Source organism: Phocaeicola intestinalis (genome assembly GCF_014837065.1).
Lineage (GTDB): Bacteria > Bacteroidota > Bacteroidia > Bacteroidales > Bacteroidaceae > Phocaeicola > Phocaeicola intestinalis.
The window spans coordinates 1-57,671 of sequence record NZ_JACSPP010000019.1 but is presented as its reverse complement, the minus strand read 5'-3'; the positions used below and the strand labels follow the sequence as shown (position 1 = coordinate 57,671).

Below are 57,671 nucleotides of genomic sequence, written 5' to 3'. Positions count from 1 at the left end.
AGGTCCGTTCTGTGGCACAGAACAGGCAGCAGCCGATATTGTATGTACAAGCCATCTAATCCCCGAAATTTTATCGTGCTGAACAAACCGCTTATATACATCCGGCACAGACAGTCACATAAATACAAACAGAGCGGGACCCATAAAGCCGGTTCCGCTTTTTTATGATAAAATTTACATTTTCTATCCCCTCTCTTTTGCTTTTTCCCTGATAATTAATATCTTTGTGATAATTTGTAATAACCTAAAAATTATCACTATGAGTCTAGAAAAAACATTGGTCATTTTAAAACCCAGCGCCGTACAGCGTGGGTTAATCGGAGAAATTACTACACGTTTCGAACGCAAAGGCCTACGGCTTGCAGGTATGAAAATGATGCAGCTCACCGATGATTTACTGAACGAACACTACGCCCATTTGGCAGACAAACCTTTCTTCGGACGCATCAAGCAATCGATGATGGCATCGCCGGTCATAGCTTGCTGCTACGAAGGAGTGGATGCAGTGCAGGTGGTACGCTCTATGACAGGTGCTACCAACGGCCGTAAAGCTACCCCCGGTACGATTCGAGGCGATTACAGCGTAAGTGCACAAGAAAACATCGTGCATACTTCTGATTCTCCGGAGAATGCTATCGTAGAGCTGAACCGCTTCTTCAGACCTGAAGAAATCTTCGACTATAGCCTTCCTATACAGTCTTATCTAAATTACGAAGGAGAAGAATAACAAGCTGAAAATCAAACTTGTATATACAGAGGTGCAGGAAACCATTAAAAAGCCCTGCACCTCTGTGTATATAGTCAGAGAGATTCTACGCGTTTTATATTTTAAAGCTCATCCAAATCGCTGCCCGTACGCTCCATAATACTCGCGGCTAAACTATCTGCTGCCTGCACAATGGCTACCAACGGGTAAAGCATACGTGCTGTATCATAATTACGCAATTCTTCATAACTGTTCAAGTTCAACCCGAAAGCCCCCATATGCCAACGGATTGCCAGCATTTCATCATCGCTCATTTCCAGTCCGTTACAAAGCAGAAGAATCACTGATTTTTCGCCGTGTCCCATCGGAAAACCTTTATAAGTCACCTTGTAACCTTCAGTATCTTCCCACACGCCCAACGCATTCTTGCGTTTCTTCACACTGCGCACATAAATGTCACTCTTGCACACATCGTGCAGCAAGCTGGCAATAATCACATTGTCTCTTCCCACTTCATTTTCCAAACTCGGTTCAAGAACCTTCATCCCTTCCCATATTGCCAAAGCAGCCTTACACGTATTGATGGAATGAAGTACCAAACCACCTTCAGTGTTGAGATGATGCCCTGCAGAGGCAGGAGCTGTAAAAAACCCCAACTCTTCAAGCCCTGTTATTACGTCCTCTACTCCATCACGTCCCGTAGAACGCAACAACTCAACAAATTCTTCCTTATTTTTCTTACTATCCATTTTTCTGCTTTTTCCATTCACAGGTCTCATGCACTGCTCATGCACCAAACCTTTTTATACTTCAATTTAAAATAACCAGCGGTTCACAATTTGCTCCGTCCGGTTCCACAATTCTTGCATCTGCGGATGTCTGACATATTTATCTGATAACGGCTTGGCATGCCCACTCACATTCAATGTACCTGTCCGCTTGCCTGCTTCTTCATCCAACAACAAATGAATGGCAGTAGACGCACCTTGCAGTGGAGTGCGGATAAAGGGACGGAAAAAAATGTCAGTTAACGGATCGAACCATGCATGCATCGTAATAATATCAGTAGAGACAATACCCGGGTCGGCTGCATTGACCACGATTCCTTTGTCACGCACACGCTCTGCCAGGTCTATAGTGAAAAGCATCAATGCCAGCTTGGTATTACTATACACCGGGATACGCCAAAAAGCTCCTTTCCTTCCCCGGTAGAAGAAATCTGGAAAATCCAATTTACCGATGGCATACGTACACGACACCATATTGACTATACGACTACCTTCTCCCATCAATGGCAATAACTTACGAGTCAGCAAATAGTGCCCCATATAGTTCACCTGGACCGTACGTTCATAACCATCTTCCGTACAATGAAAAGCGGTTTCCATTGTACCGGCATTATTCATCAGCAAGCTGACTTGCCCGCCTTCTGCGACCAAAGTATCTGCAAACACTGATACCGAAACAAACGATGCCAGGTCGATGCTACGTACCTCTACCTGCAAATCACCACGCTCACGCAACAATGCCTCACGCACCTCTTCTCCTTTCTCCACCCGCAGGCATGCCATGATAACACGATATCCCGCCATTGCCACGGCACGGGTTATTTCCTGTCCCATTCCACCGTCGGCACCTGTAATCACTGCCAGTTTCCGTGCTTTCATTTTACAGCCTGCCTTTCTTCTATCTGTTCTATCTCTTTTTTCAAACACGGAGGCAATGCTTCATGCAAATGTTGGTGACATGCCATTTCTATGGAATACATCCGGGCTATGCAATAATTGCTGTGACGGCAATTGCAGCGTGCCTGTTCTTCGTCCCGCATCCGGTTTACAAATCCCGGCTCATTCAGCAAGGCACGTCCCATTTGCACTGCCTCGAACCCATAATCAAGTACTTCATCTATTTTTTCCCGTGACACCAGTCCACCTACATAGACCAATGGCATCCGAACTGCCTCGCGGAACTTCAATGCGTCTTCCAAGAAATAGGCTTCCTTAAAAGGTACACTGGGAATCATCCATTTACCTACCAGCCGTACGCCATACTTCAGCCACCAGCAAGTCATGTAATGTGTCATGCTGCGGATAGGCATTTCACCCCGCATCACATACATCGGCGCCTTGCTGACAAAACCTCCGCTCAGCACCAGCGCATGGGCACCCGAATGTTCCAGCCGTTTTGCCACCTGAATAGTCTCGTTCAGTTCCATACCTCCCTTGAAACCATCACGCATATTCATCTTTACCAGCACAGCCATATCATTACCTGCAGCCTTCATCACTTCATCCATCACCATATCCATAAACCGCATCCGGTTCTCAAGCGAACCTCCGTAAATATCCTTGCGGTGATTGGTGGAAGGCGAAAGAAACTGACTGATAAGATAACCGTGACCGGCATGGACCTCTACCGCATCGAAACCTGCCTCACGTGCAAGATTGACCGCATGCCCATAAGCACGTGCCATTTCAGGCAATTCGTCAGCACGAAGCCCACGTACGAAAGTGGGCGAATAAAGATTAAATCCACTGCTTGCCCCTACTGGCAAACAACCGCAAATGCTCTTGTGAGACATATTACCACAATGTCCCAACTGAATACTTGCAGCAGCACCTTCTTTATGCACGGCATTGGTCAGTTCACGCAAGCCCGGTACTATTTCAGGGCGCATCCATAACTGACGGTCAAACGACAAACCGCTTCGGGTAACAGCGGCATATGCCACTGTTGTCATACCTACCCCTCCGGCTGCTACTGACCGATGATAATCGAGCAACATCTGCGAGGGCTTATTTCCCGGACACATGCTTTCGAATGCGGCTGAGCGAATAGTACGGTTACGCAACGTAAGCGGTCCTATCGTGACCGGAGTAAACAACTTAGAGTCTTTCATACTACTTCTTTTGTTTTTGTTGACAAAATATCAGTTAACAGACTATCGGATAGTCTTGATGACATATACCAAGGCATCTGAGTGTCAACCGAAAAACTAATATATAAAAGGTATAATCCGTTTTCTATTTCCTACGGCTTCGACACCGAACGTTTCACGATATTTATGATAAATAGCATTGGCACGAGGTATCAGATTGGCGGCTGTCCACCACACAAACACCCAAGCTGCTGGAGAAGCGGTAAGCACGGCAAATCCCGTCCACTCCACCAGTTCACCGAAATAATTGGCAGAAGTGACATACTTATACATCCCTTTCTGCGGAAGATAATGCCGGGTATCTCCCGGCTTACGCAAATGACGGATAACATGATCGGAATGCAAGTTAATTCCCATCCCCACCAAGAACAGGATTATCCCCAACAGGGCATTCGGCTGTAACAAGTAACCGGCTCCAATGCCGACAGGCACACTGTCATTGAACCAAAACAATCCTCCTCCCTGCATCATCCCGTTCAGTACATTAAATACGATGCCCATTGCCATAATGGCTACTGGCATACGGCTTTTCCCTGTCATCAGAAAAGGGAAGATAAACGAACGCTGCAAATAATGCAACTGAAACAACGCAAAAAACAAGAACTGAGGCAATGCAAATCCTACCCCGCTCCGTATCCACAAAACAAACATCACCACAAATACAGGTGCCTCCATCAGCATCCACGCTATTTTATTGTCCAGTGACAATCCCCACGATGGAGTGCGAAACATTCCGTATCCTGCCTTTACAAAATAGAGGGCAACAAATACCAGAAAAGCAATGCCCGACATGACTGCCAGAAAAAGATGAAAAATTTCCTGATCCATAGACTATATCATTAAAACGAGGTAAAGATACGTCAAAACCGTGAAATAAAACACAGAAACGTAAGAAAACCTACAAAAGCAGATAAACAAACAAGTTTTTCATTAAATCTGACATTCTTATCAAGGATGAAGTATGTGCATTGCAATGTCAAGATATCGTGTCATATCAGTCGTAAAAGGTCCATCGTACACATCACAACGTTTACGTCCCAAACGAACCACTACCGCATTTTCTGAAGGTATCGCATAAACATATTGTCCCAGCATGCCCCGCATACAAGGAATGGTTTCGCCCCGATAGGGTATCAACCATAACTGCAAGCCATAATAACTGAGCGAATCTCTTCCCCACTGGTCTTTCAGGTAAGAAGCAGGACGCAGCATCTCGTCCATATATCTTTGCGACACGAGCTGTTTTCCACGCCATTTACCTTGCTGAAGCAACAGGCTTCCGAGACGCGCCGCATCGCGTGCCGTCGTATGAAAACAACAGAATGCTTTTTCATCACCGTCACGTTTATCCAACAACCAATAAGCATCTTTTTCCGCTTGCATCGGCTTCCACAACTTTTCCTCAGCATACCGGCTCAACGTTTCTCCCGTTGCAGCTTCAAGCACGAACGCCAAAAGCTGCGTCTCACCGCTGCGGTATGAGAATTGCATACCAGGCCGGTCTTTTACCTCCAACCCGGTAACCAGTTCGTACAAATCATTTCCATAATAACCGTGGGTAGTAACCGAAAACAGCGAAGCGTATGATTCGTCCCATGCCATCCCCCCACTCATTGTAAGCAAATCACGTAGCGTAACATCCGCTTGCATACCTTTATTATATATAGGTATATAGTCCGAAACCTTGTCATCAAGACTATGTATTTTCCCTTCATCGAATGCTATTCCTACCAACAAGCCCACGATGGTTTTGGTTGCCGAATAGAGATTGGAAGTCAGAGTGTCATTCCATCCGTCGCGATAATCCTCAAAAAGGATACTGTCCCGACGGACGACAAGAAAGGATACTGTATGCAAACTATCAAGATAAGCTGCATCCTTTTCCGAAAGCTGATGCTGATTATACGCTTCTGCTTGAGGCCATAACCATACGCTGTCTGCATCGTGATGCACGACATGACGGTGAAAAGTCTCCAAGTCATCAATAACAGGCATCAGATGAATAAGAGCCTGACGGGCATAGTAAGGCAACGACAAATAAGAAATGACCAGCACCAAAACAATGCCGGCACTGATGCAAATGATTTTCTTTTGCTTGGTCATATGGATTCTTTCGATAAATTTTCTGGCAAGAAAGATAAACATTTTCTTTGAAAGATGTAAGCGATAAGACATATATTCCAAAAAAACTTATAACTTTGCCTTGGTTAGTATAAGTATTTACAAACAATTTAATTATTTATTGTATGATGAAAAAGCTTTTATTTTTGAGCGTGTTGCTGATAGCCATTTCTGCTTCCGCACGCGACAAAGATTTCCACATTTATCTCTGCCTGGGACAGTCGAATATGGAAGGTAATGCTAAGTTTGAGCCCCAGGACACTTGCAATATCAGCAACCGTTTCCTGCTGATGTCTGCTGTCGATTGCCCTGAACTGAACAGAGTAAAAGGACATTGGTATCGTGCCGTACCCCCTTTGTGCCGATGCCATACGGGACTGACTCCTGCCGATTACTTTGGTCGGACATTAGTAAACAATCTGCCCGAAAAAATACGTATAGGTATTGTACATGTGGCCATCGGAGGCTGTCGTATCGAATTGTTCGACAAGGATAACTACCAATCGTATGTAGATTCATCACCCGAATGGTTAAAAAACATGGTAAAAGAATATGATGGCAACCCTTACGCGCGTTTAGTGGAAATGGCACGTCTGGCACAAAAAGACGGAGTCATCAAAGGCATATTGCTGCATCAAGGAGAATCGAACACGGGCGACCCCGATTGGCCAGACAAAGTAAAGCTGGTTTACGAAAACCTGCTTTCCGACCTTCACCTGAAAGCGAAAAACGTTCCCTTGCTTGCTGGTGAAGTGGTCAATGCTGACCAAAACGGGAAATGTGCCTCGATGAATGCCATTATCGACACTTTGCCCCGCACCATTCCTACTGCACATATCATCCCGTCGGCAGGTTGTCCTGCCGCCAAAGATAGTTTGCATTTCACGGCACAAGGCTACCGGATGCTTGGTACACGCTATGCCATCCAAATGCTGAAGCTATTGGGCATAGACAAGTCTGATGATAAAAACTTGCTTGATTTTGCCTATCCGGATGCCAATCAACAAAAACTAATCCGCAAAGAAGACTAAGAAACTATACGAATGCAAGAAACTGTTTTGAGAAGCTGTTTTGAATTTCTCCAAAAAGTTTTTCTTGGCTTGATGTATCCGTTTTCGTGTGTGCTTTGGGAGAAATTCAAAACAGTTTCTTCTCATATTCTATCAAGCTCTTATCTTTCAAAAGACAAATTGTACAACCGCCTTGATAAGAAGATAATGTCCTTTCCATGCAAGATTAATAATCTTACACGAAACAACTTATATATCGTTGCAACTATCTGAAAATAGCGATGCAGATATAAATACCTGCAGATATAAATACCTGCAGATATAAATATCCCCCGCGAGCCATAAAATATCTTGTCCGGCTTGCGGGGTAATGATTTTATTTATATCTTGGCACGATTTTTTTACAAACCCCTAAAACAAGAATTATGCAGACAGTTATCAAACTTTTTATCTTTGCAGCGATATATGTCATTGGCATCGTCAATCTGGCAAAAACCAATACCGTATGGACGGGCGACCTGAGTTACCGCCTCATCCACCTGCTACTGTTCATCACCAGTGTACTTGCACTTATCAGCCGCATGCGGCCCAAAGCCGGTCAAAACCCCCATCCGCTTTACCCCGTGGCACGCTGGTGTTTCATCATCGTATGCTTATTTTATGCCCTCACCTATTTGTCTGCCATCTTCATAACCGACTTGCCTTTGCTCCTCAAATGATGTCTACGCAGTGGAAGAGTATACTAAAAAAACGGCGTGACAGCATTGTCTGTATGTTCATTTTAGGACAGGCGTTTGGCGATGCCTCAGTTTGAATGAACTACAGACAGGCCTCACGCCTTTTTTATGAGTCCCCAATACAGCCCCTCATCGAGAACATGCTTTTTCACATAGCCATTCCCCTATCACGGAGTTGCTGAATATATCTTTACTTAGAGAGGGTGATACGCTGTGAAAGCATTTTCCGTGCATAAAACCACACCACGACATATGCCACCCAAGGCACTACGAACGCCCAAACCATGGAGTCGGTATGGTCTGCCACCACTCCCATCAGCAACGGACCTACCACACCTCCCACAGGCGACATCATCAGGAAAGAAGAGGCACGCTTGGTATGGATGCCCAGCCCTTTCAGTGAAAGAGCAAAGATAGTGGGGAACATAATCGCCTCGAACGCATACCCACACAGCAGGGCGATGAGAGAAACGATACCAAGGTCGAACAATACCACCGTAGTGGTCAGTACCGTACCCGTAGCACACCAGAACAACATCCGTTCGGCACTGACACGCTGCATAATCCAGCTTCCGGAGAAACGCCCCAACATAAACAGTCCCAGCCCGCCGAAAGAAAGAACCAGCGAAGCATAACGGGCGTCCATCCACCGCTGTTCTACCACGTAATTGATAAAGAAACTATTGATGGAGATTTCCGCCACCTCATAAGCGAACAAGGCTATCAACCCGAAGATAAACAGCCGGTGCGACCATAGCCCCACCCGATGTCCTTCTTTGTCCACCTCTGCCTCATGCCTGATTTCGGGAAGTTTTACCCGCAAGAATATACTTGCCACAAAAAGCACCAATATCCCCATGCAAGCATAAGGAAAAGCTACGCTGTTGGGATGTTCTTTGGTTTCGGAAAAAAGGAACCAACCCACCAACAACGGTGCACAGATACACCCCAGTCCGTTGAACGACTGAGCAAAGTTCAAACGGCTCGCCGCCGTTTCTTTTGCACCCAGTTCGGTGACATAAGGATTGGCTGCCGTTTCCAGGAAAGTCAGTCCGCAACCGATAACGAACAAAGCGAAGAGAAAAGCATTGAACGAAACAAAATATTGTCCGGGAATGAACAACAATGACCCTATGCCATAAAGCAGCAAGCCGAACACTACCCCGCTCCGGTATCCGAACCGGTTGATGAATAATCCGGCCGGGATAGCCATTACGAAATATCCCATATACATCATTGCCTGAATCAATGCCGAATGAGTCTTCGAAATGTCCAGCATCTCCTGGAAATGTTTGTTTAATACGTCCAATATGGCGTGGGCAAATCCCCACAAGAAAAAAAGTGAAGTCAACAGGACGAAAGGCAGGAAATACTGCTTGTCGACCAATACAGTCCGTTGTTTATCCATGGATATCTTTATTATAATAAATAAGTTAATAATTCGGGTAAATCAGTTATAATCAGGTCGGGTAATGATTCGTTTGCATCTTCGTCCCAACTTTCTCCTTTCAACCACGCCACCCGGCATCCTATATGCTTGGCTGGGACAACATCTTTCGGATACGAATCACCTACTGCCAAAACCTTATCTGCCGGAAATCCCATAGCGTCTATTCCTAACTGGTAAATGGCTGGATCGGGCTTGCGTACCCCTACCACCGATGACTCTATAATGGCCGAAAAGCTTTCGGACAGACCGAAATCTTTCAAAACCGCCTGAATGTTTCCGTAAAAATTGGAAACCAAAACCAGCTTATACCGTTTTGACAGAGTTTGTAAAACCGGACGGGTCCGCTGTAATACGTCCCATACATACCTATAGCAACTGTCGGCTATACGTGTTGCATAGTCGTATTTATCGGCTTTCGTACGCGACAAGACCCCTTTATCAATCAAATAATCCACTTGAATACGGGTTTTGACCGAAAGCACTTCATGAAAGCCGTATTCCGGTTTTATCAATTGTTTGTGTGCCAGTGTCCGTTCACCATATACATATGCCTCACGGAATTCCGGTTTGCTGACTGGTACGTCAAAAGTCTTATACTTTTCCCATAAAACTTCTGCCCAATGACGGCCATTGGTATCAATAGTCCCTCCGTAATCGAAGATGATACCCTGTATATCAATTAATTTTTCACTCATTTTTCTTTTCATTTTTACAGTTGCCAACCTTCATCAGCAACACTCCTATCATAATCCAAAACAACTCCCGCACCCGAGCTATCAGTCCGGTATAGATACCGAATGCACCTGGAATGGCAAGTCCTCCGGTTGCCAGGACAAATCCTCCTTCGCGAGCTCCCAGCTGCATGGGCGAGAAGAAAAATAAATTGGCAAAGAGCGAAGTGAATGCCATAATCAAAATACAAGCCAAGAAACTGACATCAGCAGTCAGGATGTTTAGAATGAAATAGACTTCCAGGCAGCCCACAATCCGTGCCGAGAACTCCAGTCCCAACGAAATATAGAACGTACTTTTCCGCTGTTTGTGCAATTCTGCTATTTGTGCATCTATCCGTTCCAGCGTATCTTTCTTTTCCACGCAGAACCGCTTTGCCCACTTCTTTACAAAAGGCACGTGCGATAACCAGTTCAGTGCACGTACCGCCATCCCGTTCCGGTAACCTTTCATAAAGAAATAAATCGCCAGAGAACAGAACGCTACAACCACAGCCAGCAGAATACCTACCCCCCAGTTCATCGGTTCAAAAAGCACATAAAGCACAGCCGATACAAGCCAAAACCAGAAATGCGAAAAGATATGCATCATGGCATATAATATTACGGAAGAAGTAGCTTTGCTTCCCCCCACATACGAGCTAAGTTCCATGATACGGTAAGGCTCCCCTCCCATCAGCCCTACCGGTGTTGCGTAATTCAAGGCAAAACCGGAGATAGTCAGTTTATAAACTTGTCTGAAAGGAACTTTTCCACTCTTCCCGTCGCAGATAATCACATACCATGCCCATGCATTCAGGTAATAGATAAACACCCACAGGAAAATGACAGCAGGAAGCCATATCCCTGCCCTACGCAGATTTTTCCACAACTCATTGTAGTCCATATCAAATGTGCAGAGCATCACCACAATGGCAAAGATACCGAAAAACCAAAATATGTTACGGGCTTTTTCTTTCATTGTCGAGCGTATTTATGATACAGATAGGCACTCAAAGCCTCGTGGCGATGGCGCATATAGATAAAAAGGATAGTCATAACTGTCATTTCAAATATAAAATATACCCACGGTTCACCCATAAGCAACGATACATAAAGCACAATGGCACGTGTGTTGAACGTGAGGATATTGGCATATTTCATCAGTGGCAGACTTAAAGAGCGGAACTCGTTGCGCAATGTACCGGGAATATCATCACCATATTTCTGCTGTATAAAGGCATAAAAACGTTGGAAATTCGGGGTCATGCGTTCTTGTTTCCGGGTATAATTGCCATAAAAATACAGAAAAGCTTTCCACCAGAAATTTCCTTTCCAGGGAAGGCTATAAAACAAATCCCGCTGTTGCTTGAAGTTATCCAGTTCGCTTCCTGCTTTCCCTTTCAGGAAAAACAAATGGATATTACGGTAATAATCTGCCAATGCACATTGCCGGCTATGACAGAGTGTCCCCGACAAGGCGGCTATTATCCAAATGCCTGCTCCCCATACCATTCCGTCACTACTGCCTATGCCTAACGGCAAAGGTTGGCAGGTAAGACGCAAACAAATAGTGAAATAAATGGCTATAAACCAAAGGTCGCCTGCAAATCCGTCCAACATGCGTCCCCAACGCGTCTTTTTACCAGTCATACGTGCCAATTGCCCGTCGCAGCTATCATAATGGTTTGCCCACATGAGCAAGATTATGCCGGCAAGCGTATGTTTCAAGTCCGGATAATAAAACATGATTCCTGCCCCTATGCCCAACAGAATCGACAAAATAGTCACTACATTAGGGTGTACATCGAAATGCCTGAAAAACAACGCCCAGGCATAACCTATCGGACGGTTAAAATATATATCCAGAAACTCTTCCGTATCCATTGACTTGAAAGAGGCTTTCAATCCTTTCTTTTCTGTACTCATCTCTTAATGGCTGTTCTGTTTGGCAATGATACAATTGTAAATATAACCGGCTATTTCTGTTGACGCCTCCTCACAACAAGGTGCAAAGCTTGGCCAGTCATTGAAATCAATGATACGGATTTCGCCCGTCGGACCTACTACACAATCGCCTCCATAAACAGGTACCTGGAGCACCTCTGCCGCCCGGTTGGCATAATTTTTCAGTTTGTCCAGACAAAACGGGAAACCGCGTGCCTTCCCATTAATGGCTTCCAGTCCATATTTGCTATGCGATTGTTCGGTAGGATAAAACGAATAGAAAAAATCGGTATTCTTCACCCCGTAAAACTTCACCAAGTCTCCTACCAGATGTTCGTTGACTACTGCCCTCGGTATCCCACGGTTCCGGAAATCAGCAAGAACAATATTTGCCTCCTCCCTACATTCTACATAGACCACGTCTTCTTTCACCATAGCATGTGAATCACCCCGTTTAATCCAACAGGGAAACAAATCAAGCGTAAATCCCTGATCAGTAGGAATGATATAACTTTTGGGATGTGGAATGCCGTAATACATTAAAATCTCGGTCATCGGCTGGCGAATGCAATTCTCGATTCCCTGTCCTGAATTAATAACCAGACTACCTGTCTTTTCCAGTTCTTTCAAATATGGAATGGTGGCATGGTCGCGTGCCATATTGAAAATGAATTCTGCCTGAATACGCCGTTGTACGAACTCTGTTTCTGAAAACAGTTTCACCTCACAGCCTTTTTTCCCCAGCTTTTCAGCTGTCTTCATCAAAATAGCCGCATCATTATTGATATGATTGGGTGAAAACTGGTTTCCACGACTCACTCCAATAAGCTGGATTCTTCTCTCCTCGTGTTGCATGACTTATGCGCTTCTCTCTTTATTTTTGGGAGTATATACAGCTCCCATCAATGTACTTCATTCAAAAATGCTTCTGCCTTTGGGATATCTGCAGCATGGTCTACGTCCAGAATTTTCGAAAACGGATATGCTTCCAAGCGTAATCCGTCGCTCACCAACTGCCGCTGAAAATTACGCATACGCGACATACCTGAACAAATGCAATGCTCCAAAGTGCCGATGGCTTGGGGAGTCAGGCAGTAAATGCCTCCTGAAATGTATTTCATACCAGGCATGGGCATGTCATAAAAACCGGTAATGTTCAAATCGGTATCGGTACCGATATATAGCGGCTTCTCATCATCAACATAATCCGTAACCGCCATCAGCCCATCTTTATCCGAAACTTTGAAAGCTTCGATGAAGCGGGAAAACTCATCTTCCCGGAAAACAGTATCTACGGTGGTCAGGCAAAAACGGTCTTCTTTCAGATAAGGACTCAACTCGTGGAAACTGTGCATCGAGCTGGGAGTGGTCTTGACGACCACCCTCAACGGAATGTCTGAATGCTTTTCCAGTTCTGTCAAATGCGCCTTTGTCAAAGGTGATTCATTGTTAATGACGACCACTACCTCTTCGGCACCGTTCTGCATAAATATATGTATCAGGCGATCTATCATCGCTCTCCCATTCAGCTGTACCAAAGGTTTGGGCAACCGGACGCCTTCTTGTGACAATCGGGTCCCCTCTCCAGCCGCTATAATTGCAAACTTCATATTCATTCGTCCTCTACCGTGTCCAGTTTCAGCTTATCGCTATCGTCACGTTTCTCGTAATATTGCTTGCGCAACGGGCGGGCATTGATTTCTTCTTCAATCTGCCGGCGGCGGAACACATCAAGTGCCACATAAATGGCTTGCCTGAAAGAATCCTCGGAAGCCACACCTTTCCCCGCCAGGTCGTATGCAGCATCGTGTACCGGAGCCGTGCGGACAATGGAAAGGCCGGCGGTATAGCAAACTCCTTCATTCATGGCAAGTGTCATAAAAGGAAGCACGCCCTGGTCGTAATACATTGCCAACACCCCATCGAAGTGCCGGTAATACCCCAACCCCATAAACGTATCAGCGGCATAGGGTCCGTAGCATAAGATACCCCGTTTGGTCATGGCTTCCACGGCGGGAACAATTGCCTGTTCTTCTTCCAGACCGACAAGCACATTGCTTTGTGCCTGCGGGTTCAGCGCAAACACGGCGATACGCGGATTATCAATACCGAAATCTTGCTTCAGCGAACGGTGGAACACTTCTATTTTTTCCATCACCTCTTCTTTTGTCAGCCTGGGAGATACCTCTTTCAATGGGATACGCCCAGTCACCAGTGCCATCCGGAAATCATCCTTCAGCAAGATTTTCAGTGCTTTTCTACCCTTGCCAAAGCGTTCTTCCAAATAAGCAGTATGGCCGGAGAAAGGATACTCTTCCGTCTGTACGGCATTCTGGTTTGCAGGAGCCGTCACCAGCACATCAAATAATCCTTCACTATATTCAGCCGAAGCCCTTTCCAGTGCATCGAGTGCGGCACGGCTTCCGTCGGGTGTAGGTTTCGAAAGTTCCACTTTCAATTCCTCATCAGTACAGCTGACAATGTTCAGACGCCCGTCTTGCGCTTCCGATGCCGAACTTATGATACTGAAATTGGCAGGCAAGTCCATCGCTTTACGGTGATAAGCCGCCACCTTGGGCGAACCGTAAACGACCGGTGTGCACAAATCCAGCATCGCCGGATTGGAGAAGGTTTTCAGAATCACCTCATAACCTACCCCATTGATATCTCCGTGGGTGATACCCACCTTTATTTTACGTCCTTCCATATCATTTCCTTATTTATTGATTTTTGTCTTGTCTTTATGTACATGTTGTCTTTCCGCCTGTTTCTCTGCTGTAGAAAGCATACCGCAAGCAGCAAAAATATCTTCTCCCCGCGAAGCACGAATGGTGGCAAATACCCCATGACGGGTCAAATAATCGCGGAATGCCAGCATCGTATCCGCATCGGTTCCCTGCAAATCCACCCCCGGAATCGCATGGAAACGAATCAGGTTGACCCGGCAGTCCAGTCCCCGCACCAGCTTCACCAGTTCTTTGGCATATGCCAAATTATCGTTCACACCGCCGAAAACGATGTATTCGAACGACAGGCGCCGTTGTTTGCTGAAGTCATACCCCCGGAGCATGTCGACAATTTCACGAATGGAAAAAGCCTTTTCGGCAGGCATCAGTTCACCACGTTGTGCCGGGAAAGGCGAGTGCATGCTTACCGCCAGGTGGCAATCGCTCTCTTTCAAGAAGCGTTCCATTCCACGTCTCAGGCCTACCGTAGAAACCGTGATTCGTTTCGGGCTCCAGGCATAACCATAGTCTGCGGTCAGCACCTCCAGCGACCGCAACACAGCATCCAGATTATCCATAGGCTCACCCATCCCCATAAACACCACATTGGTCAGTGTGTCCCGCTCAGGGATAGAATAAATCTGATTCAAGATTTGCGCAGTGGTCAGATTGCCCGAAAAGCCTTGTTTACCCGTCATGCAGAACTTGCAGTTCATTTTGCATCCCACCTGTGAAGACACACATAACGTAGCGCGTTCGCCATCAGGAATATAAACAGACTCGATATAGTTGTTATCGGGCGTACGGAACAGATATTTCACCGTGCCGTCCACCGAACGCATCTCATGCACCGGAGCAGAAGCCCCCACCTCGTACATCTCCTTCAGCCGTTCACGGTTCTTGAGCGACAGGTCGGTCATTTCATCTATCGAAGCCACCTTCCTCCCGTACATCCAGCGTGCCACCTGCTTCCCCGTAAACTTGGGCATTCCCAAGCTTGTCACGATTTCGGTCAGCTCGCCCAGTGTTTTTCCCAAAAGGGATATCTTCTTTTCACTCATTCAACACTTGTTTTGTTTGCAAAAATAGGCAAAATCTCTGAATTACGCGAAATAAAAAAGCAGAATACAGAAATTCACACTACAAATTAAGACTTCCGGAAGAAAAATAAGCGCGGTATGAAATTGTACATTTTCTCACCAGATATTTTAATGTGCCAATGAATAATAGGCAATGTGCTAATTTATTTTCACAAAATGGATGCAAGAGGGGTATAGGTTGAAACGACACCCCTGCGCACGGCATGGTTTCAACTCATATCGTCTTCCCCATGACCTTAATTCAAGTAAGGTCATCCTGCGGGATAGGGTGGTTTGAAACTACCTTATCTCAGAGACGACCTGCTTTCAAGGTAGGTCGTTGTTGTCTTGCGCAGAGACCCCCTCTGTCAAACATACACCGTCTCGGCACGTATGTCGGTATGGAGAGGGGAATAGTGAGGGAGGATTCACTCCACAAAGATACGAAAAATTTTTCAATTGGCAATGGATATTAGGCAATGGACAATGGAAATTTGACAATCGGCAATTATTTTTTTTGGCAAGTTATACTTAAACCGCTGAAATGCAACTATTTGCACAGGCGCGCGAAGCTATATATACCGGGCTTTGCATATAGATGCATGATGTATTCCTTATAGTTGCACCAGCAAAACTTACAGTTACAATCCTTACAATTACCGTTTATGAAAGTGAGCAAAAAGAAGAAAAAAAATTACATTAATATGTATATATATAAATATATATATTATATATTTATATATATAAATTTTATACAGACTTTTCTCTCTGCCCCGAAAACGTAAAACCGATAAATGTAATTGTAAGGATTGTAAGTGTAAGTTTTCCTGAATTGATTACAATTACAATCCTTACAATCACACTCGTTCATTAAGATTATTAAAACGAATGTCATTTTGGGAAATAAGCAAAACACAAAAACGCTTTATATATCGCTGATTTTCAAGGTCAATTTCAAAAAAAACATCTTCTGTTAACAGATTTTCACACCCACCCATCCCAAATCCATTGCCACATGGAAAAGATTTCTTACCTTTGCAGAGGAGAGAGGGAGGAACATAATTATACCATGCGGACATTCATCTAAGACAAACCACTGATTATGACAAACAAAGACATAACTTGCTTCGTCGCCTGTTGCGGAGGGGCAACACCTGGTGATATCATTGAAGGGCTTCCAGACGCAAAGATACAGACAATCTCCCTGCAAGACAATACCGATACCTGCCGGCTTATAGCTGCCCAAAGTCACACCCCCTATACTCTAATATGCCGCACCAGGCATCACATCCGGCTAGGGTACAGAGCTTTGGAGCGTATGGCAGATTACTTGTCTGCTCCTGAGTGCGGCATGGTATATGCCGACCGTTACGAAGAGACCAAAGAAGGAATATACCCACATCCGGTCATCGATTACCAGCCGGGAAGTGTACGGGATGACTTCGACTTCGGCTCGCTTGTGATGTACCGCACCGAAGCCTTCAGACAAGCTACAGCCGAAATCAGTGTAGAGCCTGCGTATACCCATTCGGCAAGCTACGCCCTCCGGCTGGCATTGTCGCGCAAGTACTCCCTGACTCATATCAGCGAATATCTTTATACAGAAACCGAAACAGATACACGTCATTCGGGCGAAAAACAATTCGATTACGTCGACCCGCGTAACCGGGACGTACAATTGGAACGGGAAGCCGTCTTTACCCGATACCTGAAAAAGACAGGAGCATACCTGCCTCCGCCGAAGCGGAATATCGATTTGCAGAAAGGCTCGTTTCCCTGTGAAGCATCGGTCATCATCCCCGTGCGCAACCGCGTGCGGACCATCGACGATGCCATCCGTTCCGCATTGGCACAAGAAACGACATTCGATTACAACCTGATAATCGTAGACAATCATTCTACCGACGGAACAACCGAAGTCATCCGCCAGTATGCCGGAGAAAAGAAAGTAGTCCACATCATCCCCGAACGCACCGACTTGGGTATCGGTGGATGCTGGGACTTGGCCATACGCGATGCACGATGCGGACGGTTTGCCGTCCAACTGGACAGCGACGACCTGTATAGTACGCCCGGCACCTTACAGGCTATTATCGACAAATTCCATGCAGGACAATGCGCTATGGTCATCGGTTCCTACCGCATGACCGACTTTAAACTGCAGGGCTTGCCGCCCGGCGTAATAGACCACCGCGAGTGGACCGATGCCAACGGGCACAACAACGCCCTCCGTATCAACGGGTTGGGAGCACCGCGTGCTTTCTACACCCCCTTGCTGCGCCAGATAGGCATACCCAACGTAAGCTATGGAGAAGACTATGCACTGGGACTGGCATTCTCGCGCCAATACCCTATCGGGCGTATCTACGACGTACTTTACCTGTGCCGCCGCTGGGATGGAAACTCGGATGCCAACCTGAGCATCGAGAAAGTAAACCGCAACAATGCTTATAAAGACAGCCTGCGCACACTGGAGCTTTCCTGCCGCCGTGCCCTTATGACTCCAGAAAAAGAAACACCCGGCGAACATTTCCTGAAGCACCAGCTGGCCCACTGGGCACTGGCCCGCACAAATCATGAAGCACTCTGCCACATCCAGACCCGCCGCCTGTGCATCGGGGAAAATACGGTATTTGTCCAGTTCAATCCCGCCCGCGCGGTCTCGACCTGTGCCCGGCTGGATAAGACAAGCATTGCGGCACGCCCGTGCTTTCTTTGCGACACACACAAGCCCGTCGAGCAAGACTGCATCCCCATCATACTGGATGAGACTTTCCAGCTTCGCATCAATCCTTATCCCATCCTGCCTGCCCACCTCACTGTTTCCAGCGAACGGCACCAGCCCCAAACCCTTGCGGGAAAAACCGGACGCCAGCTGCCAGGCAAACTGACCGACTGGCTGGAGAGACACTTCGCATCGGGGTATGCTTTGTTCTACAACGGAGCCAAATGCGGCGCATCAGCTCCCGACCATTTCCATTTTCAGGCAGCACGTATGCAAGACATACCGCTCATCATGCAGTGGGACCGGCTGATGGAAACCGCCACCCTTACAGGACAAGCCACTTTACCCGGCGGGGGAACATGTCAGGAATACCGCATCAACGGATACCTCTGCCCCATCGAGGCATTCGTGTCCGACTCTGCCCCTGTATCAGATGCAGATTTGATAGATGCTTATCTGCACACGTTGCCATCGCACCCGGACGAAGACGAACCACGTTACAACCTGTTTGCTTGGAATGACCCGAAAAGAGGGTTCACCGTAGCGTATCTCCCACGTGATAAGCACCGTCCGTCCTGCTATACGGCATATGGGGGTGAGCAACGCCTTGTAAGCCCCGGCGCCCTTGACATGGCGGGACTGATAGTAACCCCCCGGAAAGAAGACTTCGAAAGTCTGACCGCGGAAGAGATAAAAGAGATATACGATGAAGTAAGTTTATGACTCAGTAACCAAAAGACAAGAACGAAGTAACAAAAGTGACGAGTCAACTAAAAAAAGCACAACAATGAAAGAACCCGAAATAAGCGTGGGCATCCTCAATGCCCCCCAAATACATTTCAACCTCAACAGACGTTACCTTGCCAAAGGTGAAAGCGTAGACGGAGAACAAACCGTATGCTTCGACGAAGGAGGCATCTTGTGGAACGGTAACGTGTACCGCGAGCTGACCTTTACCCCACTGGAAGACGATGCGTCATTCTCCCTGTACGACGTAACCATCGGCATCAATTTTCATTGGGAACGACAGGAAACCCAGCGTTTTACCGGCATGCTGAAACTGGTGGTGGATGAAGGAGGCATAACCGCCATCAATATCCTCCCAGCCGAAGAGTATCTCATCAGCGTCATCTCTTCGGAAATGAACACCACCTCTTCGACCGAATTTCTTAAAGCACACGCCGTCATCTCCCGAAGCTGGCTATTGGCACAAATAGAAAAGCGGAAAGCACTGAGCAAAAAAGACAACGGATTCTTTCCATTCATCAAAACCGAAACCGAATACATCCGCTGGTACGACCGCGAAGACCATACCATCTTCGACGTATGCGCCGACGACCATTGCCAGCGTTATCAGGGCATCACCAAAGCATCCAGCCGGAGGGTGGAAGAAGCGGTGAAAGCCACACGCGGACAAGTATTAATGTATAAAAACGCCATCTGCGATGCCCGCTTCTCGAAATGTTGCGGAGGAGCGACCGAAGAATTCGGCACCTGCTGGGAAAACAGGCAATACCCCTACCTGCATGCCGTGCGTGATGCAGCCGGAGAAACGTCCTTACCCGACCTGACCTGTGAAGAAGAAGCTGAAAAATGGATACGCTCTGAACCGGATAGTTTTTGCCATACACACGACAAGAACATCATCCGGCAGATACTGAACAATTACGACCAGGAAACCACCGACTTCTACCGCTGGAAAGTGCGTTACACCCAAGCCGAACTGGCTGAACTGATTCACTCGAAAACCAAGTACGATTACGGGAAAATCCTCGACCTCATCCCCATAGAACGCGGCAAGTCGGGACGTATCTGCAAACTGAAAATCGTAGGTTCGGAAAAGACGCTGATTATTGGTAAAGAACTGGAAATACGTCGCACGCTCTCGCCTACCCACCTGTTCAGTTCTGCTTTCGTAGTAGACAAAGGAGAAACCACCGACGGGGTACCCGCCTGGTTCCAACTGACCGGTGCAGGATGGGGACACGGTGTAGGCTTGTGCCAGATAGGGGCAGCCGTGATGGGCGAAGAGGGTTTCAGCTACAACGATATCCTGCTACATTATTACAGGAATGCGGAGGTAAGAAAACTGTATTAAATAAGACAAACAATCCTATTTCCGAATTTGGTTCTATTTTGGCTTTATTTTCACTTTATATGTTACTTTGAATTGGAAAGCGGGAACAAGTCCATCTATCTTGATATTTACCACGAGAGAAAGATACACTATGAATTTTTGAAACTCTATCTCGTGCGGGAGAGCTCTGTGGAAACCAAGGCACCAGATGAACCTATGCCCCCGCACAGCCATCCGCATTAAGAACATGCTGGAGCAGCTTCCGCTATTGAAATAAGGATTGGTATCTGTTGTTGTGATACACAAAAGAGCCGCAGTATGTAAGTGTACATCCTTACATGCTGCGGCTCTTGCCAACTCCGTTTATTATCACACTTACCCGAAGATGTCCCGCAATTCCTTGTTGCTCAGCTTGCCTATCCAGCTTTCGCCGCTTGCCACGGTCATATCCGCCAAGTGTTTCTTCTGCTGGATCATGTCGTTGATGCGTTCCTCAAAAGTGTCTTTGGTGATGAAACGATGCACCATGACGTTCCGTTGCTGCCCGATGCGGTAGGCGCGGTCGGTAGCTTGGGCTTCCACAGCCGGATTCCACCACAGGTCGTAGTGGATGACGTGTGAGGCAGCGGTGAGGTTCAGTCCCGTCCCGGCAGCCTTGAGCGAGAGGATGAAAATCTTGTCGCTCCGAAGGTTCTGGAAACGCTCCACCATTTCCTGACGTTGCTTTACACTGCATCCGCCGTGGTAGAACAAGGGGCGTTGTCCCAACCGTTCTTCGATGAAGCGCACCAACAAGTCGCCCATCTCGCGGAACTGGGTGAACACAAGCACTTTTTCGCCATTTGCTACAATCCCTTCCAAGCGGTCCAACAGCATCTCCGCCTTGCCGGACAACTCCATGCGGGCATCGCCGTTCTTGAGGAACTGCGCCGGGTGGTTGCAGATTTGTTTCAGGGCAAGAATCATTTGCAGGATAAGTCCCTGACGCTTGAAAAGGGATTCGTGGTCGGTGGTATCGAGCCCCTCGATTTCCGCCATGGCTGCTTCGAGCGTGCGGTGGTAGAGGGCGGCCTGCTCCGAAGTGAGTGCGGCATAATCGTCCAGTTCTATCTTGTCCGGCAGGTCGGAGATGATGCTCTTGTCGGTCTTCATCCGGCGCATCATGAAGGGAGCGGTCAACTTGCGGAAGCGGGCGGCGCAATCGCCGTCGTTGTAGAGTTGGATGGGGTTGACAAACTTCTCCCTAAAGGCTTTCGGCGTATCCAAGTAGCCTTTGTTGGCATACTCCATGATGCTCCAGAACTCGGTGAGGCGGTTCTCTACGGGTGTGCCGCTGAGGGCGATATGTGTCGTGGCGGGAATGCCGCGCACGGCCTTGCTCTGTGCGGTGTCCTGGTTCTTGATGTTTTGCGCTTCGTCAATGAACATCAGCGTCCACGGCAATTTCTTCAGTTTGGCATTGTCCGAGCGCAACACGCCGTAGGTGGTGAGCAGGATGTCGGCATCAAACTGCTTCAGGCTTCGTCCTGTCCCGTGATAGACAAAGAAGGTAAGCGACGGGGCGAAACGGCTGATTTCCGCCTGCCAGTTGGTGAGCAAGCCGGTGGGTACCACCACTAATATACGTCCCTGCTCCAATGCGCCTTCCTCTTTCAATTTCAGCATCAGGGTGATGGCCTGCAAGGTCTTTCCCAATCCCATGTCATCCGCCAGGATAGAGCCGAAACCGATGCGGCTGTTGCGGTACATCCACGAGAAGCCGCGTTCCTGGTAAGGGCGCAGCGTAGCGTTCAATCCGGTGGGGAGTGGAATATGCTCCTGCCGCGTCAGTTCGTCCATCAATTGGCGGACCTCGTCGGTCAGATGCACCGGTGCCGATTCGTATTCTCCCGTCAGGGCAGCTTGCAGGATTTGGGCGGGAGTCAGCTTTTCGCCCTGCGCCATGGCGGCTTGCAGCTTTTGCAAGGTTTCCGCATCGGCATAGATATAGCGTTGCTTGAACTTGATAAGCCCGTCGGCCTTCTCCATCAGTTTCATAAATTCTTCCAAAGGAACAAGCTCTTTGCCCAATGCGACTTCCCAATCGAAGGCAAAGAGGTCTGCCAGACTGAGAAAGCCTTTGTCCGAACCGGCTTTCCGTTTGATGGAAAGTGATGCCTTGGGACGGATGAGTTGTCCCAATGATTTAGGCATGAATACCTTGATGTCGAGCATCCGTACGGCAGGGATGACTTGCAGCAGGAAAGGCACAAACGATGCAGCAGTATAATGGACAGGCTTTTTCGCACCGGCGTTGATATAGCTCCCCACTTCTTTCACCAGCCCGGAGATGAGCGTAAAACTCCTCAGGATGCGCAGTCGCTCACGGTCGTATTCCGGCGAATCCAGCACTTCGCATAGGGATACAGTCTGCGGCTCCGGTTTTCGCTTGTCCTCCACGCCGATATGCAGGTCGAAGCCTCCCCGGCGACTCTCTTTCACGCTGAACACCGGGCGGTAGTCCGATGCCGTCAGGGTATAGGAAGCCGTCCACGAGCGGATGCCGCCGGGTGTTTCTTTTTCGCCCACTCCGTCGAAGGGCATGTGTTCTCCCTTGAAGAAGAACGGGAGGAGCGGCATACGGTCGCAACTGCCCGACAAGTATTTGACCAACGTCCCGAGGAAATACGATACCAGCCACTCCGCCGGATGCTCCACGGGTTTTGCTGCGGAACGTGCAGTAGATTTCACCTTGACGAGCGAAGCCGGAACGAGTCCTTCGAGTGCCTCCACCAGTTCTTTGGCTTGCGCATCGATGTAGGCGGGCATCCAACGCACCAGGTATTTCTTGTCCGACAATCGGAGCAACTGTGGAGCCACCGCTCCCTTGTCCAACAGGTGCAGCGCACAGAAAAGAGTTTGGTATAGGACAATGACCGTCGGATGATAATCGGGCAAGAAATCGGGATTGATATGCAGCAAGGCATGAGGCAACGTGCGCTCGTTGTAGGCAACCTTTCCTTCTATCGTCCAGTCATACCGATAATCAAAGCAAAGGCTTATCGTATCGTCTACACCGATACTTTCCGGCAGTTTGGAAGATGCGACAGAAAACATTTCTTCCCTCCCCAGCTTCCCGGTGAAGAAACGCTGCACGTTCTTTCTCACACGGCGCAATTCCGCCACATATCCTTCCTTGAAATTACCTTGGGTTGCAAAAGGCGGCTTGTCCGGCAGAAGCATCAGCAGGGCATCAGACCGGTCGGCCAGCTTGGAGAAGTCGATGCGGCGGAATGCCGGGACTTCCGTTCCTGCATCTTTAGCAGGCAGGGTCGTCACGAGGTCTTTCAAGGCGGGCACTTCCACCTCCTGCCGCACGTTGTCCACTTCAATGCCCCGTTTCTTCAATTCTTTCAGAAGGTCGAACCCGTGCATTTGGAACACAATGAAAGGATTGTTGTCAATCTCCCGGCTGAACATATAGACCACGGCTGCCAGATGTTTGCAAGGCACCGCCCAATCGGGACAACTGCAATCCATCTCCAAGTCATCCCACCGTTCGGGGAATATCTTCAAGCCGCAGGAGCGGGCGATGTCCAGCACCTCCGGGTCCAATTCCCGGTTGAGGAGGCCGGAGATGATGCCCGGTCGGGCTATCAGCCGGTTCATCAGCTTGTCCACCTGTCCGGCGGAAAACTTCGGGACGATGATTTTAACGCGGTAAGGCCGCGGACGGCTGCCTTGCACCTTGGCGCTGATGACATTATCTTGCAACTGTATTTCACGGACGGAGCCATTGCGGGCATACCGTGCGCCGCGGGGGATGCGGTTCTCATAATCAATGTGGGTCAGCGAACGCAACCATTCGTTGCCCCACCATGTATTGCCAAACTGTTGTGCCATATATGAATCGTGGTATAATTTTTTTGTTGCAAAGATAACTTTTTCGTAGGACAAATTATAGAAAATACGAACTTAAGGCTTGATAAACCCGGCTATATCCCATCCATGTTTACCGCGGCATCAATGATTCCCGGTAAGCCTTCGGCGACATGCCCAGATGTTTGGTCACGTACCGGCTGAAATAAGAGAGCGTCGTGAAGTTCATTTCTTCTGCAATCTGTACGATGGAAAGGTCGGGATTGTTGAGATATTCCTTTATCATCGGGACAGTGTAGCGGTCGATGTAATAAGTGACGCTCTTGCCCGTCTGCCGCTTTACGGTATTGGAGAGGTATTTGACGGTTACGTTCAGCTGTTCGGCATAATAAGCGACTTCCCGGTATTTCTTGCTGCGTCCGCTTTCCAGCAACGCCATCAGTTCCTTCACGACATACATGCTCCTGTCCGTGGCAAATATCGGGGTACGGTTCTTGGCGTGGAAATAAAACAGGTCATAAATCAGCGGAAGGGCCAGTCCGCCTATCAGCTCGCGGTAAAACAGATGGCCGGTATCGGCGATGCGGTCGCGGATATGGTGTATGTCGCGCACCAACGTCTCCGCATCCTCTTCCGATAAGGGGATGACAGGGTTGTCGTACAGGCTGATACTGCCTCCTATACCATAATTATTCGCCGGAAGCTGGTTGGAGAGGAAATCATGCGGGGCTGCCAGAACTTCCACTTTCAAATCGTCACTCTGGCCGACTACATGCACTTGCTGAGGCGCATTGATGACCACAGCGTCATGCTTCTTCACATGAAACGGACGGCCGTCGTAAGTAAAGAAGCCTTCTCCTTGCAGGCACACCATGTGCACGCACCAACCCCGCAGCTTGACCGACCCTATCAGTTGGAACTGGGTGGAATATACGATTTTCAGTTCTTTATCCTTTGCCATGCCACAAAATTAGGGCATTATCCGGAGAGTGCAAAACAATTCGTGCTTTTGGTGAAACATTAGGCACCTTTTGTGAAACATAGAGCGTGTAAAAGCAGCGTAACTTTGCACCGTAATCAGAAACGAAAAAGACAATGAGCAAAGCACTGATAGTTTATTATTCGCGCCGGGGCGAGAACTATGTCGGCGGCGTTATCAAGAAGCTGCAACAGGGTGAATGGTTGAAGCAAAACGGCATCTAAACTTATCCCGGATATGACCCTATCAAAGGTCAGACCTTTGATGGCCTAAGGTCAGACCTTTGATACCCTCAAGTCCGCCCTAATGGCAGACATCAAATAATAATAACCCCATAAAAACAACGAGTTATGCAAACAGTCAAATTATCAAACGGCGTAGAAATGCCGATTTTAGGTTATGGTGTATATCAGGTAACTCCTGAAGAGTGTGAACGCTGCGTGTCGGATGCCCTGAGCGTGGGCTACCGTATGATAGACACGGCCCAGGCTTACTACAACGAGGAGGGCGTGGGCCGTGCGGTGAAGAAGAGTGGCATCCCGCGCGAGGAACTGTTTCTTGTGACAAAGGTGTGGATATCCAACGCCGGGTATGAGAAGGCAAAGGCTTCTATCGACGAATCCCTCCGCAAGCTGCAAACTGACTACATCGACCTGTTGCTCATCCATCAGCCTTTCAACGACTACTACGGCACCTACCGCGCCATGGAAGAAGCGTACAAGGCAGGCAAGCTCCGTGCCATCGGCGTATCGAACTTCTACCCCGACCGTTTCATCGACTTGGCAGAGTTCTGCGACATCAAACCGATGGTGAACCAAGTGGAAACGCATGTGTTCAACCAACAACGCCAGCCGCAGGAAATCATGAAAGAGTACGGCACGCAAATCATGTCGTGGGGGCCGTTCGCCGAAGGGCGCAACGACTTCTTCACCAATCCCGTGCTGAAAGCCATCGGCGAGAAATACGGCAAGTCCGTGGCACAGACCGCCCTGCGCTTCCTCATCCAGCGAGACGTGGTAGTCATCCCGAAGTCCACGCACAAGGAGCGCATGGAGCAGAACCTCAATGTATTCGACTTCTCCCTCTCTGCTGAGGATATGGAGGCTATTGGCAAATTAGACAAGGGCGAAAGCCTGTTCTTCTCGCACTATGCCCCCGAGACGGTAAAGTGGCTGACGAGCTTCGGAAAGTAAAACATGGATACGTAAAAAGAAATAGGGACTTAGAAGATACACGAATAAGTGTACAAGATTAAAATTTGTCACCTTCTTCTTTCAATATCCGTATCATCTTCGGGCGGAAGCCATTTTCCCATTGTTCCAGCATCCGGACAATGGGCATAAGGCTTCGCCCGTCTTCCGTGATGGAATATTCCACATGGGGTAGAAGTCCGGGATAGATAGTCTTCGCCAATCATGCCGTACTTTCCAGTTCTTTCAACTGTTGGTTGATGACGCGAGCCTAGATATTCCACTCGGATATAATGCAACAACTTCATGTCCTAACTTGCTTTGCGCATGCATCAAATCTTCTGCCTATTTTGTCAATCCTCCACTACGGCATGGAGGAAAACCCCATGGAGGAAAACTGCTGAAAGGACGGGGCGTGAAGCGCAACTCCTCGTCGTGCTACCTGCGCACCTTGCGCACTCTCTACCGCAAGGCCGTCGAAGCCGGACTGACAACCGACAAAAACATTTTCCGCCACGTGTTCACAGGGTTCGCCAAGACCGCCAAACGAGCCATACCGTTAAGTTCACTGCGTGCCATCAGGCTGCTCCGTCTGCCCGAGGACTCCGTCGTCGCCTTCGCACGTGACCTGTTCATGCTGAGCGTTTATTTGCAGGGCATCTCGTTCGTGGACCTTGCCTACCTGAAGAAAGGCGACATCCGAAACGGGCAGCTGCACTACAGCCGCAAGAAGACTGGACAGAAGCTGACCGTCGGTTGGGAATCCGTCATGCAGGACATTGTGGACAACTACGCCCACCTGACGAAAGACAGCCCTTACCTTTTGCCCATCATCATAAAGGTGGACGGCACGGAACGGCGGCAGTACGAGCGGATGGAGCATAAGGTGAACTACTACCTGAAGAAAATCGGCGCGATGGCCGGATTGCGTACATCCCTGACGACATATACGGGGAGGCATACCTGGGCAAGCACGATGCGTGACATGGGCACCAGCCTGTCCGTCATCAGCAAGGGGCTGGGCCACGAAAACCTGAAGACCACACAAATCTATCTTTCCTCCATCGACACGGAGGACGTGGTGAAAGCCAACCGGAAAATGATAGGCAAAATCATGCGTGAATGAAAGCCGGGAATGTTCGACAAATATCGGAACTGTATAATATGAAACGGCGAATTTTTGCAACCGATTGATTATCAGTATATAATTTTGCACCAAGTCCAATTTTAGTCAAACAACGGCTGTATTTGTTCGACTAAAATTGTAATCTTTAAAAAAAATCCGGTGATAAATGGTTCTGTATTAAATCTTTTTATTACCTTTGCGCCATACTTACCGCTTCATATTATAAAGCAATGGTAAAGCGGTGGGTGTAGAATAGACTTAATAGATTGAGAACTAAACACTTGTGATATGGAAGCAAAAATGTTAAAGCGCATCGCGCTTTGTTCTTCTCGTCACATAACAACGGTGGATCATTGCTGCTGAGGTTCGTCCAGAATACCGCCGTTATACCTGAAATAAGGTGCTTCGGAACTATCATGCGATTGACATGAGAGGAACGTGAAGAATGCACTTTTCAATTGACAATTGATAATTAACGATTGACAATTTATGGTATTGACTTCTAACTCCTCAGTCCGCTACAGCGGGCGATAACTTCTTCTAACTCCTTTAACTCCTAATAATAAAACTTATGCCCGACAAACTTAACCATGTAGATTACCGTTGGTATGTGGTGCGCACCAAGCGCCATCAGGAGGGTAAGCTGGTGGAGCTTTTGGAAAAGCAAAAGGCACAGACCAAGAACATCCTGGAGATCTATGCGCCGACCCACACTACGGTGAATGTGCATCAGGACAGCGACGACAGGCAGAAACCGCTGTTTGCGGGCATCGTGTTCGTACTCGCCACGCAGAATGCGCTGATGAGTTTCATGAAAGAGCACTCCAAGGATGCGGACATACAGTACGAACGTAAAAAGGAAAAAGGAGAAAGGACACGGATGTGTGTCATTCCCGAATCCCAGATGCGTGCTTTCCGTGACTACAACGAGAACTATGCCGACAAGGTGATTGTGCTGGAACGTCCTTACTCGGACTATGCCTTCAACACGAAAACGGGCGAACCGAACGAGATAGTACGTGTCGTTGACGGTCCGCTCGCGGGCTGTGAGGGCTATATCTGCCGTTTCCGCCATGGAAAACGGCTGGTGTTTCAGGTACAGGGCTTTGAACCGGGCAGTTGGCTCACGGTTTCCTGCCCCAAGGCATGGGACTTGCACGTAGTCCGCCTGCACAACATGGAGGGAGACAGGCTCTCCGTCGGAACGGAGAAAGGACGTGCCGTGGACCTGCTTGCCGGAATCCTGCAGGCTTGCGGCTATGGAGAACGCACGCTCCAGATGCTTTATGGTATCATTGACCGTCTTGTCGTCAAGCCGTCGCTGGTATCGCTCTGCAAGGAACTTCATGCACATGGCGACACCGCTTTGAGCCAACGTCTGGCACGGATGACCGGCACGGAGGCGGAACTCGTCATCAACCTCGTGCGTTACGAACATGACAATCCGGGGTATGTGAAAGCCAACTGGAGCAAGCTGACGTTGCGCCCGTTCCTTACCCCGACAGCGGGTGTGGAAATGGAAGAAGGCAAAACCGGGGTGGAATTCCACCATAAGGATTTTACGGAAATCATCCGCAAGGTTGACATAAAGGAAGAAGCCTACCTGCCCAGCCTGCAAAAGGACGAAACAATCACCACTACCTATTATGCCCACATCGGCATGATGGAGGATAAAGACAAGGAAGAATCTACTTACTTCGCCAACTGGGACGGTTTCCTTCAGGAATATTTCCTGACTGCAGGCAAAGCCAATGAGAAATTAGTTGCGGGAACGGTGGAGGCCGTTCCTGACGGCACGGCAAATGTGGAAGGGGAAAAGCTCATCGAGTCCTTCCGCAACTATGCGCCTACATTATATAAGGTATTGACGGACGCGGATTCAGCCGTAAAAGCCGTACAGGACTTTAAGGTCGGTGAAAATACGTTGAATGTCTTTGCTATCCGGTCTTCAGCACAGGAGAAGGATGCGGCAAAGGACAAGCTGATACAGACCTGCGTCCGCATCTGCAAGGAAATCAACACCACCAACCACCTTGCCATATGGCGCAGGTACCTGCGGACGGTGTGGCTGCACAATTAATATTTTTAAGGAGTTAAAGGAGTTAAAAGGAGTTATCACTCCGCTTTGCTCCGTTAGGAGTTAAAGGACGTAACAGACAGACAAAAATCATAGTAGAAAGTGGATAACAACAATCAGAAGAATGTACAGACAGCAACTTTAACCCTCTCCCCTCATGGGGAGAATTGGAGAGGGGCTGAGGGGCTGGAAGGTTTCGGCTTCATCGCCTACGCCAACTCCCGCGTTGAGAAACTGCGGGACGAGGGGCGGTATGACGCGGCAATAAAACTGAAAAAGTATCTCAGGAAGTTCATCACCTATTTAGGCAAAAATGAAGTGCCTTTCAAGGACTTCGACGCCCTGCTGATGCGCAACTACCACACGTGGCTGAAGAACCAGGAGCTGGGACGCAATACCATTTCCCTCTATATCCGGAATTTGAAGCGGGTCTATAAACTTGCCGTAAACGACGGTCTTGCTGCCGACAGCAATCCCTTTGAGGGCATGGACGTGAGCTACCGTGTCAAGAAAGAGCGAAACGGACTGACGCTCGATGAAGTGAAACGTCTGCGCGACCTTGACCTGGGCGGTGAATCAGAGATGACCGTCTTCGCCCGCGACATCTTCCTGTTCACAGTCTATGCCCGTGGCATGAGGAGCGATGACATCTTCCGGTTGACGAGAAAGAATATCAAGAACGGACAGCTCACCTATCGCCAGCACGTCACCGGCAAGGAAATCTCCATTCCCTGGGAACCGGCACTGCAGGAGATTGCGGACCGCTACAGGCAGAAAGGCACGTCCCTACTCTTCCCCATCATTACGGCAAAAGACCCGCGCGAACAATGGAGACAGTATGACAGCCTCCTGCACCGCATCAATTACAGCCTGAAGAAATTAGGCGAGATGATGGAGCTTGGTTATCCGCTGAACCTGACAGTCGCAAGGCATTCATGGGAGAGCATGACGAAGAGCGTAAGCATAAGCGACATCTTGTGAAATGAAGAAACAACATTCGGCGTAAGCCAATGAAGAGTTAAGAAAGAAGAAAAATAACCTAATGACGACAGCTTTCACGGTTCAGCCGTTTTAGCAACGTTTACCGGTGGAAACCGTGACGACTGCCGTCATTTTCAGAGAAAATTAGCTTTAGCAAGGTTGCAGGTCATGATACTCGTTCGCCACATCAAAGCACGGACAGACCTTTTGCGGGTCCAAGTCCCTATGTCCCACAATCAGGGCGTCGGGATATCTCCGGCGAAGCCGTTCCAGCAGGTTGCGCAAGGCAATGCGTTGGGCATCCGTTCGGGTGTCAGCAGGCTTTCCGTCCTTAGACAGTCCGCCGATGTAACAGACTCCAATCGAATGCCGGTTATGGTTCTTGCAATGTGCCCCGACCATTTCATCGGGCCTGCCCGGTTCAATAGTCCCGTCCGTGGGAATGACGTAATGGTAACCGCAGCCTATCCAGCCCAGCGAGCGGTGGTAGCTGTCGATGTCTGCCATCCGAAGGGCACTGCCCGCCCTATTGGCAGAACAGTGCACGATAATCAGTGTAATGGTTCTCATAAGTGTATATTTAGGTAACGAGTTAACCAGTTGACAAGTTGACGAGGTTTTAGATGAACTATTCAGAACCTTGTTCCCTTGTCAACTGATACCTTGTCAACTTCTACATACTGGCTATCGCTCCTCCGGCAGCACCGGTTATCAACAACTCAATGAACTTGACGATGTAAAGCAAAATGTTTTTCCAGTTTGTTTTCATACGTTTAGTGGTTAAATGAATAATAAGGATGAATAATCGCATGACAATTTATTGTTGCAGGGCAGATTCGTTATCCGCCCTGCAAGGTTAAAGTTAATCTGCGGAAATCCGCGTTTCAGAAAGACCTGGGAAAGGAAAGAATCACACGCCGGGTTCTTCCGGAACAGAAGCAGTCTTCCGTTTCGCCGCTTCCAGGTCCACAGTAGCTTCGCCCGACTTTTCAGCCTTCAGCGTAGCCTTCTGTGCCAGGCGGCTTGCTACCGGAGCAAATTCGGCACGCGAGCGCAGGTTTTCGAAGTCCTCACCGGGAGTAAACACGATATTTACCGTCTTGATGTTGGATGCAGTAAATTCTTCCATCGAAACAGCAGGTTCACAAGTGAGGGAAATACCAAAGGTGCCCAGTTCACCGAACTGCACTTTGCAGCCGTTCAGCAGCATCTCGACCAGGCAGGCACACGTATCACTCACCACGCCTTTCACCGTACCGCGGGTAAACACCCCGTTGTGATCGGCGATGTGTTTCACGAACTCGTCAAAAGTCATCGTTTTGGTTACTTGGTTTTTGGCGTATGCCATTTCAGTTGCTTCTTCGTCCAACGGGTTTCTCCATAAATAGGTAGAGTAATTAATCATACTTTAAACTGTTTTTTAATGGTTAAACTTAAGTGTCAGTTTGTAAGTTTTTAAGTTTGTTAGTTTTTAAGTTTGCAATTCAAAAACTCAAGAACTTAAGAACTAAAAAACTCACCAGATGTTGCGCGCTTCATCGTTCTGACAATGCAAAGATACGGCACCGGAAAGGCGAAATCAATTCGGTTGACAAGCGTTGACAAACCATTGATAAATCATTTATTCTGAATACAGTTGACTAGTTGACAAGGTTTTATTCAGTTGACTAGTTAACAAGGTTTTATTCAGTTGACTAGTTAACAAGGTACCAGGTAACGAGGTCCTGAATAGCTGAATACAGTTGACTAGTTGACAAGGTACTAGTTGACAAGGTTCTGAATAGTCTTACTGAATGTATTTAAAACCTAGTTACCTAGTACCTGTAACCTAGTCCCTGGTACTAAAACCTAGTTACCTAGTACCTAGTCCCTGTTACTAAATATACCCCACGTGTCCGACATAACCATAAACATAAACGGAGGAAACAACCAGATCCTCCCCAACGCTACGGAAGCCGTGCAGAATTTCTACGGCAGCTACTTCCCGGAGCATCCGCTTCCCGACACGTCCGCTCAGGAAACGGAACCTCCCGAAGCGCAGAAGCTTGCCCTATATATAAATAAGGAGAACCTCGGCCGTTATCTCTCCCTCATCGGCGAGTGCCGGTCGGCTACCGAGCTGGCACGTGTCGTGGTGGAGATGGTGGAACAAGAGCCCAGGCTCTTCCCCGAAGAAATGGTGAAAGAACGCTTCATCCGCCTCCTGCTGCCTTTCGCGTCCAAGCTTGAAAAAGGCAAGACCATCGACAACATCCGTGCCCGCATCAACGACGCATGGATGAACCGTCCCAAGAAACGTCCCTGAACCTGTCTGAAAAGACCGCCCTGTCATGAACCCGATACTCATTCCAAGAGGACAAGTCACCGGGAAACTTTACGCATTTCCGGCATTTCACTTGAAACTCTTGGCTGATGAAAAAAAGCGCGTTCATAAAGAAAATAGCGGAAGCAGTCATCGAATCCATCCGGGAAGAGCATTTTGAGATACCTTATCTCAGGCAGATAGCCGCCGCTCAGGAATACCTGAATGCAAACCGCAATGCCGACCTCTCGCACGTGAAGTGCCTTCTCCGCTGGATAATGCCCAAGGAGTACCACGATGAGATAGACAAGCTCCACGAACGGGAAGACCCCCAGTTTGTCTGCATCATCAACGGCGGTCAGAACCTCATCGCCCCGAACGCGCAGCAGGCAGAACAGAACATACAGGATAGTACACCCGAAAAATGAATATATACTGCAACCGCCGATGAATATATACTGCAACTGCAGTTGAATATATACTGCAACTGCCGATGAAGTATATATCCCTAAAAAATAGATATAGATAACGTTTTCAAAACATACATGTATGACAAACGGAAAGAATAAAATCGAAGCCATATTCAGCGAACGCAACATAGATGAAGATTGCGATACCATAGCACGACTGCTTTCACCTTATCGGGAGGTGGTTCGTGAATCGTTAATTCAAGGCAACTATGCCGAAGCCGTAACCATCCTACTCGAAGTGCTCGAAAGCCTCACTCACCACTTCGTACAAGACGAGCATTACAACTATTTTGATGATATGTACAGTCCAGATTATGTTTGTCAAGACATGATGGAGGCAACCATCAATGGCATCAAAAACGGGAATTTTCCAGCAGCAGAGTTGCAACGGTTGAAAGACGGATTGGAAAAGTTAAAGCATACAGAAGCATACGAAGATTATGGTGTGCCGTATGTGTTGGATGTGTGGGAGAAATTCCAACGGTAACCAGCCTATAGTCATCAAAGACAACCGGTCAAAAAACACATTCATATTGGGTGATCGTTAATCTGTGAAAACACTAAACATAGAGAAGAATAAAGTAAAATCCGCGTTAATCTGCGGAAATCTACGTTTCAAATAAATCACAAACTTATTAATATGAAAGATTTGAAAATAGCCGTAGCCGGAACCGGTTACGTAGGACTTTCCATTGCCACGCTCTTGGCACAACACCATCAGGTAACGGCTGTAGACGTGATACCCGAAAAGGTGGATTTGATCAACCAACACAAGTCGCCCATCCAAGACGAATACATTGAGAAATACTTGGCGGAAAAAGACCTGAACCTGACCGCTACCTTAGACGGAGCCAAAGCATACGCTGAGGCAGACTTTGTAGTCATCGCTGCCCCGACGAACTACGATCCGGTGAAGAATTATTTCGATACCAGTCATGTGGAGGAAGTGATTGATTTGGTTTTGAAGGTAAATCCCGCTGCCGTGATGGTCATCAAGAGCACCATTCCTGTTGGCTACACCAGAAACCTCTACTTGAAGTATGCAAACAAAGGTGTGAAACAGTTTAACCTGCTCTTCTCTCCTGAGTTCCTGAGAGAAAGCAAGGCGTTGTATGATAACCTCTATCCCAGCCGCATCATCGTAGGCTATCCCAAAATCATCGACCGTCCGGAGTTCGCTGAGGAAAATGAAGCCATCCAAGCCGTCACCAATGTAGAGAAGATGCAGGAAGCAGCAAAGACCTTTGCCGGATTGCTGCAAGAAGGGGCGATAAAAGAGAATATCGACACGCTCTTCATGGGCATGAAAGAAGCCGAAGCCGTGAAACTTTTCGCCAATACCTACCTTGCCCTGCGCGTAAGCTACTTCAATGAACTCGACACCTATGCCGAAGTGAAAGGTCTCGACTCTAAAGCTATCATTGAAGGAGTTGGTCTTGACCCTCGCATCGGTACGCATTACAACAATCCCAGCTTTGGCTATGGCGGCTACTGCCTGCCCAAAGACACCAAGCAACTATTGGCAAACTATGCCGATGTACCTGAGAACCTGATACAAGCCATTGTAGAGAGTAATCGTACACGCAAAGATTACATAGCCGATGCAGTCTTGCAGAAGGCAGGTTACTACAGCGAGAACAGCAGCTTCGATGCCCGCCGTGAGCACGATTGTGTGATAGGTGTTTATCGTCTGACGATGAAATCCAACAGCGACAACTTCCGTCAGTCTGCCATCCAAGGCGTGATGAAGCGGGTAAAAGCCAAAGGTGCGGAGGTAATCATCTACGAACCGACCTTAGAGGATGGAAGCACGTTCTTTGGTAGTAAGGTGGTGAATGACTTGAACGCTTTCAAAGCGCAAAGCCAAGCCATTATTGCCAACCGATATGATAGTTGTCTGGATGATGTGAAAGAGAAAGTGTATACAAGGGATATATTCAGAAGAGACTAAACTTTTTAAATGAAGAATTAAGAATGAGGAATGAAGAATCTTTAGAATATACCTCTCTAACTTCTTTAACTCCTTAATCAACAATACAATCATGTTAACTTCAAATGTAGTTTTGACAGGCAAAACTGTGCTTGTCACGGGCGTTGCCGGCTTTATCGGTTCCAATCTCGCCCAGCGTCTTCTTCAGGAAATTGCAGATATTCAAGTAGTCGGCATCGACAACATGAACGATTATTACGATGTACGGCTGAAGGAAGAACGATTGAAGAAACTATCCGGTCACAAATCGTTTATCTTTATCAAAGGTGACATTTCTGATAAACAGACGATTGACAATTTGTTCCAAGAATACAAGCCGCAAGTGGTAGTGAACTTGGCTGCCCAAGCCGGTGTGCGTTACAGCATCACCAATCCCGATGCTTACGTATCATCCAACTTGATAGGCTTTTACAACCTCTTAGAGGCTTGCCGCCATAGTTACGATAACGGGCAAACCGGAGTGGAACACTTGGTTTACGCCAGCAGTAGCAGCGTGTATGGCAGCAACAAGAAAGTGCCTTACAGCACAGATGACAAGGTGGACAATCCCGTCAGCCTCTATGCAGCTACCAAGAAGAGCAACGAACTGATGGCTCATGCCTACAGCAAACTGTACAATATTCCGAGCACAGGCTTACGTTTCTTCACGGTATACGGTCCAGCGGGAAGACCTGATATGGCATACTTTGGCTTTACCAATAAGTTGGTGAAAGGCGAAACCATCAAGATATTCAATTACGGCAACTGCAAGCGCGACTTCACTTACATCGATGACATCGTAGAAGGTGTGGTGCGTGTCATGCAGCACGCTCCCGAACGCTTAATCGGTGAAGACGGTTTGCCCATCCCTCCGTATAAAGTATATAATATAGGTAACAACCACCCCGAAAACCTATTGGATTTCGTGACCATCCTGCAAGAAGAACTGGTGCGTGCGGGCGTGCTTCCTACGGATTATGATTTTGAGGCGCATAAAGAATTGGTACCGATGCAGCCGGGTGATGTACCCGTAACATATGCTGACACTACACCATTGGAAACGGATTTCGGCTTCAAGCCGAGCACTTCGTTAAGGGACGGGTTGCGGAAGTTTGCGGAATGGTATGCGGGAGTTAGTTTTTAAACGATTATCCGCCTGTTTGTTGATTTTCCGCTTTGGAATTTGCGATAAACAAAAGAAATGACTATTTTTGTAAAACAGCACTTATAAGACAAACGGATTATGGAAAACGTTGTAAAGGTTGCATCTTATATTTGCCAACGCTATCAGCGGGAATTCGGCAAACGGATTGATGAAATGAAGCTGCATAAGCTGCTTTATTTCACGCAACGTGAGTCCATTATCCAGACCGGACAGCCTATCTTCGAAGAACGTTTTGAGGCATGGAAATATGGTCCGGTATTGCTCCCTATCAGGCAGCTTTACAAAGAAGATGCCTTGCATGAACCGTTATCGGATTTGGCAGAAGCACAATACAAGTGTGTGTTTGATAGTGTGTTTGATACTTACGCTCCCAAAGATTCTTGGAGTTTAAGCAGCATTACGCACGGTGAATACGCATGGCGTCAAGCCCGGCAAAAGGTTGACGCAGACGGGAAAGGTCATGAACTGATGCAGACGGACGATATACGCAAAGATGCCGAAAGGGTTAAACAGCGCCGTTTCCTTTATAATAAGGTCGTTCCATTCATCTACCGGACAGACAGCTATGCAAATCACTGAGGAACAAAAACGAATATTGGATTCCTTTACGTGCGAACGCCTGTCTTCGAATCCGGACAACCTGAGGGGAGTGGAAAATTTCTGCAATCTGAGGAATGGGAGCTTGGAGCACACGCTGAAAGACACAGCTTATGCGGAAGACGAAGCAAACCACATCGCTTACTATCTTATAAAAGACGCTGACGGCAACATCCTTTTCTATTTTTCCTTGAAATGTGGTATGCTGTATGACAGTTTGGACCAAGGAGAACAATTACGCAAGCTGAACGGTTTGTTCCGTTTCCTTGTGGAATTGGAAAATGATTCTTCATCTACGGTAGAAGATAGGCAGACTATCAATTCCATATTGGAAAGCATCCGAACGAGAAAAGGCTTGGTTAAAGAAGATTTAGCCAAGATTTCACGAACGAAAAAGAATCAGTTGCTGGAAGAGTTGGAAAAAGAGCCGACCGACCACCTGAAGCGTGTAGGAAAGACTTTTGCCGGCATTGAAATCGTACACTTTTGTGCTAATGACGCTTGCCGTATGCTTTGGGATGAATTTCATTTCCAGCAGAAAATAGGTGCTGTTATCTTTTGGCATTTCGTTGTGCCTAAGATTTGTGAGGCCAAAAAACTCATTGGTTGCCAATATCTTTTTCTGTTCGCAGCCGATTTGACTCCGGATGAACTGTTAATCAATTATTACGAGACTTTTTTAGGCTTCCGCTCTTCAAACGAACGCGGAACTGCCATACCTTTCTATGACTATGCCTGTAAGTTTATGTATCAGGAAATAAACGGCATAGAGGAGCGGAGAGAGCGGTTTTATAGGGATTTTAATCCGGATGAGGAAAGTGTGTAGTAAGTTGAGGTATCTGTATAATTAGAATGTTTACTTTTGCCATGTACGCCTTTTCTCCGATTGGCAGCTGCTTATTGTGGTATAATCCGTATGGAATTTCATCGGAACTTTTTTCAAAAAAATCTTTAACGGATGCAGGGGTTATGTGAACACGGTTCCTGGCAGAATCACTTTGGCCACCTGTCAATGTTAAATTCAAAACTAATTTATTAACAAAACTCTGTTTGGGGCACTGAAAAGTGCTCTTTCAAAGGGGTATGCCCTGAATTGAGTGCTTACCAATATTATCTTATAGCACACAGATAACACAGATGAGACTGATTTACACAGATTATTTTTAAAATAATATCTGTGGTCATCTGTTAAATCAGTGTTATCTGTGTGCCATAGTATAAGTTAATTCTGTACACTTACTTATGTAACAATCACTCCGAAAACCTGCTCGATTTCGTGACTATCCTGCAAGAAGAACTGGTACGTGCCGGCGTGCTTCCGACCGATTACGATTTTGAGGCACACAAGGAACTGGTGCCGATGCAGCCTGGGGATGTACCCGTAACATATGCTGACACTACGCCACTGGAAACGGACTTCGGCTTCAAGCCGAGTACGTCGTTGAGAGATGGGTTGAGGAGGTTTGCGGAATGGTATGCTAATGTTGATTTTTAAGTTCTATTCTTATGAATTATTCTTATCACATTTTTTCTCCTTATCGTGTATGTCCGTTAGGTGCTCATGTTGACCATCAGCACGGGTTAGTGACCGGATTCGCTATTGACAAGGGAGTGGATTTTTGGTTTAATCCTACCGATGACGGGCATGTGCATTTGGAATCAAAGACCTTTGACGGTACAGTGGATTTTGATATATCACAGGCTTCTCAAATCAAAGAACACCATTGGGGCGATTATGCCCGTGGTGCTAAATATGCCCTCCGCAAGCGTTTTGCCTTGCAAAAAGGTGTTGAAGGTGTCATTCAGGGTTCGTTGCCGGTAGGCGGTCTTTCTTCCAGTGCAGCTGTATTGGTAGCGTATGTAATGGCATTCGCCAAAGCTAACGACATCGAACTTCAACCCTTCGAAGTCGTAAAAATCGCTTCCGAGGCAGAACGCGAGTATATCGGACTGAACAACGGCATTCTTGACCAAGCGTGCATTGTCTTGGGTAAGAAGGATGGTTTGCTCTTTTTAGATTGCGACAGCGATGAATACCGTATCATCAAGCGTTATCCGGATATGCCAAATTTTGAGATAGGTATTTTCTTTTCCGGATTGACCCGCAGTTTGGTGAACAGCGATTACAATCTTCGGGTGTACGAATGCAAGACTGCCGCATGGAATATGCTGGCATATACCGGTCAACCGCTAAAGTCATTCGACCGTACTTTCCTACGTGACATTCCGAAATCGACTTTTGAGAAAACTCGCATTGCCATGCCCGAACGGTTTGCCAAGCGTGCCGAGCATTTCTATAGCGAATACCGAAGGGTACGTCAAGGTGTGACAGCTTGGGAAACAGGTAATTTGAAACTGTTCGGTAAATTGAGCTTGGAGAGTTGTGAAAGCAGCATCCATAATTATGAATGCGGTTCACCTGAACTGATAGCTATTTATGAAATCATGCGGAAACTTCCCGGTGTATACGGCGGACGTTTTTCAGGCGCAGGCTTTAAAGGGGCATGCATTGCCTTGATAGACCCTGTATACAAAAAAGAGATACAGACGGAATTGACTAAACGCTATCTTGCCCAATTCCCAGAATATGAAAAAACATTCCAAGTCTATTTTGTGAAACCCGACAATGGGGCAAGATTCATACAAAACGAAAAATAAAGAAAGAGTGATGAAAAATGTAATTATAGCTGCCGGGTATGCAACCCGGTTGGGGGAGTTGACACGTAACTTTCCAAAGCCTTTATTGCCGATAGGCGGTAGCACCATTCTGAACCGTTTGTTGGATGACATCGATGCGATTTCCAATATTGATGAGCATATCATTGTATCCAACCACAAGTTTTTTCACATTTTCGAGGAATGGAAGGATAAGCAACATTACGCAAAGCCTATTACCTTGGTAGACGACGGAACGGAAACCAATGAAACCCGATTGGGGGCTGTGCGCGATTTGTTGTTGGCAATCGACCGATGCAACATTCAAGATGACATGTTAGTAGTGGCTGCCGATAACCTACTTGATTTTTCCCTGAGAGGTTTTGTCGATTATGCAAACACAAAAGGAACCAGTTGCATCATGTGTCACCGTCAACCAGATATAGAAAAACTCCGCCGTACAGGCGTTATCGAAGTGGACAATAACATGAAAGTACTCAGCATGGAAGAGAAACCGCAACAGCCTAAAACGCAATGGGCGGTTCCACCTTTTTATATTTATAAGAAAGAAGACCTTCCTTTAATCAAGGATTGCTTGAATCACGGTTGTGGATTTGATGCTCCGGGTAATTTGGCACATTACTTAGTGGAACGAATTACGATGCATGCTTACGTAATGCCGGGGGAGCGGATTGATATTGGGGATAGAGAAACTTATGAAAAATGGAAGAATCATAATAAAAACCAGTAATTATGTGTAAAAGTGATTTGTTAAAAGCATTGAAAGACCCAGAAGAAGAATACGTATGGGTTCAGAATGTGCCTTCAGAAGAGTTGGACGACAGAAGTTTTATTCAATATTGGATAGACCAAACTAATTATATATTCGGGTATTTCGGATACTTATGCCCAGCAACTCGCCAATTGTGTAAGCGTGACGAGTTGGATGGTGCTCATGTAAGAATTGTAAATGGCAATGATGATACTATTTACATAACTCCTGTACATCAGTCATTCAATCGAAGTAAGTCAGAAAGACCGTTTCGGGTAAAAAGAAAATATTTAGTTATTGCCCCTAAACAAGCTCCGAAAACAAAAAACTAATAGTTTTTATGCACGATACTTTAGCAAGCAACAAGCGCATAGCCAAGAACACATTGCTGCTATATTTCCGTATGATTATTCTCATGCTGGTGTCTCTCTATACCAGCAGAGTAATACTTGACGCATTGGGTGAAGCAGATTATGGTATTTATAATGTAGTGGGTGGTGTAGTGGCTATGTTTTCTGTACTGTCGAGTTCGTTGTCGGGATCCATCAGCAGGTTTATAACTTACGAATTAGGTACTGGCAATAAGGAAAGACTTAGCAAGATATTCTCTACATCGGTCAATATACAGTTGCTTATGGCTGTGCTGGTGGTTATGTTGTGTGAAGTGATTGGTGTGTGGTTTCTCAATACGAAGATGAATATACCCGAAGGGCGAATGGAGGCAGCCAACTGGGTGTTACACTTTTCCATTGCTTCATTTGCAGTCAATCTTGTTAGTCTGCCCTACAATGCCACTATTATTGCTCATGAAAGGATGGGCGTGTTTGCCTACATCAGTATCTTGGAGGCGGGACTAAAACTGCTAATTGCATACCTTATATATGTATCCCCCGTAGACAAGCTCATTCTTTACGGAGGCTTAATATTGGGTGTATCGCTCATTATCCGCATCATTTATGGCATTTATTGTGGACATCATTTTGAGGAGGCTAAATACAAGTTTGTGCTTGAACACTCTTTACTGAAGGAAATGGCGAACTTTGCCAGTTGGAATCTCTTTGGTAATACGGCTTATATGCTCAATACGCAGGGCGTGAATATGCTCATCAATGTTTACTTCGGCGTGACTTGCAATGCGGCTCGTGCAATAGCTGTGCAGGTGGATACAGCCGTCACACAGTTTGTTAATAACTTCATGACGGCTATTAATCCACAAATCACCAAAAGTTATGCCGCAGGCGACTATGAATATATGGCTAAGCTGGTGTGCCGTGGTACAAAATACTCATTTTTCATCATGTATCTCTTTGTTGTACCCATGGTGCTCGAGGCAGATACCATTTTGGGCATATGGCTTAAGAAAGTGCCTACGGACACGGTCGTATTCATGCGCTTGGTGCTGTTCTCCACACTGGCCACACTGTTGGGCAATCCCATGTATACCGCTATCCAAGCTACAGGTAAGATACGCCGTTATCAGATAGAGGTCGTTTCTGTAGGTTGCCTGGTGTTCCCACTCTCTTGGCTGGCTTATGCGCTGGGTGCACCAGCCTACATGACTTATGTTATTTTCGCTGTCCTTTATTTCTCACTAAATTTCATCCGGCTCGCTACGCTTAGACGGTTGATGAACTTCCCTGTATGGATGTTTGTCCGCTCGGTCTTTGGTCGCATCGGTCCGTGTTCAATCTTAATGTTCCTTGTGCCAGGGTTGACGATTGTATTCATGCAACCATCATTCATTCGACTTTTATTGGTATGCATGGTCAGTTTATTATGGTCTGTGACCTGCATTTATTATGTAGGACTGGAGCAAGGTGAGCGTAGCTTCTTTCTTGATAAAATAAAACAGCTATTGGCAAGTAAACTGCATATACATATTTAATACAAGTATCGTAACATGAACATAAAACAAGTTATCAAGAAGGCGTTTAAGCTCATTTTTGCCAAACGCCCCATTTATACTACAGCGAATATTGCAACTCTTGCCCCAAACGAACTACTAAAAGGACGAAAAGCTTTGATAACAGGAGGAACAAGTGGTATAGGTTATGCCATTGCTGAGGCTTTTCTTAAGAGTGGTGCTTCTGTTTGTATTACGGGACGCAACGAAGAACGTTTGCTACAAGCAGAAGGAAATTTGCAAAAACAGTATTTCTCAATAGAGGGTAAGATTTGCCATCTTGTATTAGACAACAGGGATGTGTCTTCTTTTGATGTCAAGTTAAAAGAAGCCATAGACCTGATGGAAGGTTTGGATATCTTGGTAAACAATGCAGGTGTACAGGGTGACGCATTACCTACAGCTACAGAAAAAGCTTATGATGCAGTGCTCAACACCAACCTCAAGGGTGTGTTTTTTCTCTCGCAAGCCGTTGGGCGATACATGAAAGACAACAAAATAAAGGGAAACATACTCAATATAGCCTCCAGCAGCAGTTTGCGGCCTGCTACTTCTGCCTACACCATCAGTAAGTGGGGAATTCGCGGATTGACGCTTGGCTTGGCCAAATCGCTTGCACCGCTTGGCATAGTGGTAAACGGTGTTGCACCCGGTCCTACTGCAACGCCTATGATTATGCATGGTGACCGAAGCAACATTACTTTTGACCATATTCCGGCTGGTCGCTATGCCATGCCTCAAGAGATTGCCAATATGGCTGTGTTCTTGACAAGCGACATGGGGCGCATGATTATAGGCGATATCGTTTACATGACAGGAGGTGCAGGAGTGCTTACATTCGATGATTTGAAATATTCATTCTGACATACTAAATCAAAGATAATAAATACATATATGGAAATTCATTATACAAACGAAAAGAACCTGCAAATCATCATGGCTTTGCTGAAAGCCCATGGAGTACGAAAAATTATCACAAGCCCAGGCTCTACTAATCATACGTTGGTAGCGAGTATGCAAAACGACCCTTGGTTCGAAATGTATTCATCGGTAGACGAACGATCTGCTGCGTATATGGCTTGCGGGCTTAGTGCCGAGAGTGGTGAACCTGTGGTGATAACCTGCACAGAAGCCACTGCGTCAAGAAACTATATGCCGGGACTGACAGAAGCTTATTATCGCAAGTTGCCTATCTTGGCTATCGCCACAACGCATGGGCACAGGTTGGCTGGACAACTTAAAAGCCAAATACTTGACCATTCGGCATTACCTGTTGATGTGGCAAAAAAAAACATCTTCATCCCTATTTGCCAGACTGAAGCTGACTGCAAGTATACAGAATTGAAGGTCAATGAAGCTATATTGGAACTGACTCGACATGGAGGAGGCCCCGTATACCTAAATGTGGAAACAAATGCAATCAATTCCCGTGATTATTCGTGTACCCAGTTGCCAAAGGTCAAAACAATCATGCGCTACACTTGTGACAGTTCTTTGCCGGATTTTCCTGATGGAAAAATCGGAATATACATAGGTTCGCACAAGTGTTTCAACGAAAAGGAATTGTCTGCTATAGATACGTTTTGTGCGGTAAATAATGCTGTAGCATTTTGTGATCATACAAGCGGTTACAAAGGAAGGTTTCGGGTTGACTACTCCATCATTGGTGGTCAAGAAGAGTTCAATGATAGGTTCACTGACTGGGATTTAATGATTCATATAGGTGAGGTTTCTGGTGACTATTATAGTTCATCATCTTGCGGCTCAGTGAAAGCAGTCTGGCGTGTTTCAGAAGATGGTGAACTTAGGGATACTTTCGGAAAGCTCACTGCTGTCTTTGAGATGAAAGAGTCTACATTCTTCAGTCATTATTCTTCAGGAAAGAAACCTGTGGAGAGGCATGTCATAGAGCACTATAGGGCAATGTGCGATGAAACGAGAAACCGTATATCAGATTTACCTTTTTCCAACATCTGGATAGCATCGCAAATTGCATCTCGACTACCACAAAACAGTGAAATACACTTCTCAATATTGAGTTCATTACGTTCATGGAATTTGTTTGAGTTACCGGAGTCTGTACAGTCAAACTCTAATGTGGGTGGTTTCGGAATTGACGGCGGTGTCTCTTCGTTTATTGGAGCATCATTAGCCAATCGCAAGAAACTATATTTGGGGGTGTTCGGTGACTTGGCTTTTTTCTATGATTTAAATGCCATAGGTAATCACCATATTGGTAACAATATACGCATCATGTTAATAAATAACGGTAAGGGAGCGGAATTTCGTTTATATCAACATCCAGCCTCGCGTTTAGGTGATTATGCCGATGCGCATATCACGGCTGGCGGCCATTTTGGTTACAAAAGCCATTCTCTGATGAAAGGAATGGCAGAATCGTTGGGCTTTGAATATATCTCGGCTTCCGGCAAAGATGAGTTTATGCAGATATGCGAGAAATTCATTAGCCCTGAAATGTCAATCCGTCCCTTATTCTTCGAGGTATTTACTAACGATACTGATGAGAGTGAAGCACTATACAAGTGTCGTCATTTAGTGAAAAGCCCATTTTCTATTCATGATATGAAAAAGGTCGTAAAGTCTTTGATGGGAGCAAAGGTCGTAGATACTGTGAAACGTGTCATCAAGTGAAATACTCCTGCTTGCCAAATAAATGATGTTTTCTGAATATATGAATTTGTGTAAAAAGATAAATGATAAGATTACAGGCTTTCGCACTTCGCAATACGTGAAAGCCAAATCAGATGAATTGCTTGAAACAATATCAAGATGTGCGAACAAGCCACGTATCTATTTCTTCTGTACACCCATGCATAGTAATCTTGGAGACCAAGCGCAATTAATGTGTTGGCTTCGTTTGTTCGAACAGTGGTATCCGGATTATGAAGTGGTTTGTGTGCCAACTCGGTGCCGTAAGTTTAAGACGATTAGAACTATTAGGAAAAACTTGAAAGGCAATGACTTGATATTCGTACACAGCGGATATCTTATATTCGACCCACACCCAGAATTACCTTTTATACTTGATGTGATAAGAGCTTTTTATGACAAGCCCATTACTATATTGCCACAAACGGTTAATCTTATGGGCGAATGGTATAGTCATGTCGTTTCCACAGCTTTCAATGGACATTCGAACCTCACATTGATTTGTAGGGATGAGGTGTCTTTGGAAAAATCGAAAGAGTTGTTTCCTAACGTAAAGTTACGCTTACTTCCCGATGTAGTGACTTCATTAATAGGCGATCCTGCATTTCAATATGAAAGCATGAAGAGGAATGGGATTTTACTATGTATAAGAAATGATGGAGAGAAACTGTATAGTAACAAACAAATCAATGAATTCCGCTCGCGGTTTAATGACATACGTACAGACCTTTATGATACGACCATAAGTGCCCGTATGTGGGAATGGGAAGAGAATCGAGAACGGCTTATTTGTGAAGTTATAAAAAAATTTTCTTCATATAAACTTGTCATTACTGACCGTTATCATGGTACAATTTTCTCACAGGTGGCCAATACGCCAGTAATAGTGTTAAGCTCTACTGATCACAAGTTAAGTAGTGGTGTAAGGTGGTTTCCAAAAAATGTGTTTGGGCATATGGTAACGTATGCCAAAGACTTGAAAGATGCGTATGCAAAGGCTATAGAAGTGTTACAACATGAAAGTGTACTATATCAGAATCCTGCATATTTTAAGAAAACCTTTTATAACAAACCATTGTGAGAGAATCGTTACATTTAAAAGATTTAAAGATGATAAAAACAAAAGCCGACCTGAAAAAATACTTGGAGGAAGACCGGAAAAACTACCCCCCCCTATTAAGCTTTGTTGGCAGACTAAGAAGTGCGTTCTTTTCAACTCCTATTGGCATTATGATTCCTCAATACAAATATCTGTATTATCTTAGAAAAGCGGAATTTGCTATCAACTCAAAATCTAAATTCAGAAAAATCTTCTATTTATACCTTTTAAGGAAAATGAGTTACAAGACGGGATTCCAAATACCGCCCAATGTACTTGGTCCTGGAGTTACTTTATTCCATTTTGGTATGATTGTCATAAATGGTAAGGTTAGGATTGGAAGGAATGCCAAGTTTCAGCCCAACGTAGTAATTGGCAAAAAAACACCTAATGGTGGTGTTCCTACAATTGGAGACAACTTCTATGTTTGTGCGGGAGCAAGGATTTATGGCGACATAACCATAGGCGACAATGTTCGTATTGGTCCCAATTGTTGCTTGTATAAGAGTGTACCAGACAACTGCGTTGTAGTAGGAAACCCTGCGGTTATCGTAAAAAAAAATGGTGAAAAATGTAGAATCAATCTATAAGTGGCAGGAATGTTTGTCACTTGATAAAAAAACTTTTTGCAAATGAGAATTCTTTGGTTTGAAACAAGCCAGCCAGCCCGATATTTGGGAGGCCGCAAACAACTTGTAGTCCGTGGATGGCAAGATGCGCTTGAAGAGATAGTCAGGCAACAGTCTGGAATTGAGTTGTTTGTCGCTTTTGAGAGCGAAACAGACCATGAAATGAAGAGTATTGATGGGGTCACGTATATGCCTGTCCATACACACTATTCTTTTTTTGAGAAGAAAAAGCGAGGATTTTCTTGGAGAGTCAACGAAAGTAAGGTTGTAAATGCTTGCGTACCTATTGTCGACTCAATTAAACCAGACCTTATTCATGTCTTTGGAAATGAATGGCCCTATGGGCTTATAGCGGAACATGTAAATGTGCCTGTAGTGATACACATACAAGGCAGCATTATACCTTACGATAATGCGTATTTCCCTCCAGGATATAATACCTGTGACTTAATAAGAACAGCAGGCTTGAACCTGCACCATCAGTATCATGTTATTAGGGAACGATGTAGTGAAAAGTCGCGTTTGGAGATGGAGAAGCGTATTTGGAAGTCTGTTGACCACTATATGGGGCGCACCTGCTGGGATAGGGCGTTGGTGAACGTTTTGCATTCCACTGCCACCTATCATCATGTGGAAGAAGCTTTGCGACCAGAGTTTATGGAAACTACAAAGCGTTGGACGCTAAAAGACACAAATAGAAGGCTAAAGATTGTAACAACAGGGTGCAGTTCGTTTTGGAAAGGTGTGGATGTAATGCTTAAAACCGCACATATATTGAAAACCAATGGGATAGATTTTGAGTGGAACGTAGCAGGCAGTCTGCCTCTAAAAATCAGGAATACTGTAGAAAGAAAAGAAAAATTGAAATTTTCTGATAACAACATACGGATATTAGGATATATAAGTCCCTCTGAACTCATCGACTTGCTATGTGATTGCACTTTATATGTCCATACGGCATATATAGAAAACAGTCCAAACTCCATATGTGAGGCTCAGTATTTAGGGGTTCCAGTTGTATCAACGATGGTGGGCGGCATAAGCACTCTGATTCGTAATGGACAGGATGGGATTCTTTTGCCAGCGAATGATCCGTGGCAAATAGCTAATGCGATAATGGAATTGTCAAAAGACAAAGTTCTGCAGAATCAATTCTCATCGAATACATATGCTTCCGCAAGGAAAAGGCATTCTCCAGAGAACATCGTGGCTCAACTTTTGGATTGTTACTATGATTTGTGTAAAATGTGATGTTTCTTAAAAATAACCGATTTGCAAGAATGGATTATCCTTATATATTAAATTTTTTCATCATGCTGCTGTTTGCATACTTGTATTGGAAAAATCCAAGACAAAAGTATGTGAAATGGGCATTTGCATTGCAATTTCTCTTTTTCGCATTGCGGGCTCCTGTTGTAGCCGGCGATATGTGGAACTATATCCGGTACTTGGATGGCGAGCGAAATTTCTATAATTATGATTCGCGTGAATTGGAGATGGGTTTTTTGATATATAGACAGATCCTATCATCCTTGCATATAGGAAGATTTGGATGTATGTTAATCAATTCTTTTTTTATATGTTTCCCCGTTTATTTATTGATAAAGAAGTATTCAAGTAACCCTCCATTGTCGTTGGCATTGGTAACAGTCTTTGGTTTGTATGTTTTGTATTTTTGCGCATTAAGGCAGGTTTTGGGTTTATCAGTTTTATTCATGTGTATGCTTTATGTATTAGAAGATAAACGCAAGATAAACAATAAACGTAAGATTTTTGTATATGTGCTTGGTACGTTTATAGGGTACACATTTCATACTTCTATCATTATTTATTCAATTTTATTTGCCGTATCATTCTTTTTACGTCACATTATGAAAAAAAAGATCTTGATAATCGGTGTTGTTTTGAGTGCGCTAATGGGTGTGGTATTGGAACGATTTAACATAGGGCAAGCTTTTGATTTCTTTTTAAATCTGAATTTCAGTGCAACAGAACGCATACAGGGATATTTAGAAAGTGAAGAAACAAATGAAATTACCTCTGTAATGCTCGCGTTACGTCCTTCAGTATTGGCGATGACCGCATTTTATTTTATAGATAAAGAGAAGGAAACTCATTGGTTTACTATCATTTATTTCATTGGAGTTGTGATGGGTAATCTCTTCATATCTGTTCCTATGGTGAACAGGTTGATTCAAGGCATGACAGTATTTGGTATTATTGTGTTTACTTGGATTTTCAACGGGAAATATGTATTTGACTATAAATACAGGAAAATGGTAAATACAATTTGTCTATTCGTTTTTCTTTATTTCTCACAATCGATAGTAAAGAACAATTTATATTCCAATATTGACCTTACAGCCTCATCACGAATGCACCCGTATCAATTTATATGGGAAGATTATTCGCAGCACCCGTCAATTAAATATTATGGAAATTAGAAAACAATTAAAATGAAAAAAATATATAGAGAGAAAGTTCGGGAGGAACTTAAGATGTACGATATGAGCTTTAAAGCTTTTGTCTTAGGATACGACAGTTGGTATATAGGAACGTATCTTCGTTGTATGAGATATGCTTCATATTATCAATGTAAATCTTTGATATATAAGGTGATATGGGGGGGGGGTAATAAATGGCTGATGAGAAGAATCGGACGGAGGTTAGGCTTCCAGTTCGGTCAGGCATCCATTGGCTTTGGCATCAAGATTTTCCATTGGGGAAGTATCGTGATTAACACCAAAGCCATAATCGGTAACAACTTCTGTGTGTATCCTGGCGTTTGCATCGGCAGGACTGTTGATGGCGGTGTGCCGAAAATAGGCGACAATGTGACATTTTTTACTAATAGTGGTGCATACGGAGGGATAACCATCGGCAACAATGTGACTGTTGCCCCAAATGCTGTTGTTACCCATGACATTCCAGACAATTGTATCGTGGCTGGTGTTCCTGCCCGGATAATTAAATATAAATCAATCAACAATGAAAACAAAAGCACGTGTAATAGCAATCTATCTGCCGCAGTTTCATCCCATACCCGAAAATGATGAATGGTGGGGGAAAGGGTTTACAGAATGGGTAAATGTGGCGCAAGCTCGACCTCTTTTTAGAGGACATTATCAGCCTCATATTCCCCGCGACTTAGGGTTTTATGACTTGCGGATGCCTGAAGTTAGAGAGGCTCAAGCTGAAATGGCAAGGAATGCAGGTATTGAGGGATTCATGTATTGGCAATATTACTTCGGGAAAGGAAAAATGCTCTTGGAACGCCCCTTTGAAGAAGTGCTGCAAAGTGGCAAACCGGATTTCCCTTTCTGTCTCGGATGGGCGAATCACAGCTGGCAGACCAAAACATGGAAGCGAAACGCAAGTAGGAAAGACGGAAAAACTATGATAATGGAACAAAGGTACGATGGAGTAGAGCAATATAAAGCACACTTCATGTATAATCTCCCTGCTTTCAAAGACAAGCGATATATTACGGTTGATGGAAAGCCTGTTTTCACTATATGGAATCCTAAAGACCATCCTGAAGAAATAAAGTTGATGATAAACATATGGCGCAATTTAGCTGTGCAAAATGGCTTAAAAGGCATCCACTTCATTGCGCGACAGTATATGTACAGCACATTAAGTGACTTGTTGAATATGGGGTTTGATGCCGTATATCAAGAAAGGACTGCCAATGCTATGTATGAAGGAAGTACGGAAATGTTTAAACATCATGTGATGAATGTATTACAGAAGACAACAGGGCACAAGGTTTTACTTGACAAACACGATTTTAAAAAGTGTTTTAAAGCTTTGGTTAATGATGAGGCATCAAAAATAGAAGTGTACCCGTCTTTATTGTCTGGATACGACCGCAGTCCACGTGCAGGGAGAAACGCCCAAATGTTTTACAATTTTACTCCTGAGTTATGGAGAGAACATATCAAAGACGTACTCAGTTATGTGAAATTCAAGGATAAGGAACACAACATTATAATCTTGAAGTCGTGGAACGAATGGGGAGAAAGTAATTATGTAGAACCGGACATAAAGTATGGAACAGCCATATTGGATGTACTGAAAGATGAGTTAATAGTGAAATGAGACGAAAAGCATTATTTTTCTTGCCGTCTTCAATTGGCGGAGCAGAACGAATGACCATAACCATCGGTAAGATGCTGCCTAAAGATGAATTTGAAGTAAAATTTATTATTGTAGGGCGAAACTCAGGTTCCATAGGTTGTTTTATTCCATCGGAATATGCTACAGAGTTTTTACACATAAGCAATGTTTGGGATTTTTTTACATTCAAGATAATGAGAATAATGCGGCGAGAGCGTCCTCATGTTGTGTTTTGCTCGTTAATGGTGTATAACTCTAGAGTGGCTTTGGCGGCACATTTAACAGGAGGGGTAAAAATTGTGGTCAGAAACAACAATGACTTTACCCAAATGCGTAAAGACAAGCTGTTGCTCTGCAAAGCCACTTATCCATTCGCAAATGTTATTATTGCCCAACAGGAAGAGATGAAGCAGGACATTATCAATCACATACCTAAGGTTGCTGACAAGGTGGTGGTTCTTCAGAATCCAGTTGATGTATCCACTATTAAAGCAAAAGCTAATGCGCCTTCACCTTTCCCATTGGACATTAGGCAAAATGGATGCAACTATGTATGCGTGGCTCGATTTGCATACGCAAAAGGACAAGATGTATTGGCAAAAGCCTTTGCCATACTTGCAAAGAGGAATAAGGATGCTCATTTATATTTCGTAGGAAAATATGATGAGAATGACCGCTATTACAAGAAGGTGAAACAACTAGTGACAGATACTGGGCTGGACAATCGAGTCCATTTTGTGGGTTTTGATGATGATCCTTATCGCTGGATGCGCCATTGCAATTGTCTTGTGCTGCCATCTCGCAGAGAAGGTTTGCCCAACGTTTTGATAGAAGCTCAATATCTTGGTATACCTGTTGCTGCTACAGTAAGTTTGCCTGTAATAAGGAGAATCGTGAAAGAGGGTGTAAATGGATATACAGTTCCATCAAATAATCCTCAAGCATTAGCAGAGGCTATGGAGAAAGCCATAAAACTACATGATGTGCCCGTAACGTATAAAAGTGCGGAACCGAGTGAGTTTGTTGAGTTGTTTAGGTAGTGTTAACATATAAATAGTAGTGTTATAATGAGTACAAACTCACAAAATCGTGTGGCTTGGATATCCATACTCCAAGCTATTACCATGGCTGCAGTTCTTATAGGACATATAGACTTAGCCGGAGATTTGAATCCAGACTATCCGATAGCAAGTTGGTTGGATAGATTGCAGGCATTTCAGATGCCCGTGTTCTTTTTTATTTCAGGATTTCTGTTTGTTCGTTCTTCTTTATTCCATAAATCGTATTCGGAAATAGTAAAGAATAAATTGCACAGATTGGGTATTCCTTTTCTTTTTATGTCTCTATTCATGTGGATAGTTAAGCTATGTTTGCCTCAATCAATGTTAGAACATCCTGTTTCTCTCTCATGGAATTATCTTTTCAATGTCTTTTTCGTACCATGGAATGGCCCAATCAGACATTTATGGTTTTTGGAGACTTTGTTTTTATTTTTTTTATTGATGCCACTTTATAAGTGGACATTAAAAAATAAATGGACTTCTGCGTTATGGATAATCTTTTTGATAGGATTAACTTATCATCCTTATAGAATTTTGGGCATAGATACTAACTCTGATACGGTTAAGATTCTCTGTTTGGATAGAGATTGCACCTTTTGGCTATTTTTTTATATAGGAATGGTTATCTGTAAGTTTGATTTGATAAAATATTTTCAAAATAAATGGATATTTGTAGTGAGTTGCATTATTTATTATGCCCTTTGCTTCTTTCCAATAGGACTTAGGAATAGTGTTGGAATAATAGGAATTGTGTATATCACATCACTTAGTTATTTACTTGCAAACAAATTACCTAATTTATTTTCAAGTTATTCGAAATATACTTATCAAATTTATCTGTTGCATATGCTTCCTATCATGGCTGTAAAATTCATTTATCACCGTAATTTGTTGACTGATGATATATGGTTTCCAGTATGTTGGGTTATCAGTCTTTTAAGTGCAATTTACATCCCTACTGTAGCAGCAAAGATTGCAGAGAAATGCCCTAAGAATATTCGAATGTTAATTGGATTATAAATAGAAATGACTAATAGATTATATTTTTTTGCTAATATAGGTAATTGGAAAAAGAATCCTATTGGTGGAGGACAGACTTCTGCTCGACGAGTAATAGAAGGTTTCCGGCAAATGGGAATAGAAATAATAGAAGTAGATAGGCACTGGAATGTACTGACAAGTAAAGTTGGACACTTTATAGAAAACAGTTTCTATGCCACTATAAATACTGCGGAATTGTTTTTTGTTCTTTTGTTTGGAAGAAGGAGTAACTCTGCTATGTTTCATATTTCCTATTCTGCAAGTCTGTTGCCATTAGAATTTATAAATGGAGTATTGGCTTGTATGCTTGGATATAAGACCATTTTGTATTTGAAAGGCGGTAAGCTCGAAGATACAATAAAAGGGCTTCATGGCTTGAAAAGATGGATATTCAAGAAAAATTTAGATATGCGTTCTTTAGTCCTTTTTGAAGGAGAAAGTGATATAGAACGAGTTAAACCGTTTACTAAGAGCCGATTGGTGTATTTCCCTAATTATATATTTGAAAAAAATATTCCCCAAACTCAACCTGTAAAGCTCAAAGATTATATCGGTATATGCCATTTTGGGAGAATAACGGAAGATAAAAATGTACACCTTGTTCTTGACGCCTTTGAAATTCTTGCTGAAAAATATAATAATATCAGACTCACCTTGGTTGGTGGATTGAGCGGTAAAGGCGGAAATAAGAAATATTATGATATGATTGAAAGCAGATGTAAGAACTCAAAGTATGCTAACCGAATCTTTCGCATAGGCCAGTCCTCACAAGCGTACATTGCGGATATGCTTTCAAAAAATCACATATTTTTATTTCCAACTGCAGATCCGTGTGAAGGTCAATCCAATTCCTTAAATGAAGCAATGGCACAGGGTGTAGTGCCCATAGTCAGTGATTTTCATTTCAATAAAACCATCGTGGCAGATAACCGGTTAGTTGTAAAAGGATTTGACGCTAAAGATTATGCGGAAAAAATTTCAGATTTGATAGAATCTAACTTGTTAGAAGATATATCTATGGAAATGTGGAATCGCATAAAAAATGTTTATTCATTCGAGCGTGTCAATAAGAGAATTTGTAATGAAATAAAAGGTGTATAAAACAGATTCTTTACATTGATTTATAAACGAAATCGAAAGATAAATTGGTACACAAATAATCGAAAATTAAATTTTATGTCAACAATACTAATATGTGGTCATCGGGCGTATGCCGTGCGAGGACTGAAAAGTGTATTTGAAAGACAAGGGCACACGGTGCTTGAATTTTCACGAGGAGAAGTAAAACGGGAAGGAAATACTATTACAGGTCCAGTGATAGAATTGGATGCGAATCCAATGTTTAAAGAAAAAATTGATGTGGTTGTTAACTTTATTTTATTGCAAAACAGTACAGTTAAGGAAAATGAAGAATATGTTAACGCTTTACTTCGATTCTGCGCTATTCACTCTGTAAAACGGTTAGTTCAAATTTCTTCTATTTCATCTTATCCCAATGACGCTTCGCTGATAAAAGAAAATACCCCTATAGAAAATCATGTAGAACTGAAAGGTGGATATGGTCTCATCAAAGCTACAGTAGATAATTTACTTGAAAACAGTCGACAAACCGTACCTTTTGAGATTGTTTTTGTACGTCCAGGGTATATTGTAGCAGCAGATAATCCGCATCCATTTAAAGGTATTGCTAAATTTTTCGGTTCAAAATTGGCCATATTAATAGGTGATAAGAAAGCAACATTACCATGCATCCATCGTGATGTATTACATCAATGTCTGACAGAAATAGCTATACAAGAAAATCCACTTCCTGTTTACTTGCTTGTGGAAGGTGAAAATGAAACAAAATATTCATATTTCCGTTCTCAAAGTCAAGCTTTAGTTATTCCTTTACCCAAATGGATATTTTTCTTAGGAGCAGATATCGCAAAAGCGTTGCATCTACTCAAAGAACGACATGTTTGCATGATAAAAGGTGCATTTAAAATAAACGGATTTGATAATACATTAACAAAAAGTAGACTCAACGCTTTGAAATAGGTTATGAAAAAAATTGCAATAATTGGAAGTGGGGCATACGGAAGTTATGCTGCCAGCTTGATAGGAGATTTGCATCCAGATTGGGGTATTCATATTTATGAAGTGGGAGGTAAAGAAATTAAGAATCAAGATGAAATAGGTCTATGGTCGGAATTATTGAGTAATCCATATGATGCCTTAACAAAAGGAAGGTATTTTGGGTTTGGCGGTGCAACGGCAAAATGGGGCGGACAAATACTTACTTTTTCCAAAAATGATTTTGCTAATCCATCTAATTTTTTAAAAGAAATTATCGCACTCAATGAAAAATATCGGCAAAACATATTCAGAAAAGTAGGGATTGAGAATAATTATCCAGAAAAGCGAATTGCAAACGGATTGTTTACAAAAACCGGAGTATGGTTGGACTATTTTTCACGTAATTTATTCAAAAAATTTAAGGTAGAGAAATATCCAAACATACATTTGCATCCGCATTGTCGTGTAATAAAGATTAATACAGAAGAAAAAAATGTGGTTTCTTTTGATTACATAGAAAATGGCGAAAAGAAGAATGCTGACGGATATGATTTTTATGTTCTTTCAGCAGGTGCTTTTGAAACCACACGTCTAATGATGGTGTCAGGATTGCAAGACCATACTTGTGTTGGTTTCTCTGACCATATTGCAAAAAAAGTATTTCGAATTTATGATACGACAAAGATTGGTGATGTGGATATGCAATTTAAAATAAAAAAAGCATCTTTTATTACAACCCGCCTTATCGGTGAGAAAAACGGTTGTTCTTTTTTTGCCTACCCATCCTTCAATGCTGAGTTTCCGTTTTTTCAAAACCTGAAGAAATTACTCTTCGGCAAGAAATTTAGTTTTAAAATTATAGGTGCTATTATTCGTGACATTCCAAGTTGTATGGCTTTCGCATGGAGTTTTTTTGTCAAACATAAATTGTATGTATACAAAAATGCATGGTTTTTAGTATTGCATATGGAAAACGACTTTGGTTATGGTAAAGTGTATTTATCTAAACATTTGGATAAGTTCAATCAACAAGGCTTAGCTATTGATTTCAGTATTCCGGAACATTCTGAACGAAGCTTTAATGAAATAAGCAATGAGCTTGAGCAAATGTTGAAAGATAATCATATACGATATACTCGTGTAACAGAAAAAATCCATACTGAAAAATTTGAAGATGAATACCATCCATTTGCTTTGTATTCCGATTTTAAGTCAGTGGATGACTACTTTAACACTTTTAATAATATGCTTGTCATACATTCGGGTGTTTTACCGCGTGCAGGTGGTATTAATTCTACTTCAGCGGCGTTTCCTCTGATTGAAGAGTTTTTCAGAGAAAGATATAAATAACTTATAGAAGAAAAAGTGTTTGTTCATGAAAACGAAAATTTGTTTAATATCTTCCTGCGGCGGTCACTTCATGGAACTGATGCAACTGCTTCCATTGGTGCAAGGCAAGCGATATTACATCGTCACAGAGAAGAATGTCGCATCAACCGGAGCGGTAAAGAAGCATCCGCATCATTATTTGGTACAGCAAGAACGTGGAGGAATTAGTTTCATTTTTAAGTTCGGATGGAACATTCTCCTTTCATTCATTTATTTTGTAAAGGAAAAGCCGACCACAGTAATCACTACGGGCGCAGGTGCGTCTTATCCTACCTGCCTGTTTGCGCGGCTGTTCAAGCGACGGATTATCTATGTGGAAAGCTTTGCCAAATTAGACAGTGAATCGGTTACAGGCAAGATGGTATATCCGTTTGCTGACTACTTCTTCGTGCAGTGGCCAGAAATGAAAAAGGTCTATCCGAAAGCCATTTACAGCGGAAGCGTTTATTGATTGTTTATACAAGTGACTTCCCGGTAAGCCACTTTCGTTCTTTGACTTATTGGAATTATGGACAAGATTAAGTTATTTGTCCCATTGGGAACACAGAAGTTCCCATTTGGACGTATCATCACTGCCTTGAACCTGTTGGTTGACCAGGGCACATATAAAGCAGACGAGATAGTGATGCAATCCGCGCTTTATCCGGTGAAACCGGAGTTCACGCATTACGGACTGATCCCCCACGAGGATTTCGACCGTTATATGCAAGAAGCAGAGGTGGTGGTTACTCATAGTGGTGTAAACTCCATTATATCTTGTATGGAAATGGGTAAGCCTTTGGTCGTTTGTCCCCGTCTGCATGAATACAATGAGCATGTGGACAACCATCAGATGGAAATAGCCACACTCATGCATGACAAGTATGACGTGCTGATATGTACGGATATGAAAGAGTTGCCGGAACTGATAGAAAAGGCCAAGACTCACAAGTATAAGCCGTGGGTCAGCCACAGGGCGGAATTGCTGGAAACTATCAGAGGGCTGATAATCTAAATATCATATAAGGATATACACAAATTTGATTAATATCACATTGCAGAAATTCAAAGTGAAAAATATTTATGCAAACAGCCAACTTTCAAAAAATCATAGACCGCATATCGGAAGCGTTCAGCTTCTTTGATTTTTCATTCTTGATTTCGGGTTCGGCAACGTTTGCTATTTGCTGCTATACTTTGAACCGATTGGGGATGGATGTTTCTTCGGACAGTAGTTTTTTGAGTAAGCAGTCAATAAAAGGCTATTGATTAAAATGAATAACTTCGCTGCCAACCAAATTTATAGAATTATGTATAGCAGTGAAGATCTTGAAAGGTTTTACTTTCAGTACCAGA

54 protein-coding genes and 2 pseudogenes (1 of these 56 running past the window's edge) are annotated in these 57,671 nt (G+C 44.7%); 38 read left to right on the top strand and 18 right to left on the bottom strand.

The features are described from left to right. Both H9625_RS08070 and ndk read left to right on the top strand, forming a co-directional pair. Positions 1-82, top strand: the 3' portion of a protein-coding gene (locus H9625_RS08070; RefSeq protein ID WP_022039449.1) for a PfkB family carbohydrate kinase. The gene continues 821 nt to the left of window position 1, outside the view; the window shows 82 of its 903 coding nt (coding positions 822-903); its start codon lies beyond the left edge, outside the window; it ends in the stop codon at positions 80-82. 177 nt (positions 83-259) lie between these two features. Beyond that, entirely contained in the window at positions 260-727 is a 468-nt protein-coding gene (ndk, locus tag H9625_RS08065) for a nucleoside-diphosphate kinase (protein ID WP_087207822.1), read from the top strand. A 101-nt stretch (positions 728-828) separates the two neighbouring features. On the opposite strand, the gene H9625_RS08060 is transcribed toward ndk, so the two are convergent. From H9625_RS08060 to H9625_RS08040, 5 genes are all read right to left on the bottom strand, one after another. Then, positions 829-1,455, bottom strand: coding sequence for an HD domain-containing protein (locus H9625_RS08060; protein ID WP_225226367.1), 627 nt, complete (start codon positions 1,453-1,455; stop codon positions 829-831). Between the two features lie 66 nt (positions 1,456-1,521). Next, positions 1,522-2,373: an SDR family oxidoreductase gene (locus H9625_RS08055; protein ID WP_022039446.1), complete on the bottom strand. Its 852-nt coding sequence runs from the start codon at positions 2,371-2,373 to the stop codon at positions 1,522-1,524. Next, on the bottom strand, positions 2,370-3,605 hold the full coding sequence (locus tag H9625_RS08050) for an NADH:flavin oxidoreductase (RefSeq protein ID WP_022039445.1): 1,236 nt from the start codon (positions 3,603-3,605) through the stop codon (positions 2,370-2,372). Before H9625_RS08050 ends, H9625_RS08055 begins: the two co-directional genes overlap by 4 nt. Before the next feature lie 96 nt (positions 3,606-3,701). Beyond that, positions 3,702-4,472: a DUF1295 domain-containing protein gene (locus tag H9625_RS08045; protein WP_022039444.1), complete on the bottom strand. Its 771-nt coding sequence runs from the start codon at positions 4,470-4,472 to the stop codon at positions 3,702-3,704. A gap of 120 nt (positions 4,473-4,592) precedes the next feature. Next, positions 4,593-5,747, bottom strand: coding sequence for a serine hydrolase domain-containing protein (locus H9625_RS08040; RefSeq protein ID WP_191763821.1), 1,155 nt, complete (start codon positions 5,745-5,747; stop codon positions 4,593-4,595). A 146-nt stretch (positions 5,748-5,893) separates the two neighbouring features. Between H9625_RS08040 and H9625_RS08035 the strand changes: the two are divergent. Both H9625_RS08035 and H9625_RS08030 read left to right on the top strand, forming a co-directional pair. After that, positions 5,894-6,709: pseudogene (locus H9625_RS08035) on the top strand (sialate O-acetylesterase); the annotation flags it as partial. Between the two features lie 491 nt (positions 6,710-7,200). Then, entirely contained in the window at positions 7,201-7,494 is a 294-nt protein-coding gene (locus H9625_RS08030; protein WP_022039441.1) for a hypothetical protein, read from the top strand. A 208-nt stretch (positions 7,495-7,702) separates the two neighbouring features. On the opposite strand, the gene H9625_RS08025 is transcribed toward H9625_RS08030, so the two are convergent. Genes H9625_RS08025 through rlmN form a run of 8 tightly spaced genes read right to left on the bottom strand, consistent with a single transcriptional unit; the run spans position 7,703 to position 15,406 of the window. Continuing rightward, a complete protein-coding gene (locus tag H9625_RS08025; RefSeq protein ID WP_022039440.1) occupies positions 7,703-8,920 on the bottom strand; it encodes a sugar MFS transporter in 1,218 nt (405 codons plus the stop codon). A gap of 11 nt (positions 8,921-8,931) precedes the next feature. Then, positions 8,932-9,657 carry an HAD family hydrolase gene (locus H9625_RS08020; protein ID WP_087251293.1) on the bottom strand — a complete coding sequence of 242 codons (726 nt, stop codon included), beginning with the start codon at positions 9,655-9,657 and terminating at the stop codon, positions 8,932-8,934. Continuing rightward, complete coding sequence (locus H9625_RS08015; protein WP_191763819.1) at positions 9,650-10,654, bottom strand: lysylphosphatidylglycerol synthase transmembrane domain-containing protein; 1,005 nt, start codon at positions 10,652-10,654, stop codon at positions 9,650-9,652. Before H9625_RS08015 ends, H9625_RS08020 begins: the two co-directional genes overlap by 8 nt. Beyond that, a complete protein-coding gene (locus tag H9625_RS08010) occupies positions 10,651-11,601 on the bottom strand; it encodes a CDP-alcohol phosphatidyltransferase family protein (protein ID WP_022039437.1) in 951 nt (316 codons plus the stop codon). Before H9625_RS08010 ends, H9625_RS08015 begins: the two co-directional genes overlap by 4 nt. Positions 11,602-11,604: 3 nt before the next feature. Beyond that, positions 11,605-12,474: an ATP-grasp domain-containing protein gene (locus H9625_RS08005; RefSeq protein ID WP_191763817.1), complete on the bottom strand. Its 870-nt coding sequence runs from the start codon at positions 12,472-12,474 to the stop codon at positions 11,605-11,607. Between the two features lie 47 nt (positions 12,475-12,521). Then, positions 12,522-13,229, bottom strand: coding sequence for a nucleotidyltransferase family protein (locus H9625_RS08000; RefSeq protein WP_087207849.1), 708 nt, complete (start codon positions 13,227-13,229; stop codon positions 12,522-12,524). Between the two features lie 2 nt (positions 13,230-13,231). Beyond that, positions 13,232-14,326, bottom strand: coding sequence for a PdxA family dehydrogenase (locus H9625_RS07995; RefSeq protein WP_022039434.1), 1,095 nt, complete (start codon positions 14,324-14,326; stop codon positions 13,232-13,234). A gap of 9 nt (positions 14,327-14,335) precedes the next feature. Next, positions 14,336-15,406, bottom strand: a complete 1,071-nt coding sequence (rlmN, locus tag H9625_RS07990) for a 23S rRNA (adenine(2503)-C(2))-methyltransferase RlmN (RefSeq protein WP_087207832.1) — start codon at positions 15,404-15,406, stop codon at positions 14,336-14,338. Between the two features lie 1,120 nt (positions 15,407-16,526). On the opposite strand from rlmN, the gene H9625_RS07985 reads away from it, so the two are divergent. The 3 genes from H9625_RS07985 (at position 16,527) to H9625_RS07975 (ending at position 20,469) form a co-directional block, all read left to right on the top strand. Continuing rightward, positions 16,527-18,872 (top strand): DUF4922 domain-containing protein, encoded by a 2,346-nt coding sequence (locus H9625_RS07985; protein ID WP_191763815.1) that lies wholly within the window; start codon positions 16,527-16,529, stop codon positions 18,870-18,872. A gap of 64 nt (positions 18,873-18,936) precedes the next feature. After that, positions 18,937-20,247: a SpoIID/LytB domain-containing protein gene (locus H9625_RS07980; RefSeq protein ID WP_191763813.1), complete on the top strand. Its 1,311-nt coding sequence runs from the start codon at positions 18,937-18,939 to the stop codon at positions 20,245-20,247. 27 nt (positions 20,248-20,274) lie between these two features. Further along, complete coding sequence (locus H9625_RS07975; RefSeq protein WP_191763811.1) at positions 20,275-20,469, top strand: Arm DNA-binding domain-containing protein; 195 nt, start codon at positions 20,275-20,277, stop codon at positions 20,467-20,469. A gap of 132 nt (positions 20,470-20,601) precedes the next feature. Here the strand turns inward: H9625_RS07975 and H9625_RS07970 are convergent, their stop codons facing one another. Together H9625_RS07970 and H9625_RS07965 are read right to left on the bottom strand one after the other, a co-directional pair. Then, on the bottom strand, positions 20,602-24,108 hold the full coding sequence (locus H9625_RS07970) for a DEAD/DEAH box helicase (protein ID WP_191763810.1): 3,507 nt from the start codon (positions 24,106-24,108) through the stop codon (positions 20,602-20,604). Between the two features lie 109 nt (positions 24,109-24,217). After that, a complete protein-coding gene (locus H9625_RS07965) occupies positions 24,218-25,045 on the bottom strand; it encodes a helix-turn-helix domain-containing protein (RefSeq protein ID WP_191763808.1) in 828 nt (275 codons plus the stop codon). Between the two features lie 368 nt (positions 25,046-25,413). On the opposite strand from H9625_RS07965, the gene H9625_RS07960 reads away from it, so the two are divergent. Continuing rightward, complete coding sequence (locus tag H9625_RS07960; protein WP_191763806.1) at positions 25,414-26,256, top strand: aldo/keto reductase; 843 nt, start codon at positions 25,414-25,416, stop codon at positions 26,254-26,256. 58 nt (positions 26,257-26,314) lie between these two features. On the opposite strand, the gene H9625_RS07955 is transcribed toward H9625_RS07960, so the two are convergent. After that, positions 26,315-26,476 carry a winged helix-turn-helix transcriptional regulator gene (locus tag H9625_RS07955; protein ID WP_225226365.1) on the bottom strand — a complete coding sequence of 54 codons (162 nt, stop codon included), beginning with the start codon at positions 26,474-26,476 and terminating at the stop codon, positions 26,315-26,317. A 93-nt stretch (positions 26,477-26,569) separates the two neighbouring features. Here H9625_RS07955 and H9625_RS07950 point away from each other — a divergent pair, with 93 nt between their 5' ends. The 3 genes from H9625_RS07950 to H9625_RS07940 all read left to right on the top strand — a co-directional run bounded on the left by H9625_RS07950 (position 26,570) and on the right by H9625_RS07940 (position 30,437). Continuing rightward, a complete protein-coding gene (locus H9625_RS07950) occupies positions 26,570-27,379 on the top strand; it encodes a tyrosine-type recombinase/integrase (RefSeq protein ID WP_225226364.1) in 810 nt (269 codons plus the stop codon). Between the two features lie 571 nt (positions 27,380-27,950). After that, on the top strand, positions 27,951-29,459 hold the full coding sequence (locus H9625_RS07945) for a transcription termination/antitermination NusG family protein (RefSeq protein ID WP_191763804.1): 1,509 nt from the start codon (positions 27,951-27,953) through the stop codon (positions 29,457-29,459). A gap of 99 nt (positions 29,460-29,558) precedes the next feature. Further along, positions 29,559-30,437 (top strand): tyrosine-type recombinase/integrase, encoded by an 879-nt coding sequence (locus H9625_RS07940; RefSeq protein ID WP_191763802.1) that lies wholly within the window; start codon positions 29,559-29,561, stop codon positions 30,435-30,437. Between the two features lie 150 nt (positions 30,438-30,587). On the opposite strand, the gene H9625_RS07935 is transcribed toward H9625_RS07940, so the two are convergent. Both H9625_RS07935 and H9625_RS07930 read right to left on the bottom strand, forming a co-directional pair. Then, complete coding sequence (locus H9625_RS07935; protein WP_022038857.1) at positions 30,588-31,007, bottom strand: N-acetylmuramoyl-L-alanine amidase; 420 nt, start codon at positions 31,005-31,007, stop codon at positions 30,588-30,590. A gap of 340 nt (positions 31,008-31,347) precedes the next feature. Beyond that, positions 31,348-31,842, bottom strand: a complete 495-nt coding sequence (locus tag H9625_RS07930) for an HU family DNA-binding protein (protein ID WP_022039714.1) — start codon at positions 31,840-31,842, stop codon at positions 31,348-31,350. 486 nt (positions 31,843-32,328) lie between these two features. Between H9625_RS07930 and H9625_RS07925 the strand changes: the two genes are divergently transcribed. From H9625_RS07925 to H9625_RS07795, 27 genes and pseudogenes are all read left to right on the top strand, one after another. After that, complete coding sequence (locus H9625_RS07925) at positions 32,329-32,742, top strand: hypothetical protein (protein WP_191763800.1); 414 nt, start codon at positions 32,329-32,331, stop codon at positions 32,740-32,742. Positions 32,743-32,849: 107 nt separating this feature from the next. Next, positions 32,850-33,167: a hypothetical protein gene (locus tag H9625_RS07920; RefSeq protein WP_013616155.1), complete on the top strand. Its 318-nt coding sequence runs from the start codon at positions 32,850-32,852 to the stop codon at positions 33,165-33,167. Between the two features lie 121 nt (positions 33,168-33,288). Further along, positions 33,289-33,696: a hypothetical protein gene (locus tag H9625_RS07915; protein ID WP_191763798.1), complete on the top strand. Its 408-nt coding sequence runs from the start codon at positions 33,289-33,291 to the stop codon at positions 33,694-33,696. Between the two features lie 153 nt (positions 33,697-33,849). Then, positions 33,850-35,160: a UDP binding domain-containing protein gene (locus H9625_RS07910; protein WP_191763796.1), complete on the top strand. Its 1,311-nt coding sequence runs from the start codon at positions 33,850-33,852 to the stop codon at positions 35,158-35,160. Positions 35,161-35,272: 112 nt separating this feature from the next. Next, positions 35,273-36,322: an SDR family NAD(P)-dependent oxidoreductase gene (locus H9625_RS07905; protein ID WP_191763823.1), complete on the top strand. Its 1,050-nt coding sequence runs from the start codon at positions 35,273-35,275 to the stop codon at positions 36,320-36,322. A 99-nt stretch (positions 36,323-36,421) separates the two neighbouring features. Beyond that, positions 36,422-36,922 (top strand): Panacea domain-containing protein, encoded by a 501-nt coding sequence (locus tag H9625_RS07900; protein ID WP_191763794.1) that lies wholly within the window; start codon positions 36,422-36,424, stop codon positions 36,920-36,922. Beyond that, the gene (locus H9625_RS07895; protein ID WP_191763792.1) at positions 36,909-37,766 is read left to right on the top strand and encodes a hypothetical protein; all 858 of its coding nucleotides are present in this window, start codon (positions 36,909-36,911) and stop codon (positions 37,764-37,766) included. Before H9625_RS07900 ends, H9625_RS07895 begins: the two co-directional genes overlap by 14 nt. Positions 37,767-38,186: 420 nt before the next feature. Next, positions 38,187-38,435, top strand: a pseudogene (locus tag H9625_RS07890) (protein CapI); the annotation flags it as partial. A gap of 11 nt (positions 38,436-38,446) precedes the next feature. Further along, the gene (locus tag H9625_RS07885; RefSeq protein ID WP_087210524.1) at positions 38,447-39,598 is read left to right on the top strand and encodes a galactokinase; all 1,152 of its coding nucleotides are present in this window, start codon (positions 38,447-38,449) and stop codon (positions 39,596-39,598) included. 10 nt (positions 39,599-39,608) lie between these two features. Continuing rightward, a complete protein-coding gene (locus H9625_RS07880; RefSeq protein ID WP_087210578.1) occupies positions 39,609-40,346 on the top strand; it encodes a nucleotidyltransferase family protein in 738 nt (245 codons plus the stop codon). Between the two features lie 2 nt (positions 40,347-40,348). Then, positions 40,349-40,699, top strand: a complete 351-nt coding sequence (locus H9625_RS07875; RefSeq protein ID WP_087210527.1) for a hypothetical protein — start codon at positions 40,349-40,351, stop codon at positions 40,697-40,699. Between the two features lie 8 nt (positions 40,700-40,707). Beyond that, positions 40,708-42,252 (top strand): MATE family efflux transporter, encoded by a 1,545-nt coding sequence (locus H9625_RS07870; protein WP_087210529.1) that lies wholly within the window; start codon positions 40,708-40,710, stop codon positions 42,250-42,252. 15 nt (positions 42,253-42,267) lie between these two features. Next, positions 42,268-43,134, top strand: coding sequence for an SDR family NAD(P)-dependent oxidoreductase (locus H9625_RS07865; RefSeq protein WP_087210533.1), 867 nt, complete (start codon positions 42,268-42,270; stop codon positions 43,132-43,134). 30 nt (positions 43,135-43,164) lie between these two features. Further along, entirely contained in the window at positions 43,165-44,922 is a 1,758-nt protein-coding gene (locus H9625_RS07860) for a thiamine pyrophosphate-binding protein (RefSeq protein WP_087210536.1), read from the top strand. A 40-nt stretch (positions 44,923-44,962) separates the two neighbouring features. Next, positions 44,963-46,021, top strand: a complete 1,059-nt coding sequence (locus H9625_RS07855; protein ID WP_158098083.1) for a polysaccharide pyruvyl transferase family protein — start codon at positions 44,963-44,965, stop codon at positions 46,019-46,021. Between the two features lie 29 nt (positions 46,022-46,050). Beyond that, complete coding sequence (locus H9625_RS07850) at positions 46,051-46,629, top strand: serine O-acetyltransferase (RefSeq protein WP_087210541.1); 579 nt, start codon at positions 46,051-46,053, stop codon at positions 46,627-46,629. A 42-nt stretch (positions 46,630-46,671) separates the two neighbouring features. Beyond that, positions 46,672-47,919: a glycosyltransferase family 4 protein gene (locus H9625_RS07845; protein WP_087210544.1), complete on the top strand. Its 1,248-nt coding sequence runs from the start codon at positions 46,672-46,674 to the stop codon at positions 47,917-47,919. A 29-nt stretch (positions 47,920-47,948) separates the two neighbouring features. Then, on the top strand, positions 47,949-49,112 hold the full coding sequence (locus H9625_RS07840) for an EpsG family protein (RefSeq protein ID WP_158098084.1): 1,164 nt from the start codon (positions 47,949-47,951) through the stop codon (positions 49,110-49,112). A gap of 201 nt (positions 49,113-49,313) precedes the next feature. Then, positions 49,314-49,721 carry a serine O-acetyltransferase gene (locus tag H9625_RS07835; protein WP_158098085.1) on the top strand — a complete coding sequence of 136 codons (408 nt, stop codon included), beginning with the start codon at positions 49,314-49,316 and terminating at the stop codon, positions 49,719-49,721. Continuing rightward, positions 49,657-50,769, top strand: a complete 1,113-nt coding sequence (locus H9625_RS07830) for a glycosyltransferase WbsX family protein (RefSeq protein ID WP_087210554.1) — start codon at positions 49,657-49,659, stop codon at positions 50,767-50,769. Before H9625_RS07835 ends, H9625_RS07830 begins: the two co-directional genes overlap by 65 nt. Then, positions 50,766-51,827, top strand: coding sequence for a glycosyltransferase (locus H9625_RS07825; protein ID WP_087210556.1), 1,062 nt, complete (start codon positions 50,766-50,768; stop codon positions 51,825-51,827). Before H9625_RS07830 ends, H9625_RS07825 begins: the two co-directional genes overlap by 4 nt. A gap of 27 nt (positions 51,828-51,854) precedes the next feature. Beyond that, a complete protein-coding gene (locus tag H9625_RS07820; RefSeq protein WP_087210559.1) occupies positions 51,855-52,868 on the top strand; it encodes an acyltransferase family protein in 1,014 nt (337 codons plus the stop codon). Between the two features lie 6 nt (positions 52,869-52,874). Continuing rightward, positions 52,875-53,990 carry a glycosyltransferase family 4 protein gene (locus H9625_RS07815; RefSeq protein WP_191763790.1) on the top strand — a complete coding sequence of 372 codons (1,116 nt, stop codon included), beginning with the start codon at positions 52,875-52,877 and terminating at the stop codon, positions 53,988-53,990. A gap of 75 nt (positions 53,991-54,065) precedes the next feature. After that, on the top strand, positions 54,066-54,929 hold the full coding sequence (locus H9625_RS07810; protein ID WP_087210565.1) for an NAD-dependent epimerase/dehydratase family protein: 864 nt from the start codon (positions 54,066-54,068) through the stop codon (positions 54,927-54,929). A gap of 3 nt (positions 54,930-54,932) precedes the next feature. Next, a complete protein-coding gene (locus H9625_RS07805) occupies positions 54,933-56,297 on the top strand; it encodes a hypothetical protein (protein WP_191763788.1) in 1,365 nt (454 codons plus the stop codon). A 25-nt stretch (positions 56,298-56,322) separates the two neighbouring features. Then, positions 56,323-56,787, top strand: a complete 465-nt coding sequence (gene pssD / locus H9625_RS07800) for a PssD/Cps14F family polysaccharide biosynthesis glycosyltransferase (RefSeq protein ID WP_087210570.1) — start codon at positions 56,323-56,325, stop codon at positions 56,785-56,787. A gap of 57 nt (positions 56,788-56,844) precedes the next feature. Beyond that, positions 56,845-57,330 (top strand): glycosyltransferase, encoded by a 486-nt coding sequence (locus H9625_RS07795; protein ID WP_191763786.1) that lies wholly within the window; start codon positions 56,845-56,847, stop codon positions 57,328-57,330. Positions 57,331-57,671: the final 341 nt, after the last annotated feature.

Excerpts from the sequence above, each read along its gene's own strand:
- H9625_RS08025 (WP_022039440.1), bottom strand. The coding sequence starts at position 8,920 with ATGGATAAACAACGGACTGTATTGGTCGACAAGCAGTATTTCCTGCCT.
- H9625_RS07960 (WP_191763806.1), top strand. The coding sequence starts at position 25,414 with ATGCAAACAGTCAAATTATCAAACGGCGTAGAAATGCCGATTTTAGGT.
- H9625_RS07900 (WP_191763794.1), top strand. The coding sequence starts at position 36,422 with ATGGAAAACGTTGTAAAGGTTGCATCTTATATTTGCCAACGCTATCAG.
- H9625_RS08020 (WP_087251293.1), bottom strand. The coding sequence starts at position 9,657 with ATGAGTGAAAAATTAATTGATATACAGGGTATCATCTTCGATTACGGA.
- H9625_RS07825 (WP_087210556.1), top strand. The coding sequence starts at position 50,766 with ATGAGACGAAAAGCATTATTTTTCTTGCCGTCTTCAATTGGCGGAGCA.
- H9625_RS07815 (WP_191763790.1), top strand. The coding sequence starts at position 52,875 with ATGACTAATAGATTATATTTTTTTGCTAATATAGGTAATTGGAAAAAG.
- H9625_RS07860 (WP_087210536.1), top strand. The coding sequence starts at position 43,165 with ATGGAAATTCATTATACAAACGAAAAGAACCTGCAAATCATCATGGCT.
- H9625_RS07970 (WP_191763810.1), bottom strand. The coding sequence starts at position 24,108 with ATGGCACAACAGTTTGGCAATACATGGTGGGGCAACGAATGGTTGCGT.
- H9625_RS07980 (WP_191763813.1), top strand. The coding sequence starts at position 18,937 with ATGAAAGAACCCGAAATAAGCGTGGGCATCCTCAATGCCCCCCAAATA.
- H9625_RS07895 (WP_191763792.1), top strand. The coding sequence starts at position 36,909 with ATGCAAATCACTGAGGAACAAAAACGAATATTGGATTCCTTTACGTGC.
- H9625_RS07810 (WP_087210565.1), top strand. The coding sequence starts at position 54,066 with ATGTCAACAATACTAATATGTGGTCATCGGGCGTATGCCGTGCGAGGA.
- H9625_RS07885 (WP_087210524.1), top strand. The coding sequence starts at position 38,447 with ATGAATTATTCTTATCACATTTTTTCTCCTTATCGTGTATGTCCGTTA.
- H9625_RS08040 (WP_191763821.1), bottom strand. The coding sequence starts at position 5,747 with ATGACCAAGCAAAAGAAAATCATTTGCATCAGTGCCGGCATTGTTTTG.
- H9625_RS07935 (WP_022038857.1), bottom strand. The coding sequence starts at position 31,007 with ATGAGAACCATTACACTGATTATCGTGCACTGTTCTGCCAATAGGGCG.
- H9625_RS07985 (WP_191763815.1), top strand. The coding sequence starts at position 16,527 with ATGACAAACAAAGACATAACTTGCTTCGTCGCCTGTTGCGGAGGGGCA.
- H9625_RS08055 (WP_022039446.1), bottom strand. The coding sequence starts at position 2,373 with ATGAAAGCACGGAAACTGGCAGTGATTACAGGTGCCGACGGTGGAATG.
- H9625_RS08060 (WP_225226367.1), bottom strand. The coding sequence starts at position 1,455 with ATGGATAGTAAGAAAAATAAGGAAGAATTTGTTGAGTTGTTGCGTTCT.
- H9625_RS08045 (WP_022039444.1), bottom strand. The coding sequence starts at position 4,472 with ATGGATCAGGAAATTTTTCATCTTTTTCTGGCAGTCATGTCGGGCATT.
- H9625_RS07945 (WP_191763804.1), top strand. The coding sequence starts at position 27,951 with ATGCCCGACAAACTTAACCATGTAGATTACCGTTGGTATGTGGTGCGC.
- H9625_RS07865 (WP_087210533.1), top strand. The coding sequence starts at position 42,268 with ATGAACATAAAACAAGTTATCAAGAAGGCGTTTAAGCTCATTTTTGCC.
- H9625_RS07870 (WP_087210529.1), top strand. The coding sequence starts at position 40,708 with ATGCACGATACTTTAGCAAGCAACAAGCGCATAGCCAAGAACACATTG.
- H9625_RS07830 (WP_087210554.1), top strand. The coding sequence starts at position 49,657 with ATGAAAACAAAAGCACGTGTAATAGCAATCTATCTGCCGCAGTTTCAT.
- H9625_RS07795 (WP_191763786.1), top strand. The coding sequence starts at position 56,845 with ATGGACAAGATTAAGTTATTTGTCCCATTGGGAACACAGAAGTTCCCA.
- H9625_RS08030 (WP_022039441.1), top strand. The coding sequence starts at position 7,201 with ATGCAGACAGTTATCAAACTTTTTATCTTTGCAGCGATATATGTCATT.
- ndk (WP_087207822.1), top strand. The coding sequence starts at position 260 with ATGAGTCTAGAAAAAACATTGGTCATTTTAAAACCCAGCGCCGTACAG.
- H9625_RS07840 (WP_158098084.1), top strand. The coding sequence starts at position 47,949 with ATGGATTATCCTTATATATTAAATTTTTTCATCATGCTGCTGTTTGCA.
- H9625_RS07805 (WP_191763788.1), top strand. The coding sequence starts at position 54,933 with ATGAAAAAAATTGCAATAATTGGAAGTGGGGCATACGGAAGTTATGCT.
- H9625_RS07965 (WP_191763808.1), bottom strand. The coding sequence starts at position 25,045 with ATGGCAAAGGATAAAGAACTGAAAATCGTATATTCCACCCAGTTCCAA.
- H9625_RS07845 (WP_087210544.1), top strand. The coding sequence starts at position 46,672 with ATGAGAATTCTTTGGTTTGAAACAAGCCAGCCAGCCCGATATTTGGGA.
- H9625_RS08000 (WP_087207849.1), bottom strand. The coding sequence starts at position 13,229 with ATGAAGTTTGCAATTATAGCGGCTGGAGAGGGGACCCGATTGTCACAA.
- H9625_RS07920 (WP_013616155.1), top strand. The coding sequence starts at position 32,850 with ATGAAAAAAAGCGCGTTCATAAAGAAAATAGCGGAAGCAGTCATCGAA.
- H9625_RS07915 (WP_191763798.1), top strand. The coding sequence starts at position 33,289 with ATGACAAACGGAAAGAATAAAATCGAAGCCATATTCAGCGAACGCAAC.
- H9625_RS07855 (WP_158098083.1), top strand. The coding sequence starts at position 44,963 with ATGAATTTGTGTAAAAAGATAAATGATAAGATTACAGGCTTTCGCACT.
- H9625_RS07850 (WP_087210541.1), top strand. The coding sequence starts at position 46,051 with ATGATAAAAACAAAAGCCGACCTGAAAAAATACTTGGAGGAAGACCGG.
- H9625_RS08050 (WP_022039445.1), bottom strand. The coding sequence starts at position 3,605 with ATGAAAGACTCTAAGTTGTTTACTCCGGTCACGATAGGACCGCTTACG.
- H9625_RS07835 (WP_158098085.1), top strand. The coding sequence starts at position 49,314 with ATGAGAAGAATCGGACGGAGGTTAGGCTTCCAGTTCGGTCAGGCATCC.
- H9625_RS07875 (WP_087210527.1), top strand. The coding sequence starts at position 40,349 with ATGTGTAAAAGTGATTTGTTAAAAGCATTGAAAGACCCAGAAGAAGAA.
- pssD (WP_087210570.1), top strand. The coding sequence starts at position 56,323 with ATGAAAACGAAAATTTGTTTAATATCTTCCTGCGGCGGTCACTTCATG.
- H9625_RS07995 (WP_022039434.1), bottom strand. The coding sequence starts at position 14,326 with ATGGAAGGACGTAAAATAAAGGTGGGTATCACCCACGGAGATATCAAT.
- H9625_RS07880 (WP_087210578.1), top strand. The coding sequence starts at position 39,609 with ATGAAAAATGTAATTATAGCTGCCGGGTATGCAACCCGGTTGGGGGAG.
- H9625_RS08005 (WP_191763817.1), bottom strand. The coding sequence starts at position 12,474 with ATGCAACACGAGGAGAGAAGAATCCAGCTTATTGGAGTGAGTCGTGGA.
- rlmN (WP_087207832.1), bottom strand. The coding sequence starts at position 15,406 with ATGAGTGAAAAGAAGATATCCCTTTTGGGAAAAACACTGGGCGAGCTG.
- H9625_RS07820 (WP_087210559.1), top strand. The coding sequence starts at position 51,855 with ATGAGTACAAACTCACAAAATCGTGTGGCTTGGATATCCATACTCCAA.
- H9625_RS07930 (WP_022039714.1), bottom strand. The coding sequence starts at position 31,842 with ATGATTAATTACTCTACCTATTTATGGAGAAACCCGTTGGACGAAGAA.
- H9625_RS08015 (WP_191763819.1), bottom strand. The coding sequence starts at position 10,654 with ATGAAAGAAAAAGCCCGTAACATATTTTGGTTTTTCGGTATCTTTGCC.
- H9625_RS07910 (WP_191763796.1), top strand. The coding sequence starts at position 33,850 with ATGAAAGATTTGAAAATAGCCGTAGCCGGAACCGGTTACGTAGGACTT.
- H9625_RS08010 (WP_022039437.1), bottom strand. The coding sequence starts at position 11,601 with ATGAGTACAGAAAAGAAAGGATTGAAAGCCTCTTTCAAGTCAATGGAT.